Source organism: Streptomyces cynarae (assembly GCF_025642135.1).
Classification (GTDB): domain Bacteria; phylum Actinomycetota; class Actinomycetes; order Streptomycetales; family Streptomycetaceae; genus Streptomyces; species Streptomyces cynarae.
Genome location: NZ_CP106793.1, coordinates 681,386 through 737,338, shown reverse-complemented (window position 1 = coordinate 737,338; position 55,953 = coordinate 681,386). Strand labels below are relative to the sequence as shown.

Here is a 55,953-nt window from a genome sequence, read left to right as displayed (position 1 = left end):
GACCGCCACATCAACCGGCTACGACATCCATCCGGCCGACCCATCCGGCCGACCCCGTCCGACCAGGGGACGTCCATCCACCGGAGCGCACATGACGACCGAGAACATCCGCACCTACGACGTCATCGTGATCGGCGCAGGACCGGTCGGCGAGAACGTCGCGGACCGCACCAGCGCCGCGGGCCTGAGCACCGTCATCGTGGAGAGTGAACTCGTCGGCGGCGAATGCTCGTACTGGGCCTGCGAACCCAGCAAGGCATTGCTGCGCCCGGCCCTGCTCCGCGCCGACGCCGTACACGTGCCCGGGCTCGGCCCCGCCGTCGGGGGCCCGCTGGACACCGAGGCCGTCCTGGCGCACCGCGACCGCATGTCCGCCGACTGGAAGGACGACGGCCAAGTCGAGTGGATCAAGTCGGCAGGCATCGAACTGCTGCGCGGCCACGGACGCCTGGCGGGAGAGCGCGAGGTGTCGGTGCAGACTCCGGCCGGCGACACCGTCCGTCTACGCGCCCGGCACGCCGTCGCCGTGTGCACCGGCAGCCGTGCGGCTCGGCCCCCGCTGCCCGGTATCGAGAATCTGAGGCCCTGGACCAGCCGGGAGGCGACCAGCGCCCGGAAGCCGCCCCGCCGCCTGGCGGTCGTCGGCGCCGGTGTGGTGGGCGTCGAGATGGCCACCGCCTGGCAGGCGCTGGGCAGTCGGGTGACCCTGCTCGCCCGGGAGGCGGGGCTGCTGCCCCGTATGGAACCCTTCGCGGGGGAACTGGTCACAGAGCGGCTGCGAGAGGCCGGCGCGGACGTGCGGTTCAACGTCTCCGTCGTCGCCGCGGAGCGGATGCGCGACGGAGAGGTCCGGATCACCCTGTCGGACGGCGGTGAACTCACCGCCGACGAGATCCTCTTCGCCACCGGCCGCGCCCCGCGCTCGGAGGACATCGGGCTCGACACCGTGGGACTGGCCCCGGGTGACTGGATCGCCACCGACGACAGCCTGGCGGTCACCGCCGTCCCCGGGAACTGGCTGTACGCCGTGGGAGACGTCAATCGCCGGGCGCTCTTCACTCATCAGGGCAAGTACCAGGCCCGCATCGCCGGTGCCGTGATCACTGCCCGGGCCCGCGGCGAGGAACTGGACACCGGCCGCTGGGCGCCGCACAGCAGCACGGCCGACACCGAGGCCGTCCCGGGCGTCGTCTTCACCGACCCCGAGGTCGCCTCCGTGGGCCTGACCGTCCGCGAGGCCGAGCGCACCGGTCGCGCCGTCGAGGTCGTCGACTACGAGATCGGCCACCTCGCGGGTGCCCTCCAGTACCGCCCCGACTACCGGGGCAAGGCCCGCGTCCTCATCGACCGGGACCGTCAGGTCGTCGTCGGCGCCACCTTCGCCGGGCCGGGGGTCGCCGAACTGCTGTACTCGGCCACCGTCGCCATCACCGCGGAGGTGCCGCTCGAGCGCCTCTGGCACGCCGTACCCGCCTTCCCCACGATCAGCGAGGTGTGGCTGCGCCTGCTGGAGACTAGGAGAGACTCATGAACATCGCACGCGACTTGGCGCTCGTCGCCCTGGGACTGCCGCCCGACCGGCCCGTGGAACAGGGCGACCTCTCCCTCGCACTGGCGGGGGCGGAGGCGGTCGATCTGCTGAAGAGCGGGGCGCTCACGCTGGACGGCGACCGCATGGTGCCCGGGCCGCGGGTGGCGACGGGCGACCGTCTGCTGGACCAGGCACTCTCCTCGCTCGTCCGGCGGGAGCCGTACGAGACGGTCGAGGACTGGCTGTGGCGCCGCGGCGGCGAACTCGCCGCGGCCTACGTCGACGACCTCGAACGGGCCGGGCTCGTCGTCCACCCGCGGGGTCACGGGCTCCGGTCGCGGTTCACGCGGACCATGCCGGCCGACTCCCCGGAGCGCCGTCGCGCGGAGGAGCGTCGGGCCTCGGGCGATCCGGTCCTCGCCACTCTGACGGCCGTCCTGGGGATCGGCGACACTCCGTCGGACGCGTGCGAAAGCCCAGACGGGGACGCGGTGGACACGGTGCTGGCCGCCGTCGCGGACGCGGTGACGGAACTGGAGGCCGTACGGTTGCGCCGGGGTGTCGAGGGCGCCGCGTTCGACAACATATGGCGCGGTTAGGAATCTTACGGCGGGCGAACACTCCGACGAGGTCACACCTGTGAGTGCCGGCAGCCGAGTGTGTGTTCCGGGACGGAAGTCCGGTTCCTCCTCGCCCACACCGAACTCGGCGCCGGCCGCCCGCTGTCGGCCGTGGCCTCGGCCTCGGTAGGCTGCTCGGTCCAGCTGGTCGACGGGGTCCCGGGTGGGCGGCTCCGGCGGCACGGCTGCAGGATCCCGTACTCGACGTGGGGGAGCAGCGGTCGGACGCGGCACTGGGCGTCCCGGCCTGGGCCAGGGCGTCGACCAGATGGCATGCCTGGCGGATGAGGTCCTGCGGGAGGACTCCTCGCCCGGTGTGCGTCACCCGTCCGCGCGGCGGACAGCGTCGCACGGCACACACCCGGGTCCGGCCGCGGGAGGCACCGCGCGGGGGACGAGCGGAGGTGTCAGCCGGCCACGCGCGACTTGACGAGGGTGTACATGACGGAACGCTGCTGCTTGTGACGCTGGATGCGTCCCTTGGCAACCAGGGACTCGAGGGTGTTCCGCACCACCTGCGGCGTCGGATTGCGATCCGGGTACTTCTCCAGAAGTTCGTCCCGCAGTTCCTTCGCCAGGCGCGGCCCGTCGTGCTTGCCGAGCAGTTCCAACAGGAGGTCACCGAGCAGAGGCCGACGCGACTTCCCCTTCGCGCCGGCCTTCGCCGCGTCACCCGCCGGAGCGGTCCTGGCCGAGGTCGAGCGTCGCGCAGCGGCTTCGGTAGGGACTCGCTTCACCTTTGCGACGACGGGCTCGTCCTGCAACTGCTCGGGCAGACGTGACGAGTCCGCGAACCCCTTGTATCGCTGGGCGAGGCTCAGGATGTCCGACAGGAGAGCCTCCTCCTGCTTCAGCACGGTGAGCCTCTCCGCCAGCTCCTGCTGTTGACGGCGGTTCTCCTCCAGGTCCGACGCGGCTTGTTCTACCAACCGCGATCGGAGCGTGGCGGTTGATTGGCTGGTCACAACCGTTTCACTCCCTCGATATGGATGATTTTGCGCATGGTACCCACGCCGAGGGTCCCGCGCAGACAAGTGTCAACGCCAGGCGGTACTCCGGGCATGTTCACATTTCACGATAGGCGCCGATGTGCTTGTGCATGTAGCTGGTGTCGACTTTCCAGCGGCCGCTCAAGGCACGCGGTCGCCACCCGCACGAGGCTCCTTGGCGCAGACTGCCCGGCAAGTGTGTCACCGAACCTTCCGTGACGACCCTTCGCGGAGACTTGTGTGTCGGGCCTGAGCACGTGGCTCCGGGTGACCGGACCCACCCCGATATGTGGGTCCGGATCCGTCGCCTTGCGGCGCGCTCAGGGGCCGCAAGGGCGGCATCCTGACGTGACGGCGTGTGCGCGGTCACCAGGGCGTCGCCGATGATCAGGATGCCGCTGTCGGTCAGCGGGGAGGCGCAGTGGCCGCGGGTGTGCCCCGGTGTGTGCACGGGAGTGGTGGAACATGGGCGGTTCCTGGGCCGCGCAGTGCGTGCACGGCCCCGCGGGCGCACACCGGGCCGCCATGCCCGCGCCAGGACCTGCCCGGCGGACACCTGGCCGAGGAAGTCGCGGCGGGCGTGCCGCACCTACTCCTGGTGCATCAGGGGGGTACGCCGTAGCCGGTGCGCAGGTTGAGGGTGCGGCTGCGTCCTCGCCCAGTGCACGGGCGGCCACCCGCCGCCCGTGCACGGCAAGCCGGACGTACTGATGGGCACGGGTTCCTCGAGGCCGTGGCAGCGCTTGCGGGCGCTGGTCCCTGCAAGCGCCGGGACCGCACGAGGCCCCGGCAAAGGGGTCAGCGCGCGGTCACGGCGGACGCCGTCTTCTTGCGCGCGCGGTAGGCGGCGGCCTTGTACTTGTTGCCGCAGGACTCCATGCCGCACCACTGCCGCCGCATGCCGCGAGACCGGTCGATGTAGACGCGCGTGCACTCGGGGTTGCCGCACTCCTTCATCAGGGGGACGTCGGGGCCACTGAGCAGTTCGACGGCCTGCCGGGCGACGGTGGCCAGAGCCTGCTCGGGGGTCGCCTCGGTGTGCCGGCCCGTGAGGGTGAGCTGCGGAGTCGCGGGGGTCTTGCGCGCGGCGCCGTTGACCACGGCGAGTGCCTGGCGGTCGAACTCCTCGCCGAGCCGGCGGTCCGTGACGAGCTGGTAGATCGCTTCGCGCACCGCGATCGCCTCCCGGACGTCGTCCTCCTCGCCAGGGGTGATCGTGTCCACGAGTCCCGACTCCAGGTACCAGGCGTTGAGCCGCTCCGGGGTCACGAACATCTCGAACCGGGTCGAGCGCCGGGCGCGGAGGGTGGCCGCGAAGTCGAGTGCCGGGTGCCCGCATACGAAGACATGGTTGAGATTCACATCACCATCTTGACAGGTGACGCCCGTGGGGCGCAAGCACCGCCACGAGAACCGTCACCCTTCAATGCCGTCACCCGGGTGAGATGGCGAAGTGATCGTACGGCACCGATGCGTTGGGCGCCGGTCAGGCAAGGGGGCCGGCCGCGTCGCCGCGCTCCTCCCGCTGCCCGCCCTCCGCCTGAAGCCGAAGTTCGCGCCCCTGCCACCGCCGACGCAGCCAGCGGTCGTGGCTGGCGAGGACGATCGCGCCGGGACCGGGACCCAGCGCGGCCTCCAGTTCGTCGCACAGGGCCGGGGAGAGGTGGTTGGTCGGCTCGTCGAGCAGCAGCAGCTGGGGCGGGCGTGCCACCAGCAGCGCCAGCGCCAGCCGCCGGCGCTGCCCCACGGACAGCTGCCCGACCGGCTTGCCCAGGTCCGCCTCATGCATCAGACCGAGCGAGGTCAGCGGCACCTTCTCGGCCCGCTCCGAACCCAGAGACTGCTCATAGGTGTCACGTGTCGTGCGCTCGGGCCGGTCGAACACGGTGTCCTGGCTGAGCAAGCCCACCGTCAGCCGACGTCGCCTGCGCACCTCGCCCTCGGCGGTCGGCAGCCGTCCGGCCAGCACGGCGAGCAGCGTCGACTTGCCCGCCCCGTTGCCGCCCGTGACCAGCAGCCGATCGGTCGCCCACACCTCCAGGTCATCCAGTGCGAGACGGCCGGGCACCCGCACGTCGTGCAGGGACACCAGCGGCTGCGGGCCCTCCTCCGCCCGCGCGGCCAGGTCCCCGGCCGCGAACCGCAGCGGGCGCGGCGGCTCGGCGACCCGGGTGCGCTCCAACTCCTCCAGCCGCCGGGTGGCGTTGCGGACCCGGCGGGAGATCTGGTTCTGCACCCGGCCGGCCCGATGGCCGTAGCCCATCTTCTCGTTGTCGCTGCGGCCCCGGTCCGGGGCGACCCGGTGCGCGGTCACGCCCGCCGACCGGCGCAGCTCCTCCAGTTCCTGCTGCTCCTCGGCGTACCGCCGCTCCCAACGCTCCCGCTCGGCACGCTTCTCGCCCAGATAGGCGCTGTAGTTGCCGCCGTGGCGGACCGGGCCGTCCACCGCCGGGTCGAGGTCGATCAGGTCGGTGCAGACGGCGTCGAGGAACGCCCGGTCATGGCCGGCGACCACCACGGTCCCGGGCAGGCCGCGGACCTGTTCCTCCAGGAAGGCGGCGGCGCCGTCGTCGAGGTGGTTGGTCGGCTCGTCAAGGAGCAGCGCCGACGGCCTGCGCACGAGCAGCGCGGCCAGGGCAAGCCGGCCGCGTTGCCCGCCGGACAGCGAGCCGAGCGTGCGGTCGTGCCCGAGCGCGACGAGACCCAGGCCGTCCAGCACCAGCGCGGCGCGGCGGTCGGCGTCCCAGGACTCCCGGTCCTGGGCCTGCTCCAGCCGCCTGCCGTAGGTGTCGAGGAGTTCTCCGTGGCCGGGGTCGTCCTCCGGGACGCGGGCCAGCTGCTCCCCGAGCCTGTCCAGCTCCGCGAGGTCCTCGCGGGCCTCGCGCAGCGCCTCGTCGAGCACCGCGGCGATGGTCGAGTCGGCGTCGAACGGCATCTCCTGGTGGAGGAAGCCGAGGTCGCCGGGGCGGGTGACACTTCCCGCGTCGGGTTGGTCGACGCCGGCGAGCACCCGCAACAGGGTGGACTTTCCGGCGCCGTTCTCCCCGATCAGGCCGATGCGGCGGCCGGGGGAGGCGGTCAGACAGAAGCCGTCGAGGACTCGCCGTCCGCCCAGGGAGCGGACCAGGTCGTGGGCGAGCAGAGCGGGCTGGGGCACAGGAAACCGTCCAACGTGATCGATGGTCGGCCCGCCGGGCGCACGGCCTCGGACGCGGGCCACTGCACGCCCGGCGGCTCACACCGCCGGGGCCACCGTCTCCTTGAGCACGCCGTCGGCCAGCCGCAGCCAGCGGCTGACCCCGATCTCGGCGAGGAACCGCTCGTCGTGGCTGACCACCATGAAGGCGCCCTGGTAGGAGTTGAGCGCGCTCTCCAACTGCCCCGCGCTCACCAGGTCGAGGTTGTTGGTCGGCTCGTCGAGCAGCAGCAGGTGGGGGGCCGGTTCGGCGCACAGTACGCAGGCCAGGGTGGCGCGCAGCCGTTCACCGCCGGAGAGCACCCCGACCGGCAGGTGTGCCCGTGCCCCCCGGAAGAGGAAGCGGGCGAGCAGGTTCATCCGCTCCGCCTCGGGTCGCTCGGGGGCGAACGCGGCGAAGTTCTCCGCCACGGTACGGTCCAGGTTCAGCAGGTCCAGGCGCTGTGACAGGTAGGCGATCCGGCCGTCGTTGCGCTTGATCTCTCCGCTGTCCGGGGCGAGGTCGCCGGTGATCAGACGCATCAGGGTGGTCTTGCCCGCGCCGTTGGGGCCGGTCAGCGCGATGCGCTCCGGGCCCCGCACGGTCAGGTCGACACCGCCCTCGGCGAACACGGCCTCGTGTCCGAGATGCACCTGCATCCGTTCACCGAGGAACAGGTTGCGACCGGCGGGCACCTTGGTGTCGGGCAGTTCCAGGGTGAGACGTTGCTCCTCGCGCAGCGCGCGCCCGGCCTCGTCGAGACGGGCCTTGGCCTCGCCGACCCGGGCCGCGTGCATCTGCCCGGCCCGGCCCGCGGACTCCTGGGCGCCCCGCTTCATGTTGCCGGCGAAGATGCGGGGCAGACCGGCGTTCTTGAGGTTGCGAGCGGCGTTGCTCGCGCGGCGCTCGGCGCGTTCGCGGGCCTGCTGCATCTCCCGCTTCTCCCGCTTCAGTTCCTGCTCGGCGTTGCGGACGTTCTTCTCGGCGACCTCCTGCTCGGCGCGCACGGCCGCCTCGTACTCGGTGAAGTTGCCGCCGTAAAGGCGCAGTTCGTCGCTGCCGAGTTCGGCGATGCGTTCCATGCGGTCGAGCAGCGCGCGGTCGTGGCTGACCAGGAGCAGACAGCCGTTGAAGTCCGACAGCACGTCGTAGAGCTGGTGCCGGGCCTGAAGGTCGAGGTTGTTGGTGGGCTCGTCGAGCAGGAGCACGTCGGGGTGCTTGAGCAGTTGGGCGGCGAGGCCGAGCGAGACGACCTGGCCACCGCTGAGCGTGCTCAGGCTGCGGTCCAGGGTGATGTCGGCCAGGCCGAGACGGTCGAGCTGGGCGCGGGTGCGTTCCTCGATGTCCCAGTCGTCGCCGATGGTGGTGAAGTGCTCCTCGCTGACGTCGCCGGACTCCACGGCGTCCAGGGCACGGATGACCCCGGCGACGCCGAGCACCTCGGCGACCGTGAGGTTCCCGGCCAGGGGCAGGCTCTGCGGGAGGTAGCCGAGCGTGCCGCTGACGGTCACCGAGCCTGTGGCGGGCTCGAGTTCGCCGGCGATCAGCTTCAGCAGGGTGCTCTTGCCGGAGCCGTTGGGGGCGACCAGACCCGTACGGCCGGGGGTCACGGCGAAGGACAGGTCGTCGAAGACCGGGGTGTCGTCGGGCCAGGTGAAGGAGAGGTTCGAGCAGACGATGGCGGCGTCGGACATGAAAGCGACCTCAGAGGGACTGAGGGCAGAGCTTGGAGTTCTGCCCTGGGCAGACGTGGGAAATGGGGTACGACGAAACGGACCACCTCGGCAGCGCTCCCGAGCGCCGGCCGGTGGCCGTCAGATCCGGATCTCACCCGGAGATGTCGTCGTCACCCACCACGTCTGCGACTCCTCGATACAAGGTCTACGGCGCTCAGAGCGTAGCACCTGTCGTGGCCTTGCCCGGTTCCGGCCGTCGGAGCGCATGTGTTGCATGGGCACATGTCGAACGGACACATGCCGCGTTGCCCCGTTCGCCGTGTTGTTGACAGCCCTAGGCGGCCATGCCAGTATCGTCACCAGTTGAATAGGTGACGATGTCACTGTATGGCTCGACGGTGTTCACATGTGTGGATCCACTCGGCCGGCGCCGTCTGCCGTGCGGCCGCGCCTCGCCGGGATCGTCGCCACTCCGAAGGAGCACACTGACCATGGCAGGAAAGCCGAAGCCGAGGGCCGAGGGCGCACCGGTGGGACGGCGGGCGATGCTGGGCATGCTCGGCGCGGGCGCTGCGGGGCTCGCCGCCGCGCCCTACCTCCAGCGCGGCTGGGAGGGATTCCTCGGCGCCGCCTCCCAGGTCGACGCGACCGGGCTGACCGGCCTGCTGCCCAATCCGGGCGGCTTCCGGTACTACAGCGTCGTCGGCTCGGTGCCGCACAAGGACGAGACGAACTACGAACTGACGGTCGGCGGACTGGTGGAGAAGCCGAAGACCTACACGCTCGCCGACCTGCGCGCGATGCCGCAGACCCGCGTCGTCCATGACGTGCTGTGCACCGACGGATGGCGTGTGGACAAGACGCCTTTCGAAGGGGTGAAGCTGGCGGACATCCTGGACGCCGCCGGGGTGCGCTCCCCGGGCGCGGCGGTCCGCTTCACCTGCTTCGACGGCGCCTACACCGAGAGTCTCACCCTGGGGCAGGCCCGCCGCTCGGACGTCCTGGTGGCACTGAACATGCAGGACAAGCCCATCACCCACGACCACGGCGGACCCGTCCGTCTCTACGTGGCCCCCATGTACTTCTACAAGTCGGCCAAGTGGCTGTCCGGCATCTCGGTCACCGACAAGGTCGTTCCCGGCTACTGGGAGGAACGCGGTTATGCGATCGACGGCTGGCTCGACGGCGCCGACCGGCACAGCGACGCGGCCTGATCCCTCCGGCCGGGTCCGCCGCTTCAGCACCGCCGAGCGCATGGTCCACCGGGCCACCGGCTACCTGATGCTGGTGTGCCTGGTCTCCGCGGCCTGCCTGTACCTCGGGCCGCTCGCCCAACTGGTCGGGCGGCGGCACCTGATGGTCACCGTGCACGAGTGGTCGGGCATCTCGCTGCCGCTGCCCTTCCTGCTGGGACTCCTCTCGGCCGACTTCCGCGCGGACCTGCGCAGGCTGAACCGGTTCGCTGTGTACGACCGGCAGTGGCTGCGGGCCGTCCGCAGGCGCAGGACCGCGCCCGAGGCGCGCCCGGCCGGCAAGTTCAACGCGGGGCAGAAGCTCTACGCCGGCTGGATCGCCGGCGCCGTCCTGGTCATGATGTTCACCGGCCTGCTGATGTGGTTCATGGGGCTGCTGCCCTTCATCTCCCGCACCAGCGCGATCTTCGTCCACGACCTGCTGGCCTGGGCGATCACATTCGTCGTCCTCGGGCACATGCGCAAGGCCTTCGAGGATCCGGAGGCGCGTCTCGGCATGCGTACCGGGTACGTCAGCCGGTCCTGGGCGCAGCGGCACCATTCCCGGTGGCTGCGGGAGGAGCGTGATGGCAGCGTGGCCGGGGGAGCGGACGAGGTGTGACGTGACGTGGGCCGGGCGATGCCCTGCCGGTACGGCCGCGGACCCCGCCCAATGACCTAACACGTTCGTCACGGTCATCGGGCCGGGTTCCGTGGACGCGGACCGTCAACTGACTGTTGTCGGGTGCTCGGCGTGCGTCCAGAGTGAGAACCGGCCGCAGCGTCCGGCCCTGGCTCACTCGAAGTTCAAACACACCCTTCAGTCACCGCTTCAACCGGTGATAATGTCCGGATCGGTCTTCGGCGAACCCGAGGCTGCCTCGGGTTGCCCACCCAGGTCAGGGGGGCATACGCGCGGACGTCTTCCGCGGTGAGGCCGCCGCTCCAGCCACTGTCCTGCTCATCCGCCATACACATGTGTCGCCGCGCGACCAGGCGCACACCCACTCCTTGGATGGATACCCATGAGACGACGACTTCTGACTGTCCTCGCGGCCGGTGTGCCGCTGGCTGCGGCGGTGTACCTGCCGACCGCGTCGGCGGAACCCCGCAATTCCGCCTCCATGCCGCTCAACTGCGACACGGTGTCGGTGAAGGCCCCGGCCGGCACCACGGTGGAGTCCGTGACGGCGCTCCGCCAAGAGGGCGGCACCATCCAGGGCACGGGGGTCCTGCAAGGCACGGTCACCGACGTCCCGGCGTTCTGCGAGGTCACGGTCACCCTCACCCACCCGGGCGACAGCGACCATGCCAAGGTGCGGACCTGGTTGCCCGTCAGCGGTTGGAACGGCCGCTTCCAGGGGCTCGGGGGCGCCGCCTACCTCGCCGGGGACAACAATGTCGGTCTGGCCACCGCGGTCAAGGACGGCTACGCGGCGACCACCACGGACGCCGGTGTCGGCGACGCCCTGGACACCAGCTGGGCACTGAACAGCAAGGGGAAGGTCAACACCGCCCTGCTGAAGAACTTCGCCTCCCGCTCCCAGCACGAGGCGGCGGTCGTCGGCAAGGAGGTCGTCGACGGGGTCTACGGCAAACGCGCCTCCTACTCCTACTTCACCGGCTGCTCCACCGGCGGACGCCAGGGCTACATGGAGGCCCAGCGCTACCCGACCGACTACGACGGCATCCTCGCCGACGCGCCCGCGATCAACTGGGACGAGTTCGAAGTCGCCACCCTGTGGCCGCAGGTGGTCATGAACAACGAGAAGACCTACCCGGCCCCCTGTGAGTTCAAGGCCTTCACCGACGCCGCCGTCAAGGCCTGCGACTCGCTCGACGGCGTCAAGGACGGCCTCGTCAACGACGCGTCCCGCTGCGACTTCGACCCGCGCCGGCTGATCGGCACCAAGGTCGTGTGCAACGGCAAGGAGTTGACTGTCACGGCGGCAGACGCGGCCGTGGTGCGCAAGATCTGGGACGGTCCGCGCACGCCGTCGGGCAGGAAGCTGTGGTCCGGCGTCCCGATCGGGGCCAACCTGGCGGCTCTGGCGGGTGTTTCCGACCCCGACGCCAACGGGAACGTCAAGGGAGCGCCGTTCCAGGTGCCCGCCGACTGGGTCAGGCTGTGGGTGGCGAAGGACCCGTCCCTCGACGTCTCGGAGATCACTTACAGCCGGTTCACGCGGCTGTTCGAGCAGTCCGAGGCCGAGTACGACAAGGTCATCGGCACGGACGACCCGGACCTGTCCGCCTTCCTCAAGTCCGGCGGCAAGCTGCTGACCTGGCACGGCCAGGCCGACCAGTACATCCCGACTCAGGGCACCGTGCAGTACCGCGAGCAGGTCGAGCGGGAGATGGGCGGCTCCAAGCGCGTCGACGACTTCTACCGTCTCTTCCTCGCCCCGAACACCGACCACTGCGGCCTCAACGGCCTTGACGGTTCGGCTGACGGCCTCGCCGCGCTGACCGCCTGGGTCGAACACGGCAAGGCGCCCAAGACGCTGCCCGCCACTCTGATCAACGCAGACGGTCAGACGGTCACCCGTGACCTGTGCAGCTACCCGTCGGTGTCCCGCTACAAGGGCCACGGCGACACGACTGCCGCCTCCAGCTTCCGCTGCGTCTCCCCGTCCCGGCACTGACCGGCCGGTCCACGGACGACTCCCCGACCTTAGAAAGGCCGAACCATCATGAGCACGCAGACTGCGACGCCTTCGAGTCCGGCGACGACGGGCGGGCGCTCCTCCCTGCTGAGGCTGTACCTGGGCCGTGGCGTCCTGGCCCTGGCGTGGGCCCTGGCGTTCGCCGGAGCCCACGAGCACGTCGACGCCGTGGCGATCACGCTGCTGGTCGTCTACCCGCTGATCGACGCGGTGTCCTCGCTGATCGACTACCGTGCCACCCCAGACGGTTCCGAGCGCCGTGTCACCGCGTTCAACGGGGTCCTCAGCACACTGGCCGCCATCGCGGTCGGCATCGCCGGCGCGGGCGGCGTGGCCCCGGTGCTCCATGTGTTCGGTGCCTGGGCCGTCGCCTCCGGTGCCGCCCAGGTGATCGTCGGACTGCGGCGGCGCGGCCCCGAGTCGGGCGCCCAGTGGCCGACCCTGATCTCGGGCGGGCTGTCGTTCGTCGTCGGCATCTTCTACAACGTCCAGGCCGCGGGCGACGATCCCTCGCTCGACGTGCTGTCGGTGTACGCCACCGGCGGCGGGGTGTGGTTCATCGTCCAGGCCGTGCTGCTGGGCTGGAAGTCCCGGCAGCTGCGCACCCGGACCGTCTGACCCCGGACCACGCTTCCTGTGCCGTCCCGGCCCGCGCCCCGAGGCGCGGGCCGGGATTTTCGTGTCGTACGGACTGGACCCGGACCGTCAGGCGACGCGGTAGCACACCGGAAGGCACGTCACGCGGCGGGTCGTAACGGAGACGGCCCAGTCCAACGAGTCCACCGGTATGGCGAGTTCCGGTTCGGGGACGCGGGACGGCAGTGGTGCACGCGCCCGTGTGCGAGGGCGAAGGCAGCTGGAGGGCATGGCTCGACCAGCGGCGGAAGTCCGGGTCGTGCTCGTCGGGGATGCCGAGGAGTTCGGCGATCACCGTCGCGGGCAGCGGCGCGTGAAACGCCTCGACGAGGTCGATCTCACCGGCGGGCGGCACGGCGTCGATCAGCTCGTGGGCGATCCGCTCGATGCGCGGGGCCAGTTCGGCGGTGCGGCAGTGCGGCGCGCGGTGAAGGCGGCGGCGTCCAGGCGGCGCAGCCGGCCGTGCTACGGCGGATCGGCACGGCGTCTGCGAGCCCAGTCCCACCGAGGGCCTGTTGAGGACGTGACCGGCGGCGACGAGGGCCGCGTTCACTCTGCCGCGCTGGTACGGGCCGGCCCGGTTCCGTGCGGGGTTCTGGCCCGCCCGGTATGGCGGTCCGGACATGCCAGAGGGGCATGCGCGCGGCGCATGCCCCTCTGGCGTCGGAGAACTCAGTTGTCGTTGTTGAAGATGGAGAGCACGCGCAGCACTTCCAGGTAGATCCAGACCAGCGTCAGGGTGAGGCCGAAGGCGGCCAGCCAGGCCTCCTGGCGCGGGGCGCCGTAGGCGACGGCGTCCTCGACCTGCTTCAGGTCGAGGGCGAGGAAGGCCGCACCGAGCAGGATGCCGATGACGCCGAAGGCGAGGCCGAGGCCGCCGCTGTGGAAGCCGAGGCCGTTTCCGGCGCCGAAGGCGGAGAAGAGGGAGTCGGCGACAAGCAGGAGCAGGAACCCGGTCGCGGCGGCGGCGACGAATCCGGCGAACCGCCGGGTGACCCGGATCCAGCGCATCCGGTACGCGATGAGCACGCCCGCGGACACTGCGAAGGTGCCGAGGACCGCCTGGACGACCACGCCCGGCGCGATGTACGTCGAGACCGTGCTGGAGAACACGCCGAGGAAGACACCTTCGAACGCCGCGTATCCGAGGATCAGCGCCGGAGACGGCGTCCGCCGGAACGACTGGACCATCGACAGCACGAAGGCGACGAGGGCGGCGCCCACGGCCAGGCCGTAGGACCGGCCGATGTTCGCCTCGTCGACGGGCAGCAGGAGCCAGGAGAGCACCGCCGTCAGGGCCACGGTACCGAGGGTCGTCGCGGTGCGGACGATGACGTCGTCCATGGTCACCGCGGTCGAGCCGGCGCGCAGGCCGGTGTCGGCGGGGGAGGCGTACAGGTTGGCGTCGGCGGGGGAGGCGTACGGGTTGGTCCGGTAGTCGCCGGTCGGGCTGGCGCCGACCGTGGCACCCAGCGGCTCGCGCCGGTGCGCGCCCGCCGGGCCTGCGCCACGGGTGGCGCCCCAGCGGGAGAAGATCGGGTTGCTCGTCCTCACGTCATTCCTCCTCGTCCGCCGCACTCGCGGCTTGGCGCAAAGCGTTTGTCGTCGGGCGCCCGTGGCGGCGCACGTGTGCCGGTGGCCATCCACCGGGTCGACGACCGCAACCCTTCACGTCACCACTCTAGCAGGTGACGTGAGAGGGGTGAGTCCCCGTCCGCTCGGGCCGGGCAGACGGTCATTCGGACGGCGCCTGCGGGCCGTCGAGCAGTTCCATGAGGAAGCCGTCCCAGTTCAAGCCGTCCATCTCCGTCTCGGCCGAGACGATGCGGTAGGTGGCGTCGAGCCACTCCGCCAGCGGCGCGGTGGGGATCTCGAACAGCGCCTCCACCTCCTCGGACTCCAGAAGCAGCCACGACGAGGGCCGCTCTCCGGGCAGAGTCGGCCACATCCGCACGTCGCCCGCCCCGCTCATCGACGTCACTCCGCGGTACAGGAGTTCACGGCCGATGTGCCAGATGAGAGTGGGTCCCCGTTCCGCCGCGAACTCGACCGTGATCACCGCGGGCATGTCCACGCCGAAGCGGAACTTGGCCCGCATGGGCTGCCGGGTGAATTCGTCCAGCATCTGGTCGAGGTCCAGCAACAACGACGGCACGAGCTCGGGCGCCGAACGCGCCCGCAGTGGTGACTGATCACGATGCATGACAGGAGTTTCCCTCCGTGGGACGAAGTCTGCGTGTTCCACTCTTCGCCCGGGGCGGACGCCGCACATCGGTCAGTTGACGGTCGGAGGACAGCCCCCGACGGGGCAGTGACGGTCGGAGGCCGGCTCAGGACGGGGCAGTTGTCGGAACACCGGCGCCGGTGCCCGGCGTCCGCGAGGCTCGCGTCGGCGCAAAAGTGGGCGCGGAACGTGCCTGTCCTGTGCACTGCGGGGGGACGTGACGTAAGTCATTGCCTGATGGTGCCGCACGGCGGTGACCAGTGTGGGGGTGCCGCCGTGGCCGGAGGCGCCGAACTCGCCGGTGCGGGCCTGCGGTTCGGGGTGCGACAGTCAGCCGAGTTCGGGGGACCCGTGCACCGGAGTCGCCGCGTCACGCAGACGGCGGTATTTCACGAACAGGGATCCCTCGGCCTGCAGAACCGACTCCAAAGCCATGGGCCGTGCCTGTGCGGGCAACGGGTGTGTGCTGATGCGTCCGTCGCGTCCGCCGACGACGAACGGCGCCACGGTGAGGCAGAGGGCGTCGACCAGGTCCTCGTCGACCAGTCCGCCGAACAATGTCGGCCCGCCTTCGCAGTCGACTCTTCTGAGCCCGCGCTCCGCCAGCGCACTGAGCGCACCCCGCAGATCCACCGCCGCGTCTCCGACCGTCACCAGGTCCACGCCCGCGGCGATCAGGTCCCTCTTTGCTGTATGCGGGGCGGCGCGGCATGTGATCACGACGGGCGGCTCGGGGCAGTCCGCGATCTGCGGTGCGTCGGGTCCGAGAGAGCATCGGTTGGTGACCAGGGCGATGGGCGGATGGGGGCGCAGGCCATGCGCGGTGCGCCGTGCCGGATCGACCCGGATCTTCTGGTAGGCGCCGGCAACGGCGGTCGCTACACCCACCATGATGACGTCCGCGAGATCCCTGGCCAGTCCCAGGACACGGCGATCGGCCGGCCCGGAAAGACACTCGGAGTCCCCGTCGACGGTTGCCGCCCCGTCCGCGCTGGCGACGAAATTCGCCTGCACCCAAGCTCTGTCGAGACCGGCGGGGTAGTCGTACAACGTTTCCAAATCGCTTTCGTCCACGGGCACCACGGGCGCGGGGAACAGGCTCTGCATGCTCGATCGCTCACTTCCATGGAGACAGCCGGTCGAGAAGGACGTGCCTGCCCAGGCCGGCGATGTGAGAGTGCCCCGCCGCGGTCGTCGGTCTCGCGACACGGACCGGAGGGGAAGCCGTTGCCCGGCGCCACATGCCTGCACGCGGGCTCGGACTGCCTGGACAGCATCCGCTGCGCCGCGCGGACCGGAAGCGTCTGGCTGAAATCGCCCGCCGAAGTGGCGCGTTGATCCCCGTGCCACAGGAACGTGACCGACGTGTGATCGGCCCGACGGAGTCGGTGCGCCCAGACGATACGTTTCCGTCTGCACTCGGTATGACAACGGTCGTGAGACGGCCGCAGTCACACCCATGTGGCTGGAACGGCCATGTGGCCGGAGTGGACGCCCATCTGGCACATGTGCTGTACCGCCTTCACGACGGTCTCGTCGGCTGGGTGCCTGTGACTCAAGCCCGCGATGCGGTTCATCTCGCCTGCAGGGGGCCCGCGAAGGACTTGCGCAGGGACGGGGGAGCGGCGAGGGGGAGCAGCGCGGCGAGCATCTTTCCCTTGAGCGTGCTCGGCTGCCGCGTCAACTCGACGTCGATCCGGGTGCCGTCGGCCTCGGGGGTCATCCGGAAGACCCAGCCGCCGCCGGCTCCGAAGAGCTTGGAGTCGAGGGTGGTGATGGTGACCGTGTCACCGCCCGGCTCCCACTCGTAACGCGCGCGCTCCCAGGCGGCGGCGGTGCCCTCGGTGACCTCGGCCCAGGTGTCACCGAGGTCGTGGACCTCGAAGTGTTCGTTGTCGATCGTGGGCCAGGCCTCGGCGCGGGAAGGGCCGAAGTCGGTCAGTACCCCCAGCACGTCCTTCGGGCTGAGCGTGGAGACGAGGTGGAAGCGTACGACTGCCATGGGTTTTCCTCCCCAGAGTAACTGCTCTGACCGGTGACGAAAGGTTCCCATGTGCCTGCGTCACCCGTCAAGGCGGTTACTTTGAGGCGGTGTCGGTCAGTCCGGGTGCTGGCGGTGCTGCGCTACCTCGGGCAGCAGCGGGGCGGCGGGCAGCGGCGCGCACGAGGTCGACCGCGTTGTCGACGGAGACCGTACAGCGCTCTTCGCGATCCCGCCGAGCCGGTCGCTCAGTGGCTCGCCCGGACCTACACGGTGGTCCTGACCCCGGATCAGGGGCCGGTCCCCACGGCAGTGCGACGTGATGGCCCACGTCCGGCCGTCAAGGAACCGAGTGCCGTAGCCAGCCGCTTCGGCGCTCACTGGGCACTGTTCAGTCGAGGACTGCGGTGGCTTCGCTCTCGACCAGATGCTCGGGGACGTCCAGCGCCGCGACGCCGATCAGCGTGGTCGGCGGCACCGGAACGCCCCCAGCTTCGCGGCCGCCCGGGGGATGCCGCTCCAGGAGCGGGGGCATCTTGTCGGCAGGTGCCGCCGTCATGGCGCCTCGGGCGAGGTCCGCTCGGAGGCGGCGGGCAGCTTCGCGGGGGCGGCGCGCCCGGTCACCGCCCTTGCCGGAACGTCAGCGACCGGATCGTTACCAGACGACCGGGCCGTCCTTGTCGAAGAAGCCGCCCGTCGGGCCGCCGGCGTCGATCGAGGCCATGCGGATGATGATCTCCGCGCCCTCCTCGATGGTTTGTGTGCCCGTGTGGCCATTGAGGTCGGTGGCGGTGTAGCCGGGGTCGACGGTGTTGAACCGGATGGCGGGGAAAGCCTTGGCGTACTGCGCGCTGATCATGACCAGCGCGGTCTTGGAGGAGTTGTAGTCCAGTGCCGTCACGTGGAACTCCACCCGGCTGGGGTCGGAGGTTGCCGCCAGCGAGCCCAGACCGCTGCCGACGTTGACGACGACCGGGGCATTGCTCGCTTCCAGCAGCGGCAGGAAGGCGTGCGTGACGCGCACGACGCCGAAGACGTTCGTGTCGTACGTGGTCACCATGTCGGCCGCCGTGGTCTCGCCGACCGACTTACGCGCGCCCACGATCCCGGCGTTGTTGACCAGGACGTCGAGGCCGCCGGCGTCCGCGCGGACGAATTCGGCGGCAGCCTTGACGGAATCCTCGTCGGTGACGTCGAGCTGAACGAAGCGGGCACCGAGCCTCTCGGCCGCCTCCCGGCCGCGGTGCGCATCGCGTGCCCCGACGTAGACGGTGTGCCCGGCCTCGATCAGGCGGCGGGCGGTCTCGAACCCGAGGCCCTTGTTCGCTCCAGTGATCAATGTAGTGGTCATGTGTTACTCCGTGCTCGGTGGGGTGGTGACGTCTCCACCCTCCTCGCATCGCGCGGGCGCAGACAGTGCCCGCCTCAGCCAGTGGACCGGCAGTACCAGGCTGTCCGGGCACGGCAACGCGATACTGGGACGATGAGCGAATCCAGGGAACTGGGCAGAGCCCTGCACGGCTGGCGGGACCGGATCGCCCCCGCAACCGTCGGACTGCCCACGGGCGGAGTGCGTCGGGCCGCCGGGCTGCGCCGCGAGGAACTGGCACAGCTCGCCAACCTGTCGGTGGACTACATCACCCGCCTTGAACAGGGCCGGGCCACTTCCCCGTCGGCGCAGGTCCTGTCCGCGCTGGCCCGCGCCCTGCGGCTGTCGGCAGCCGAGCGCGAATACCTGTATCTCCTCGCAGGCCGGCCGGCGCCAGGCCCCGGGCAGCTGTCCGCACACATCCCACCAGGGGTCCGAAGGCTGCTCGACCAACTGGACGGCTCACCGCTGAGCGTGCATGACGCCGCATGGAACCTGATTCTGTGGAACCCGTTGTGGGCCGCCGTGTTCGGAGACGCGTGCGCGCTGCACGGACGCGAGCGCAACATCGTCTGGCGGCACTTCGCCGGCCTGCCGAGCCGGGTCAGCCACACCCCTGAGCAGGAGGCCCGTTTCGAGGCGGCCGTGGTCGCCGATCTCAGGGGGGCGACCGCCCGCTACCCGGCCGATGCCGACCTGCGCTCCATGATCAAGGACCTACGGGCTGTCAGCACCGACTTCGCACGCCTGTGGGACACGGGCATCGTGGGCGTCCATGAGTCGGACACCAAGACCGTCCATCACCCTGACATCGGCACATTCACCGTCGACTGTGACGTGCTCGTCGCTCCCGGCAGCGATCTGCGGATCGTCGCCTATACCGCCGCTCCCGGCAGCGACGCCGCCGACCGGCTCAGGCTACTCAACGTCACCGGCACCCGGGCCATGACCGAAGGCAACACCCCGTGACCGAAGCCGGGCGTCACGCTCTCGGGGATCCAGGTCCGCTCGAACGGCGCGCCGCTCGCTGAAGTGGGACGCCTGCTCGACGCGGGTACGGTCCACGTCGCGATCGACCGCACGTTTCCGCTTGCGGATGCCCGCGATGCCCGCGAAGACCGCCCACGGCAACCCGGCCAGGCCCGGGTGAGCACCCTCAGCGCCGGTTCCGCCGCGCCGGAGCAGGCGACCGGCACCTCGGGGACGACCGCCGCGAATTCCCGCAGTAGTCATCGGTCGACGTCTGGGTCGGCCTGGGCTGCCGTGCGAGTGGCGGCAACCAGGTGATTGCGTCAGCTCGTAAGCAGCGTTTGAAATAACCAGCGTGTGCAATTAATGTGGCCGCGAGGCCGGCCGGTCCGCACCGCTGCCGAATGCGGCGCGGGCATGGCCGCCCTGTCGCGATCCGTTCGACGCCCCTGTGGGCAGTCGGCAACGTCGAGCAACATCTGGAGACCGTTCCTCATGACCATCCCTGCCACCGCCGTCACTCCGCTCACGGTCGGCGACGCCGAGTTCCTGATCGACACGGTGCGCTCGGCCGCCGAAGCTGCCGGTGTCCCCGTCGCCGTCACCGTCCTCGACGCAGGCGGCCACACGCTCGCCTTCCGACGGGACGACCGGGCCGTTCTCATCGCAGGTGAGACCAGCACGCGGAAGGCGTACACCGCTCTGCAGCTGAACGCCCCCACGGCCGACCTGGTCGAAGCCGTCCAGCCCGGTGGCCTCTTCCACACCCTGCCGACCGCCCTGGACCGCCCGTTGCTGTTCATCGCCGGCGGAGTGCCCGTCCACCGTGACGGCCGGCTGATCGGTGCTCTCGGCGTCGGCGGCGGAGCTCCGGAACAGGACCACTCCTTCGCCGATGCGGCCGTCCAGGCGCTGAAGGCCTGAACATCTCACGTCGAGGTGCCGGTACGGGTACCTGTACGGGACCACATATGAAAGGGCAGGGATGATGCAGATCGATCTGAAAGGCCGCACGGCCCTGGTCACCGGCTCCACGCAGGGCATCGGCGTGGCGATCGCCGCCGGTCTGGCTCGTGCCGGGGCCCGGGTGGGCGTCAACGGCCGTACCCCGCAGCGCGTGGACGACAGCATCGCCCGACTGGCACAGGAGGTGCCCGGCGCGGAGCTGGTCCCGGTCGCGGCGGACGTGACGAGCGAGGAGGGCGCTCGCCAGGCCGCGGAAGTCCTGCCGCAGGTGGACATCCTCGTCAACAACCTGGGCATCTTCGGCGTCGAGGATCCTCTGAAGATCACTGACGAACAGTGGCGGCGCTACTTCGAGGTGAACGTGCTGGCCGCCGTACGCCTGACGCGCGTGTACCTCCCGGGCATGACCGAGCGGGGTTGGGGGCGCATCCAGTACATCGCCAGCGACTCGGCGGTCGTCATCCCCGCGGAGATGATCCATTACGGCATGTCGAAGACCGCGCTGCTCGCGGTGGGCCGGGGCTTCGCCAAACAGGCCGCCGGCACGGGCGTCACGGTGAACTCCGTGATCGCCGGCCCCACCCACACCGGGGGCGTCGAGGACTTCGTCTACGAACTCGTCGACCGTGACCTGCCTTGGGAGGAAGCCCAGCGTGTCTTCATGCGCGAGCACCGGCCCCAGTCGCTGCTGCAGCGCTTGATCGAGCCGGAGGAGATCGCCCACATGGTGGTCTACCTCAGCTCCGACCAGGCCTCGGCCACCACGGGTGGCGCACTCCGGGTGGACGGCGGATACGTCGACTCCATCCTGCCGTGAGCGAACCGGGGTCAATGCGCTTCGACCTGGAACGTGGCAGAGGCGGCGGAGGAGGGGCTGAGCAGTTGCTGTGCGCGCGAGAGCAGTGTGGCGTCCAGCATGACCTGCCCCTTGTGGACGGGGTTGGGCTGGGTGGCTTTGAACCTGACGCGAAAGGTGAACGAGCTGCTTGTCCCCGGGCCGAGAGACAGTGCGGTCAGTTGGGGCCGCGAGATGAAGTCCATGCCGGTTCCCTCTGTCACGTACCGGACGCTGTCCCATGTTCCGGTCGCGGGAGACCATTCCTGCAGAGTGCCCTGCGGCGCCTCGCTTGTCGGGGTGTCGACGCAGGAGCAGTGACCCATCGACACCACCAGCGAGGTATCGGCGTAGGCGGTCGGGCCGGGGTTGGCAATGGTCACGGTGAATGGCAGGGCCTTGCCCCCAGGGGCGAGCACGGGATCCGAGGGGAGGCCGGAGACGGTCACGGTGACGGTTCCACCTGTGCCGGCCGTTCCGGTCGGGTGAGCGGACGGCTCACCCGTGACGGGCGTGGCCGCGACCGTTGAACGTCTCGGCACCGAGGGCGAACTCTGCGTGAGGGTGGAGGGGTGAGTGGGCGAACAGGCTCCGGTGAGCGCCATGAGAGCACTCGATCCCAGCACTCCGATGAGTTTGTGCAGCGATGAACGCGTCAAGATGCCCTCCGCGTCTTCCAGAAACGATGATGTACACATGGACACGTCTGACCTCCCAGGTGGGTTGCGTCGCCTCCGGCCGGGATGCGGCGCGTCCGGTAGCCGGGCCGGAGACGGTATGGCAGCGGCTGTGGGGACCAACGCCTTGGGCGGAGGCAACGCGCAGGGTTCGTCGATCTCAGTCAGGGCCGGGCCAGGCAGTCACCCCAGAGTTCGGCAAGCGGTGCCGGGATCTGCGAAATGGCCCCGCAACCCCGCGGACTGCGCGGGAGCCCGTCGCTGGCGGTATAGGTCCAATCGCCGCCCGGGGCTTTGGTGAAGTACTTCTCGGCGGCCCCGTCATCTTGCAACTGCACCAGCTCGTTCTCCGCGGCACCGGCCGTCGGCGTGAACGACGCTCCCGCGTAGAAGACGTCGCCGCATGCGCCGTAGTAGAACGTGCCCTTGGCGGGGGCGATGTGCACCAGTCCCGGCTGCGACCGTCGATACGCCACCGTCACCGCGTCCTTGACCTGCTCCGGCACCACCAGGGAACGGCACGACGAAGATGGCGGCCGCACGGGCGCGGTCGCCGGGTCCGGTGTCGCGCTGGAGGGATTCGTGGACATGGCGGGCGGGGACGTGAGCCCGTCCGGCGTGGCGGGGCTCACGACCGCCTCGGGCGGGGAGGCCTGGCGGGACGTGCCGGTGACGGCGTAGGCACCGCCCCCGACCGCGGCGACCAGGGCAACGGTCAGTGCGGCGGTGGTGGCCCGGTGGCGCCGCCGCAGATCGTCGCCGCGGGCCCGGACGGCTGCGGCGGGCCGGGGACTGGTCCGCCTGGCGAGCTCCTCGGAGCCGTCCTTGAGGATGGCCTCGAAGTCTTCAGTCATGGTGGTGCACCTCCTGGTCGGTGGAGCCGGGCACGTCGGCCTCGACTGCGGAAGCGATGCCGGGGGCGGCGACTGCCAGCCGGAAGCCCGCCGGGCGCGCGGCTGCGGACGTACGGTCGCCCGCGCCGTCGGACAGATGCGGCGCCATCGCCTGGCGTCCACGCGCGAGCCGGGCCTTGACCGTGCCCGGCGCGGCGCCGGTTTCACGGGCTGTCTCCTCAACGGACAACCCGACCAGGTGATGCAGCACGATCGCCCGCCGCTGCTCATAGGGGATCCGCCGCAACGCCGCGACGATCGCCACATAGTCGGGGCTGACATCGGGCACCTCGACGTGTATCCCGTGGCGGCGGTGGGCCGTGAGCCGATTGACCGTCTTGCGCCAGACGCTCACCCGGATCCGGCACGCCACCGAACGCACCCAGGCCTCAGGGTCCGAGTAGGCGGAGAGCTTCTCCCAGTTCTGCCAGGCCCGGGCGAAGGCCTCCTGCACCAGGTCCTCTGCCTCGGCGAGGCTGCCTGTCATCGCGTACATCTGGCTGGTCAGCCGACGCACGGTACAAGCGTAGAAATCGTCAAAGACGCGTGGGTCGCGCATTGCCCCCTCCACTCACGGGTTCGAGGGGCGATGCCCTCACGTCTTGCCACGCCCGAACAGAGCAGTAGGTTGCACGACAACCGCGGGGGTACGGAGCTGATCACCCAGGCGTCCCAGTGGCCTGAGTCTGAGATGCCTCACGCTACGGCCGACACCAGAGGGGTCAGTGTCAGGGATCGTACGGGCGAGTAACGTGGCCGGTCATTTCCCTGGACCATGCGAGAGCAAAGCCTTTCCCATCCTTTGCGTCGATGAACGACGGCCGGTGGCGCGATGCCCTCGCCGGTACGGCTCTTCGAAGGCGATCGGCGCCTTGCCGGCTCCCCGTGAGACGGAGCGGTCATTCACGCCATGCCACCCAGCGCCTCAGCGGTGGCGAGTTCGGCAAAGATGCCCGTCCCGCCGGGCGTTTCCGTCCCGGGCGGGTGCTGCGTTCGGCCAGGGCGGCGATCGCGGAGCGCATGCCGCGGCCGAAAACCAAGTCGCGCGGCCAGTGCTCGATGCTCTCGCCGCCGTCCCCGCTTAGCCCTCGTTGCACAGGGCAGGCTGCGGGATTGCGCCATAGAATCGCGTCGTACGCTGCCCCGCATGGGTTACATGCGTTCGGGTCGGGCCCGGTCCACGCGGCGGCGGTCATCAGCCACATCGTCGGGAGCCACGGCCATACAGGCGTTGAAGTTTCTCGGCATCAGCGCCCTGTCCGGAATCGTGCTGGCCGGTATCGCACTGCCGGCCACCGGGGCGCTCGGCCTGTCCGCGAAGGGCGCCGCAACCGGCTTCGACGATCTGCCGGGCGACCTCAAGCGTCCGCCCCTGAGCCAGGCTTCACACATCCTGGACGCCAACGGCGACCTCATCGCGACCGTCTACTCCCGAGACCGCACCGTGGTCCCGCTCAGTGAGATCAGCCCGGTCATGCAGAAGGCCGTCGTCGCCATCGAGGACGCCCGCTTCTGGCAGCACGGCCCCATCGATCCCAAAGGCGTGATCCGCGCGGTCGTCAGGGACACGCAGGCGGGCAGCGCTCAGCAGGGTGCCTCCACGCTGACCCAGCAGTACGTCAAGAACGTCTTCGTCGAGGAGGCGGGTGACGACCCGAACGCCGTGGCCCAGGCCACCTCGCCGACCCTCGGCCGCAAGATCCAGGAACTCAAGTACGCGATCCAGGTCGAGAAGCAACTCGGTAAGAAAAAGATCCTGCAGAACTACCTCAACATCGTGCCCTTCGGGGAGCAGTCCTTCGGCATCGAGGCGGCCTCCGAGCGCTACTTCAGCACACACGCCAAGGACCTCACGCTGCCGCAGGCCGCTCTCCTGGCCGGCGTGGTCAACGGCACCACGCTGTACGACCCCATGCAGCACCCCCAGGCCGCTCGCACCCGTCGCGACATAGTTCTGCAGCGCATGGCCGACGTCCACGACATCACCCAGGCGCAGGCCGACGCCGCCGAGCGGCAGCCGCTCGCACTGAAGCCCACCGCACCCAGGAACGGCTGCATCACCGCCGTCCGTGGTGCCGCCTTCTTCTGCGACTACGTCCGCGAGGTCTTCCTCGACAGCCCCGTCTTCGGCAAGACCGCAGAAGACCGAGCCAAGCGCTGGAACACCGGCGGCCTGACCATCAAGACCACCCTGGACCCGAAGGCCCAGGACGCCGTGCAGGCCGCCATCACCCAGCACGTCTACATGACCGACCCCGTCGCCACCGCCGTCACCCTCGTCCAGCCCGGCACCGGCAAGATCCTCGCGATGGGCCAGTCTCGTCCGTACGGCTTCGGCACGGACGAGACACAGATCAACCTCAGCGTCGACCACGACATGGGCGGCGGAACCGGCTTCCAGTCGGGCTCGACGTTCAAACCGATCACCGCTGCCGCGGCGATCGACGGCGGTACCGACCCCAACACCGTGCTGCCGGCTCCGTATTCGATGGACTATCCGAGTCCGGTGAGCACCTGCGGCAATCCATGGGTACGCAATCCCACCGACCCACCGCTGTCGAACGAGGACAAGTCGGAAGTCGGTCCGATGAACATGAACAAGGCGATGGCCCTGTCGGTCAACACCTACTTCGTCCAGCTCATCAGCAACATCGGCATCTGCCCAGTGGTCCAGATGGAGCAGAAGCTCGGCGTGCACCAGGCGAACGGCGCCCCGCTCCAACAGGTCCCCTCCATTACGCTGGGCACACAACAAGTGAGCCCGCTGACGATGGCCTCCGCCTACGCCGCCTTCGCCGACAACGGCGTCTACTGCACGCCGACGGCCATCGAATCGGTCACCGACGCGAGCGGGAAGTCGCTGCCGGTACCGCAGACCTCATGCAGCCAGGCGATGTCCCCGAAGACCGCCGCGACCATCAACACGCTCCTCAAGGGCGTGGTCGAGGACGGCACCGGCCAGCAGGCAGGGCTGAAGGACCGCGACAGCGCGGGCAAGACCGGTACGACCGACAATCGATGGGCGGCGTGGTTCGTCGGCTACACCTCGAACCTGGCCGGCGCGGTCTGGGTCGGCGGCCCGTCCCACAACGTCCCCATGACGAACATCACCATCGGCGGCGTCTTCCACGAGGAGGTCTTCGGCGCCGACACCCCTGGTCCCATCTGGCGCGACGCCATGACCGGCGCCCTCGCCGGCACGGTCTCGCCCCCGCTGCCCACCGTCCAACTCGCCGCCGACAACCCGCAGACCCCCGAGCCGGGCGCCTCCACCACCCCCGACAGCAGTGGCAACACACCCCAGCCCCCTGCGACCCCCCGCCCGCCCCGGCTTCGCGGTCCGAACGGCGGGAAGCACAGGTAGCGGGTGCGCGCGCCTTCCGAGCCGGGCCGACGAGGCGGCCTTCGCCGGTTCGCTCACTGAAACGTCGGGTGACCCGGTGCGACCGGCGTTCTACTGTCCTGCCTCGGTCTCGAAGTGCAGGGAGATCGACTGCAGAACGTCCGCAGCAGAGACGTCGGCGCGCCCGCCGTCGTGGATCTCGGCGAGCTGGACGAAGGCGAGCGCGAACGCTGATGCGATCTGCACGATGGCCGGGCCCAGCTGCTCGCTCACGGCGGTCGCCACCTCGTGGGCGGTCGCATCGGCGCGCAACTCGATGCGCGGCAGCATCTCCTCGAGCAACGCGGAGACCGTTTCGCTCTGTGTGACGTCGCCGTCGCGGTTCTCGCGGGCTTGCCGTCGCATCTCCAGCGCCTCGGTCAGGATGCCGACGACCCGCTGCATGATTTCTCGCTGCTCCATGCGGGCACGGTACGCCGGACAGCCGCCAGAAGCGTGCTTACCCGGGCCGTGGATGTTCTGGTAGCCGCCCTCGTGCGTCTGCCAGGCCGCCATGGATTCGAGGTGGGCCTGGCATCACCCGGTGCCAGAGGTGGTGGGTCTGCTGCGTGTCGCTGAGGGTGGGCCGCTGGGGCGAGAAGGCGAATCCGGACAGTGAGGGGACGATCACGGTGAAGGCGTCCTCAGCTGCTCCTCCGTACCGGGACGGAGTGGCCAGCCGGTCGGCGAGGTGTGAGGGGAGGGCGTTGACGGCGGCCTCATGGGCTCGCCGGTCGTAGCCGCCGGCCCAGTAGGCGGTGAGGCGACGGAGCTCCGTCGTGTCGGTACCGGCCTCCCAGCCGTTGACCGGCCAGGGCTCCGCCCATCGCGTGCTGTTCGCCGCAGAGCCCGGCATGCTGGTTACTGAGGTCGGCAGCGTTGGCCCGTTCGGAAGTTCGCGGTGGCCGGGGCGGTGGCGGTGGCGATGACGGTGTCCAGTCTGTCCCGGGCGCTCACCAGATCGCGCACTGCCACTCCCGTCACTCCACTGGCAACAGAGGCGCCCAGCAATCGACCGATTCGGACCTTCGCTGCCGGGGGAGCGGCGGACCACAGCAGGCGCCGACGGCCGTTCTCGCTGATCAGGCTGTGGCGGTCCGACTCAATGACGTCCAGGGCGGGATGGACGACACACGGCCGTCGGCGGCGCGCCGTGCGAGGACGGAAGCTCCCGTTCCAGGCGTGCGAGCGGGGACAAAGCCATGACCACCGGGGACAGCATCATGCCGGTGGCCGTCACGAGGAGGCTGGTGCGCAGCCCCCACTCCTCCGCGAGAAATCCGCCGACCAGAGAACCGAGCGGGGTCGACCCCATGCCGACGAACGTGATCGTCGCGGCCACCCGGCCCTGCATCCCGTCCGGAGTGACGGCCTGCCGGACGGCCATGACTGTGACATTCACCAACTGGCCGCCGCCCCCGAACACGAAGCCGACCGCAAGGAGCGCGGGAACCGTCACCGCAGAGGAGCCGTGCAGCGCGGGCACACACAGGAACACGCCGTCGCCGAGTGCTGCCGCACACACGAGCACCGGGCCATGGCCGAACCGGCTCGGCAGGCGGGCGGCCAGCAGCGAGCCCAGGAGCGCGCCCGGTCCCACCGCCGTGAGCGCCAGCCCGACGACGGTGCCCGACAGGTGCAGTTCCCGCGGCAGGAAGAGCAGATAGACGGTCATCATGGCCGCGAAGGAGAACTGGAATGCGGCCGAGGCCAGGCACACGGTGCGGAGCACGGTATCTCCGGCGACGAAACGCAGGCCCTCATGAATCCGCTGCCAGACCCGAGGGGGGTGTTCCGGGCGCTCGGGGATCGACTCGGCTCGGCGGATCCGCCGGATCGTCAGGAAGGACAGCGCGAAGAACAGCGCGCTGGAGGCGGCGGCAATCGGCGCCGACAGCAAGGACACCAACGCACCGCCGAGCGCGGGACCGCCGATCTGCGCCGCGGACCGGCTGCCCTCGAGCGCGCTGTTGCCGCGCACCAGTCGGCCGCGTTCCACCAGTCGTACGAGAGACGCCTGGTATGCCACGTCGAAGAACACGGACAGGGCCCCGACGGCGAAGGCGAGCGCAAGCAGGCCGGGCAGGCCGAGCCCCCCGAAGAGGCCGGCCAGGGCGGCAGCGCCCAGGGCCAAGGCCCGACCGACGTCCGCGAGCACCATCGTCGTGCGGGTTCGCCACCTGTCCACCCAGGCGCCGACGAAGAGTGAGAGCAACAGGATCGGCGCTTGCCCGACCGCGCGAAGGACGCCCAGCCGGCTTGCACTGGCGTGGAGCGTCAGGACAGCGAAGAGCGGCAGAACCACCACACTCGCGTGTTCACCGAGTTGGGAGGCTGTCTGACCCACCCAGAGTCCACGGAAGTCGACGTCCCGCCACAGGCTCGACGGAACAGGCCGACCGGAGTCGGATGCAGCGCAGGAAGCGGACGGCACGGGAATCCCTTGTGTTGCCGACAACGAGGCCCGCCACCGAGCACATGAAAGGTGCCTCGACGGTTCGGGCAGGGAAAGGCTCGCTGTGCCGCAACATCAAGGGCAGCACGCGATGACAGGCCGGTCACGGCCTACAACGTCAACGCGCGCTCGGAAAACCGACCATGTTCAGCTCCTCCTGGGTGACTCGCTGCGCGCCCAAACCCTAGCCGCCGGTGACCCGACGCGAAAGGCGGCCTCACTCGCCTCTCGCGCGAACCAAGCAGGCGGTACCCGTCGATCCAGGGGGTGGCAACCCCTGGGTTGAGACGGCCATGGCTGACGGGTGAACACACCCGGGCTCGGCAGGCCGCTCGCACGGTGCGCCCTGGCGGGGCGATCGCCACCTTCTCCACCTCCCAGGTGGGCATGGACTTCCCCCGGTACGGCGCCTACGTCGCGAGCAAGGGCGCGGTCGAGGCGGTCGGCATGGTCCTCGCCCGTCCGCCTCGACACTGCCGGCGGACGTCGGGCAGTGTCAGTGCTGAGGGTGATGGCGCCAGGTGCCGCAGGACTGGATGTTCCCGCAGAATTCCGGTGTCTCCCGGAGGACCGCTGGTCGTTGAAGGGGAGATCGGCGCGACTCGCGATGAGGTTCTCTCGACGCAAAAGCTCAGTACTAGTCTGATCCCCCAGAAAGGCCTTTCGCGGCACGGGCAATGGAAGGGTGACCGGTGATGTCGCTGAACCCCGAGGGGGCGGAGCCCATTGGGTCGATAGGCGGCTACGCGCTGGTCGACCGACTCGGCAGTGGTGGCATGGGCGTTGTCTATCTGGCCCGCTCGGCCTCGGGACGGCAGGTCGCGGTCAAGGTCGTGCACGCGCAGTACGCGCAGGACGAGGAGTTCCGCACGCGCTTCCGGCAGGAGGTCGCGGCGGTCCGCCGGGTGAGCGGGGCGTTCACGGCGCCGGTGGTGGACGCCGATCCGGATGCCGAACAGCCCTGGATGGCGACGCTGTTCGTGCCGGGCCGTACGCTGGCCGAAATGATCGCCAAGGAGGGTCCGTTGGTCGGGCCTGAGTTGCGCACGCTGGCTCTGGGCCTCGTGGAGGCGCTGCGGGACATCCACCGGGCGGGTGTGGTGCACCGGGATCTGAAGCCGAGCAACGTCCTGATGGCCGAGGACGGACCCCGCGTCATCGACTTCGGTATCTCGCACGCCGCGGACAACCAGGCCCTCACGGTGACCGGGAGGCTGATCGGTACCCCGCCCTTCATGTCTCCCGAGCAGTTCAGCGCGCCGCGGGAGGTCACTGCGGCTTCGGACGTGTTCTCGCTGGGGTCGCTGCTGGTGTACGCGGCCACCGGCAACCGTCCCTTCGACGGCGGCAGCCCCTACCTGACGGGCTACCAGGTGATGTACGAGGCCCCGGTCCTGGACGGCGTCGCCGAACCGCTCCGCAGCATCGCCGAACGCTGCCTGGACAAGGACCCGGCAGCCCGGCCCCGACTCGATGAACTGCACCGCATGTTCCGGGCGCTGTCGGATTCCGCCGCACCGGTCGCGCACGCCGCATCGATCGCGCCGGGAGTGGCCGGCTCATCGGAATCCAGCCGTCAGGTTTCCCCTACGCATGCCGTCCCCCGACTCCCGGCCCGTGCGGCGGAAAAGGGAGGAACGGACAGCGCTCGAGCCGGACACGGGCGTCGAAGGCGGCGTTTCCTCATCGGCCTGGCTGCAGCCCTGGTCGTCACCGGGCTGAGCATCACGGCGGTGAAGATCGGCTCGCACCACAACAACACTTCCCAGTCGTCCAACGTGTCCGCGTCCGCGTCCACAAAGGCGTCGGTGACTGCGGGCACGGTGGTGCTACCGCCGAAGCACGTGCCATGGGACTACCAGATCGGCGGCGCGTACGCCCTGCCGACCGGTGTGCAGGTGGTCAGTCGCAGCCACGAGGACACGCCCGCGCCCGGTGCGTACAACATCTGCAACATCAACGCCTTCCAGGCACAGAAGGACGCGGAGCGTGACTGGGGCTCCGACCTGCTGCTGCGCGACGCCAAAGGGTCTGTCGTCTACGACAAGGACTGGGGCGAGGCCGTCCTGGACATCCGCACGGATGCCAAGCGGCAGCGCATCGCTGCCAAGCTGAACACCTGGATCGACGAGTGCGCGGCCAAGGGGTACAAGGCCGTCGAGCCCGACAACTACGACACGTTCACCCGCTTCCCTGACTACCTCACGGCCAGGCAGGCCGAGGCGCTGATGAAGTTGCTGTCGGCGCACGCTCATGAGAAGGGTCTGGCAATCGCCCAGAAGAACACCGTGGAGCTCGTGGCCGACCGTGCGTCCGTGGGCCTGGACTTCGCCGTGGTGGAGGAGTGCGGCCAGTGGAACGAGTGCGGCCAGTTCGCCGATGCATTCCACAACAACGTGCTCGTGGTCGAGTACACGGCGAAGGGCCTGTCGGCAGCGTGCTCCGACTGGAGCAGCACACTGAGCATTGTCCGCCGCGATCGGGATGTCGCACCCAAGGGCGCGAGCGGCTACCTCCGCCAGACCTGCTGACGCCGAATCCCGCCAACGGCGGGACGCGTCATGGGACCGTCCTGCCCCGTGACCCGCCGGGTGCCCGGAGAGGGGACTCCGTTCATCCAGGAAGGTACGCAAGACGGGCATCCGACGAACCGGAGCGACCACCCGGCACGGATCCCTGCCCGCAGGCCAACCCGGTTCGGCCTCCTGAGGCAGGGCCGCACGTCGGACCATCCCGCCGGCGCCGGACGAGATCGCCGCGCTGATGGAGCTGCACCAGCAGGCCGAACGCCCCTGTTTTTCACCGTTGTGCGCGGGCGGGGTTTCTCCGGGTGAGGCTGGTCGGCACAGTCGTCCGGCCAGCCCCGGGTGAACGCGAGGGACATGTGGGTCAGGGGCAGAAGGTCTCACCGTTGGAGTACCTGCGGCCGTCGTGTTCCACCCACCCGGAGATGTAGGCGCAGCGTCCCTCCATGCCGCCGACGTAGATCGCTCCGGCGTACCTGTCGTAGAACCCGTTGTCGTACCAGGAGGTCTGCCAATCTGTGCGCCGGATGCGGACCTCCATGTTGTGCCGCCCGTCTGCCACGTCGTAGGTCATCGCGCACAATTGGCCGCTGCCTGCGGAGGTCCAATAGACGTCGATGTAGGCATGACCGTCTCCTAGATGGACGGCGTCGTATCGGCTGCCCTGGCAGTAGGAGAACGGACCCGCGTAACCGGGGGGCGCGTTGTTGGGGTCGGTCGCCGACGCCAGACCAGCCCCGCCCATTACGATGCCGGCAGCCGCCGCGACAACCGCGACCGTGGACATGATCCGCCTCGCCCCAGTGCGCAATCTGCTCATTGATCCCCCTTGGGTCGACAAATCCCCAGTACGGGTCAGGGTAGCGTCGACCGCATCCCCACGGGCGCGGGCCGGGCAACTGGACCGTAGGAATTCATGGTTGTGGTGCGGAAGCATGAATTCCGTGGGTGGAGTCCGCAGCCGGCTGGGTGGTGGATCGGAAGGCTCTGGCGTCGGAGTGCCACGCCGGTCCACGATGAGGACGCACGAGCAACCGACACCTGGAAGGCGCTATTCGATGACCGAAGCCGACCGCTCGGGCAAGCTGGACGGGCACATTCGTGAGCGACTGCTCGCCCCGAACTTCTGGCACCTGGCGACCGTGGATGCCGACGGCGCGCCCCAGGTGTCGCCGATGTGGGCCGACATCGAAGGGGAGTACGTCATGGTGAACACGTCCGTGGGCCGCGTGAAGGAGGAGAACCTACGGCGGAATCCTCATGTCTCGTTGTCCCACCATGACCCTGAAAACCCGTACGACCGGGCGGAGATACGGGGACGGGTCGTGCGGTTCGTGGAGGGGGAGGCGGCGGAGCGTGCCATGGACCGGCTCGCCAGGAAGTACATCAACGAGGAGCGGTACCCGTGGCTTCTTCCCGGAGAACGGCGCCTGATGATTTTGATCGAACCGACACGGGTGCGCAGGGTGGTGGGGGTGGAGCCGTTCCGGGCGGGGGTGTTGCCGGAGGGGACGCACTGAGCACCCCACGCAGTAGGCTGGGCCGGGTCACTGGCCTGCTGAGAGGCAACAGTCCTGGAAATGGATGAGGGCTGCGGCCATGCCGACGAAGGCGAGGAAGCGCTCGGTCTCATGCTCGCAGCGGCGGTGCGGGCGGCGGCATCCGGCCGGCCGGGACACCGTACGCTCGTGCACCCCGGTGGTGGCCGAGCCGCTGCGAAGACTCGATGCCTTGCGGGGCGACGCGGTGGCGGATCCGGCATCTTTGTCCGGCCGGTCGCCCCCTCTCGCAGCAGCCGTGCCGTCGGCCCAGTGGTCAGTCGATCAGGCCGAGTTGCCGGAGGTGCGCGACGTCGTCGCGGACGCCCCAGTGCTCGATCACCCGGCCATCGGCGTTGAAGCGCATCCAGTGGATCTGCCGAAACCGGAACGAGCGCCCCGACGCCTCGTGGCCCATGAACGGCCCTTGGTGGGTTCCCTGGTACCAGTTGCGCATCACGACGACGTCGCCGACCGCCACCATGTCCTCGATCTCGACGCGGGCGTCGGGAAAGGCGGTGCACAGCATGCGGATCAGCCCGCGCACCGGCTCGACCCCCACGCGATGCTCTTCCGGCGCGGTGTGGTTGACGATGTCCGGGGCGAAGACCTCGTCGAGGACACCGAGTTTGCCCTGTTCGAAGCCTTCTTCGTAGATCCGCCGCATGTTCTTCATGTTCCGCTCGGTTGCCTCGGCGACCTGCGCGGATGAGCTCGCTGTGTTCATGACTCCGAAACTAGTGAGAGGCATGGTTCGCACCTATCCCACAAATGTGGGGGTGCTGAGCCGTGCCGTCGCCTAGTTAGGCTTTGCGGGCGAGCAGTTGAACCTCCTGGAACTGCCGTCGGTCGGTGGGCTGAGGCTCGCGAACCATCCGGGCCACCTCGACCAACCCGGCCTCGCGCAGCAGCGCGGCGAGGTGATCAGGCCACCACCGATAGGCCGGCGCGACTGCGTGATCGAAGACCTGTGTCGGGTGAGACGGATCTTCGCTTGCCGAAAAGCCGACCAGAAGGTGGCCGCCAGGTGCCAGCACACGGTGGAACTCGGCCAGAATGACGGGGAGTTCCTGCGGCGGAGTATGGATGATGGACCACCGTGAGAGTACGCCGCCCAGCACGCCGTCAGCGATGTCCAATGCGGCCATCGAACCCACGTCGAACCGCAGGCCCGGATAGGCCTGTCGAGCCAACTTGATCATCGCGGGAGAGGCGTCGACGCCGAACGCCGCCAGCCCCAGCTCCTCCAGATGCGCAGTGATATCTCCAGGTCCGCACCCCAGGTCCGCGACCTGAGCGTCTCCACCCGCGATGACGACCTCCGCGAAGACACTCAAGATCGCACGGTCCAGGGGCCGGTCACGCAGCGCGCCACGGAACTGCTGCGCATACGTGGAGGCAGCAGCGTCGTAGGCCTCGCGGGTGGCACTGAGGGCATCATGTTCGACCATGCTCGCGACAGTAGTTCCCGGCGCCGCGGCGAGCCGAGAGAATCACGATCTGCCCTCCCGCCTGTTCGCCGGGCGCTGTCGCCAGTGGGCTTGTCATGCGGCCCGAGGCGGCGCCATCCCCAGTTCAAGGGGGTACCTCCGCCCCGGCCGGTAGGGCATGCTCGGCCGCATGGACCTCTCCGCGCGCATCCGGCAGCTCGCCGGCTCGGAACTGGATCTCACACAGGTACGGAACGAGCTCGATCGGCTGCTGCGCAGGACGGTCGGCTACGACCTCGCCGCCATTTCCACCGTCGACCCGTCGACTCTGCTGTGGACGAGCTGCTTCGTAAGCGGCATGGACGCCGAGGGCTCCACCGACAGGGAGAGCGTGATCTTCGAGGGGGAGTTCCGCGGGACCGACGTCAACAGCTACGCGCGGCTGGCCGACGCGCCCGTTCCCGTCGCGGGCCTGCATGCCGCCACCGGCGGCGACATCACCGTGGCCGAACGCTACGAGCCCCTGCTGAGCCGCTTCGGCATCTGCGACGAAGTCCGTGTCATGCTGCGCTCCAAGACAGGCTGTTGGGGCTCGCTCACCCTGTACCGGACCCATCCGTCGCCGCCCTTCTCAGCGGCCGACCTGGACCTTCTCGCCGGCATCGTCACCCCCGTCGCGGACCTCCTCCGCCTCACCTTGCTCCGTGCCGCGCTCGCCGCCCCGGGTGGTCTGTCAGCGCCCCCTGGTCTCCTGCTGGTGCAGCCGAGCGGGGAGACCGTCACCGTGACCGACGACGCCCGTCCATGGCTGAACACCCTGGATGACCGGGATCGGCTGCCCAGCGCGGTCCGAGCGGTGGCCGCCGCCGTCCGCACCGGCGACGGCCTGGCCCGGGCCGCTCTGCCCGGTCGGGACGGCCGGTGGGTGATGCTGCACGGCTCGGCAGCGGGGGAGCAGATCGCCGTCATCGTCGAGGGTGCTCGCCCCGCCGTGATCAGCGAGGTGATCACTCAGGCGTACGGGCTGACGCCCCGCGAGCGTGAGATCACCGAACTCATCGCCCAGGGCCGAAGCACTCGCCAGATGGCCACGCGGTTGTCCATCTCGCCCTTCACCGTCCAGGACCACCTCAAAGCCGTTTACACGAAGACAGGGGTCAACAGCCGGGGCGAGCTCGTTGCGACGCTGTACAACCGGCATTACGCGCCCCGGTCCGCCGTCGGCGCACGCCCGAGTCCCTACGGGTGGTACCTCGATGACACCGCCGACTCCCAGTAGGGCAGAAGCGAACAGGCGGCCCCGGTTCGGGCGGAGCGGGGGGAACTCGTGGGCCGGGACCAAACCGTGAGCGCGACCAGGTCCGTGGAACCGTCAGCGCGCATGCCGACCAGGACCAGGACACAGGCCTTGGCCTCCTACAGCCTTCCTCATCGAGGATGCAGCCGGCCCTTGCGCGAAGCGGGCTGGCGGCCGGAGTTGCGGCCGCCCGCTCCGGCGGCACCGTCCGTGGCCGTACCGGGTTCCGCCCGGCGAGCAGAACCGCGCCCGCCGGTTGCGGGGGTACCGCCGGACGCCCTTCTCTCGGTGGTGGCCCGGCGGTCGGAGTCCCGGCTTCCCGTCCTGGTTGCAGCACCTGTCGTGGCTTGGCCCCCGCCACCGTTCCGGGGCTGGCGGCGGCGTGATGGCCTGGCGGGCCTGGTGCCGGTCTTCCGGTCCGGACGGGACGCCGTCGGTGTCGCTGGCTGAGGCACCTCGATGGTGACGGGCACGCCGGAAGGCTCGCGGGCGCCGGTGATGGTGGCCAGTTCCGCGTCGCTCGACATGATGCGGGCCGTCCGGGGGCGGATGCCCGCATCCGACATGAGCCGGGTGACGTCCCGTTTCTGGGTGGGCAGGACCAGCGTGACCACGCTGCCGGAGCCGCCGGCGCGGGCCGTGCGGCCGCCCCGGTGGAGGTAGTCCTTGTGGTCGGTGGGGGGATCGACGTTCACGACGAGGTCGAGGTCGTCGATGTGTATGCCCCGGGCCGCGACGTTCGTCGCCACCAGCGCGGTGACCTGGCCGCTCTTGAACTGTTCCAAAGTGCGGTTGCGCTGCGGCTGGGAGCGGCCTCCGTGCAGCGCCGCCGCGCGGACACCGACGGCCAGGAGCCGCTTGGCGAGCCGGTCGGCGGACCTCTTGGTGTCGAGGAAGAGGATGACCCGGCCGTCACGGGCCGCGATGCGCGTGGTGACGGCCTTCTTGTCGGTCTCGTCCTGGACGTGGAGAACGTGGTGCTCCATCGTCGTGACCGCTCCCGCGGACGGGTCCACGGAGTGCACCACGGGGTCGGTCAGGAACCGCTGCACCAGGCGGTCGATGTTGCGGTCCAGGGTGGCCGAGAAGAGCATGCGCTGTCCGTCGGGCCGTACTTGCTGGATCAGCTTGGTGATCTGCGGCAGGAAGCCCATGTCGGTCATCTGGTCGGCTTCGTCCAGCACCGTGATGCGCACGTGGTCGAGCACGCAGTCCCCGCGTTCCACGAGGTCGTTGAGCCTGCCGGGGGTCGCCACGAGCACCTCGGCGCCGCGCCGGAGCGCACCGGCCTGCTTGGTGATGGACAGCCCGCCGACCACGGTGGCCAGCCGGAGGTTCACCGCCGTCGCATAGGGGGTCAGCGCGTCCGTCACCTGCTGGGCGAGTTCACGGGTGGGCACCAGGACAAGGGCGAGGGGAGCCTTGGGCTCCGCGCGCAGTCCGGCCGTGCGGGCCAGGAGCGCCAGCCCGAACGCCAGGGTCTTGCCGGATCCGGTGCGCCCCCGTCCCAGCAGGTCACGGCCGGCCAGTGAGTTGGGCAGCGTGGCGGCCTGGATGGGGAAGGGGGTGGTCACCCCTTGTGCGGTGAGGGTCTTCAGCAACCCCGCGGGCATGTCCAGACCGGCGAAGTCCTCGACGGCGGGAAGTGCGGGTGTCGTGCTTTCCGGCAGCCGGAATTCCGTCGGCGACGACGCGGACGGCGGGGGCGACGAGGTACGCCGGTTCGGCTTCTGGGGCCTGCGGGGCATGCAGTTATCTGCCTTCCTGAAAAACAGCACAAACCGGGGTCCGCACCATGACGGTGCGGACCCCGGTGAGCGGATACGCGTCCGGCGATCAGGCGGGGACGATGTTCTCCGCCTGCGGGCCCTTCTGGCCCTGCGTGACGTCGAAGGAGACCCGCTGGCCCTCCTGGAGCTCACGGAAACCCTGGGTCTGGATGTTCGAGTAGTGCGCGAAGACGTCGGGGCCGCCGCCGTCCTGCTGGATGAAGCCGAAACCCTTTTCGGCGTTGAACCACTTGACGGTTCCCTGTGCCATGACTTTCTCCTTCTGTAGGCAGAGGCCCCATCCGGAGATGCCGGAAAACAAATAATGCGCCTGATGGAGAAGCAATCCCGTCAGGCGCACATAGGTTCATGGGTACCACAACTGCAACGCGAAGACTCTATCACGGCTCGTCGGCCCGTGGTGGATCACCGACACCACCGTCACGACTCCACCGAGGCCGTCGCCTGGTCGTCGATGGGAATGCGCAGCCGGCCGGCCACGGTGGTGAGGGCCGTTCCCAGCGGGAGCGCGACCCGGGTCAGGGCGTGCCGGTCGCCCCGGGTCGGATCCCGGTTGACGATGAGCACCGGCTTCCCGGCCTGGGCCGCCTCGCGGACGAACCGGAGCCCGGACATCACCGTGAGTGAGGAGCCCAGGACCAGCAGGGAGGCCGCTTCACGGACCAGCTTGCGGCAGTGCTCGACCCGCTGGGGCGGAACGGCTTCGCCGAAGAACACCACGTCCGGTTTGAGGATGCCGCTGCAGATCGTGCAGGGCAGCACGCGGAAGTCCCCGACCTGTTCGTCGGTGAGGTCGGCGTCACCGTCCGGGTTGATTCCTGCGGCCACCGGCTCGAAGCCCGGATTGGCCTCCTGAAGCCTTTGGGCGAGTTCGCGGCGCGGGCTGAAGGCGCCGCAGGAAAGGCAGACGACCCGGTCCAGGCTCCCGTGGAGTTCCACGACGCCCTTATTGCCGGCGGCCTGGTGCAGGCCGTCGACGTTCTGGGTGATCAAACCCGAGAGCAGGCCGTGCCGCCCGAACGCGGCCACGGCCCGGTGACCGGCGTTGGGGCGGGCGCGGCCGAATGTGCGCCAGCCGAGGTGGCTGCGCGCCCAGTACCTGCGCCGGGCCTGGGCGCTGGCGGTGAAGTCCTGGTAGGTCATCGGGGTGTGCCGGCTCAGGCTCCCGCCCTTGCCCCGGTAGTCCGGAATGCCCGACTCCGTGGAGATGCCCGCCCCGCTGAGCACCAGCACACCGCCGGTGCTCAGTGCGTCGGCGACCGGCTCGAGATTCGTGGTGCCCGGCGGCACATCCTCGGCAGGGGTCCAGCTCAGAGTGGGGCGCATGCGCATGCCACCAGAGTACGGAACAGGCCGCTTTCAGACGTTCGCACTGATTCAGCAGCAGGGGGCACCGTGCAGAGGCGGCTGAGGGCCCACCGGACCCGGGCGTCTCGCAGGGCAAGGAGGCGCCGGCCGTCGGCTTGCTCGCCGACCGCCACGGCACGCGGGCCTACGACGACGTGGAGGCGCTGGTCGCAGCGCAGGCACGCCGTGCGGGCACCCGGGCGGTCGGCGTGCTGTGGTCCCTCAGGTTTGAGCTCGGGCGACGAGCAGGGCGACGTCGTCCTCGCCGCCGGGTGGCCGGCGGATGTCCAGGAGGCGGTCGCAGACTTCTCCCAGATCCGAGCCGCGCACCTCCGTGAGGGCTCCCAGGAGCGTGTCCAGACGGGCGTCGATGGGTTCGCTGCGGGTTTCGACCAGGCCGTCGGTGTAGAGGGTGAGCTGATCGCCGGGGCGGAAGGCGATGGTGGTGGTCTCGAAGGGCACGCCTCCGACGCCCAGCGGGACACCGGTGGGCAGATCGAGGAGCTCCGCCGGCCGGCCGGGACGGAGCAGGGCCGGAGGCAGATGCCCGGCGAGGCTGATGTGGCACTGGCCCTGGGCAGGGTCGTAGACGCAGTAGACGCAGGTGGTGATGGTCTGCTGAACGCTCTCGGTCAGGTGATCGAGGTGGCGGAGGGCCTCGGCGGGGGCGAGGTCGAGTTCGGCGAAGGCGCGGGTGGCGCTGCGGAGCTGGCCCATCGTGGCGGCGGCGTTGATGCCGCTGCCCATGACATCGCCGACGATCAGGGCGGTCTTGCCCGCGTGCAGGGGTATTGCGTCGTACCAGTCGCCGCCGACCTCGCTCGTGGCGCCGGCGGGCTGGTAGCGGCAGGCGATCCGAAGGCCGGGAAGGTGTGACGGGGGCTCGGGGAGCAGGCTGCGCTGAAGGGTGAGGGCCGCGTGACGCTGGGCCTGGTACCCGCGGGCGTTGTCGATGCACACCGCCGCGCGGGAGGCCACCTCGCAGGCGAGGAAGACGTCGTCGTCATCGAAGGGCGCGGGGTTGTGCGTGCGCTTGAGGGCGATGGCGCCGAGGACTTCGCCCCGGGCCACGAGAGGTACGGCGAGGTAGGAGTGCACACCGGCCGCCGCGAGGAGGGAGGCGGCCTCGCTGTCGCGGGCGATGCGCCGCAGATCACCAGGGGTGGTGTGGCGCACCAGGACGGGCTTGCGGCTACGCACGCACTGGGTGATGAGGCGGTCGCTGCCGTACGTGGCGAGTCCCCCGGGCGGGCCGAGCGCGCGGACCGCATCTGTCGGGCGGGCCGCACCGATGGCGAGGACGCGGAAGCGCGTCGGACCCGCGTCCGGCACGGTCCGTCCGTAGAGCAGGCTGTGGAGAACGTCGACGGTGGCCATGTCGGCCAGATCCGGTACGACGGCCTCAGCCAGTTCATGCGCTGTCGTTTCCAGATCGAGGGTGGTGCCCACGGAGGCGGAGACCTTGGCGATCAGGGCGAGGCGCTGGCGTGCCTGTGCCGCATCGATGGCGGCTCGGTGGCGCTCGGTGATGTCGATGACGAAATAGGCCATGCCCAGCACCCGCCCGGCGGCATCCTCCAGCCGGTAGTAGGAGACGGACCAGGCATGCTCATGATCGGGGTCGCCCGGGGGACGACAGACGATGTGCCGGTCCACGACTGGTTCCCCCGTCTCGAGGACACGGCGGAAACGTGCCTCGACATTCCCCCTGTCCAGGAAGGTCAGCACCTCGCCGGCCGGCCGCCCCACCCGCTCGGCGGCAGGCAGGCCGGTGATGCGTTCGAGAGCCGGATTCACGGTCACGTAACGCAGCTCCGTATCCAGGATGGCCAGCCCGATCGGGGACTGGGACACCAGGCGCGCGGTCAGGGCGACGTCCCGTTCGACCCGCCGCACCGTCGCCTGGTCCGCGGCCAGGCCCAGGGCATACGTCTCACCGCGGTCGTCCAGCAGCCGCATGTTGCGGAACTCCACCAGGCGGGTGCTTCCGTCCTTGTGCCGGATCGGGAACGCCCCGGCCCAGTCGGCGCCCGATTCCATGACCTCGGTGAAAAGCTTGATCACCTCGTCCCAGTGTTCTTCGTGGACCATCAGCCGCGCGGCGAACCGGCCCAGCGCCTCCGCCGCGGTGTAGCCGAACAGTTCCTCGGCCTGAGGGCTCCAGAACACCACCTGCCCGTTCGCATCCAGCACCACAGCAGCGACGCTCAGGAAGTCGAGCAGGCCACTCGGTGGGGCGGCAGGACTGGCCGCAGGCTGGTCTCCGCCTGCTCTGGAGGAGTCCGCTGTGCCCATGCGCCGACCTCCTGCCTCACTCGGTACCCAGGATCGCGCCCAAGCGTGGCCGCTGCCTCCCTTCATAGTCGCCCCCGGCCGAGGCGGCACATCCTGGATCGGCCGGCGGGCCGGGATCCGGGGGGATATGGCGATGCGTGACGGCTCGACTCGGGGCGGTGTCGCTTCCCTCCCGGCGACGCAGAGACGGCCGTCCGACCTGCCCGCACCGGTGTCCGAGGGCAGCGGTAGCTTCCATGCACCGACGAGAAGGCAGGAAGGACGGACCACACGGTGGACCAGCTGAACAAGGTGCTTGAGGAGAACCGCTATCCGGGACGCGGAGTCCTGTGGTGCAGAACTGGCGACGGCTCCCGGCTCGGGGCCTACTTCCTGACCGGGCGAAGCGCCGCATCACGTGCGCGATCCCTCCGCCTCGCCGCCGACGGCGACCTGGTCGTCGCACCCATCGACGAACGCGAGCACGACCACCTGCGTCACTACGTCGCAGCTCGGCAGAGCGGAGAATGGCTGATCTTCGGCAACGGAGAACAGGTCGCCACCGTCGCCGACCGGGTTGCCGACGGTCTGCCCATGCCGTTGTCGCTCGGCGGACTGGACTACGAACCGGACCCACCGATCTTCACCCCGCGCCTCACCGTGACAGCAGGCGGGCCTACCGGTGCCGACGCGTGGTTCGGGGCTGCCCGCCGCAGCAGCCTGGATCGGGCCTCCACCAACCGCATGACCTTGCAGGTGTCGAACCTTGAGCCCGGAGAGGGCGTCCTCATGACGACCTACCGGTCCGACGGCCACACCATCGCCACCGGAACCCCGTTCCACGAGGTGCGTACGACAGCCGACAGCCGCAGCGCCTTGTTGGACGAACTCTGGTCGGCGCTCCGATCCGAGGTTCGGATCGCTGCGGCGGTCTTCGAGCCCGGCAGGCTTGACCAAGTCCGCATCCTGCAAGCGTGAACCGAACCCCCCGGCACAGGCACCCGGAGACGTCCGTCGTGACGGTCGCTGCCGCCCGTGACTCTGCTGAGCCATGGTGGAAGCCGAAAGGATCAGCCAGGTAGCTCGGAGATCCCGCCACTGAGCACCGGTCACAGCGGCTGATCATTTGTAGGATCGCTGCATGGCGCTGCGACCTGTTCAGGTGAACATAAAGGCTCTTGATCACTCGGCAGTCGGCCGGTTCTGGGCGGAGGCGCTCGGCTGGAGTGCTTACAGCCCCGGCGTGACGACGTACGTCGGACCCGGTGGCGGCCTCCTCTGGCCGGACCCGGTCGCCGTCTGCGTCGACGTCGTACCCGTCCCGGAACCCAAGACGACGGCAAAGAACCGTGTGCACCTCGATCTCGCCACCAACTCCGCGGCCGATCAGGCGGAGTTGGTCGCGCGCCTGAAGGCTCTCGGCGCGACACCCGCCCACGTGGGCCAGGGCGACGTGCCGTGGACGGTCCTCGCCGACCCCGAGGGCAACGAGTTCTGCGTGCTGGAGCCTCGGGAGATCTACCAGGACACCGGACCGATCGCCGCGGTGGTGGTCGACTGCGCGGATCCGCGGGCCATGGCGCGGTTCTGGGGCGAGGCGATGGACTGGACTTTGCACGAGGTGACCGACGATCATGCGGCGCTGCGCTCCGCCGACGGCGTCGGCCCGTATCTCGAGTTCCTCCGCACGCCCGGCGTGAAGACCGTGCCAGACCGCGTCCACCTTGACCTGCTGCCGTACCCCGGTGACGACAAAGCAGCGGAGGTGGCCCGGCTGCGGGCCCTCGGCGCCACCGACCTCGACCTCGGCCAGGGCGACGTCCCGTGGACGTGCCTGGCGGACCCGGAGGGCCACGAGTTCTGCGTCCTCGCCCTGCCCTGACACGGAGCCTCAACGACGCCCCGACACGGCAGCCTTGTGCGTCGGGGGCGAGATCGGCTCGCTCACCGACCACGACACTCAACTCGCCGATTGAAGCGGTGAGTCACCCCTCGGCCGCCGTCGGGTGAGGCCGGGACCCGGCACGCCATCGATCCCGCGTTCGCTACCGTGTCGGTCCATGACGGTCCTGATCATCGGCGGCAGCGGATTTCTGGGCACCGAACTGATCCGCCAGGCCACCCTGGCGGGGCATGAGACGGCCGCGACGTTCGCTTCCCGACCGGGTCGGGCGCCGGGTGTCGCCTGGCATCCGCTCGACGTCCGCGACCCTGCGCGTGTCGTCAGGGTGCTTGCCGACGTGGCCCCCTCAGTCGTGGTCAACGCGTCGAGCGGCTTGTCCGACTGGTCGGTCACCGCGGACGGCGCGATCCGCGTGGCGCTGGCCGCCGCCGAGCAGGGATGCCGCCTGGTGCATGTCTCCAGCGACGCGGTCTTCTCCGGCGCGCAGGGCTGCTATGACGAGAGCTGTCTGCCCGATCCGGTCACCCCGTACGGCGCTGCGAAGGCGGCCGCCGAGACAGCGGTGCGGCTGCTGGCGCCGGGCGCCGCCGTCGCCCGCACGTCGCTGATCATCGGGCGCGGTCAATCCGTACATGAGCGCATGGTGCACGCCTTGGCGGCCGGTACCCGGGACGGGGCCTTGTTCACCGACGACATCCGCTGCCCGGTGCATGTCGAAGACCTGGCCGCCGCCTTGTGGGAGATCGCGCTGTCCGACGCGGCCGGGGTGTTCCACCTCGCCGGGCCGGACGCCGTGAGCCGTCACGAACTTGGTGTGCTCATCGCCCGGCGCGACGGATTGGACGGCGCGCGGCTGCCCGCCGGGCGACGAGCCGACTCCTCCCTGCCTGGGGCTCTCGACGTACGCCTCGACAGTTGCGCAACGCAGGAGCGGTTGCAGACAAGGCTCCGCGGCGCCCGCGAGTTCCTGGGCGGAGACGGCCGCGTCGAAGTCGAGATCGCGGCGGCCGACCAGGGCGGGCACGGATACGGCGGCAACGGCAGTCGAAGCGCGCGCCCAGGGTGTCCCGGGCGCGCACTTTCCCCTGCTCAGCCCCGGTACCGGTAGATTATCCGGCCGCGGGTCAGGTCATACGGGCTGAGCTCCACGACCACGCGGTCGAACGGGAGGATCTTGATGTAATTCTTCCGGATCTTCCCGCTGATGTGCGCGAGCACGTGGTGCCCGTTCTGCAGCTCCACCTTGAAGGTGGCGTTGCGCAGGCATTCGAGGACGGTGCCCTCGACTTCCAAGCCCTTCGCTGTTCTTGCCAATGTGTCTCGCTTCTCGATTCGGTGAGTCGGGTGTGGTCGGCCGGGTGGATTCGGTGCGTGAGCAGGCGTCAGCGGCGCACCAGTTCCAGGTAGCTGCTCGATCGCCGCGCACCGACCCCCTCGACCAGCGTGATCGCCGCGGCGTTGGATTCGTCCACCTCGGCCCAGGCGGAGTCGATCCCGTTCCGGTGCAGCGCGCCCAACGCGTGGGCCAGCAGTGCCCGCCCGATGCCGCGTCGGCGCTGATCGGCCCGAATCGCGATCAACCCGATCCGCGCCCGGCTGCGTACCGGCGCGACCCGGACGAGACCGACGTACTCACCGTTACGGACCGCCGTCGCGTACTTCGACGGGTCCACCGGCGTGGACCCTGCCGGGCCCGGCAGCACCTCGGCCGGCATGGTGCGCCAGCCGACGGTGGCTTCGACTTCTTCGCGAATCGTGCGGTCCAACGTGCGCAGCAGGCTCTCGTCCGCCTCGCCGGCGGGCAGGATCGTCACACCCGCAGGGAGGTGCAGTTCGCCGAGTCCGGTTTCGCGCGAGCCGGTGGGCAGGACGTACTCCCACTCACGGCGTCCGACGGTGAAGCCGAGCCGTTCCCAGCTCGACTTCAGGTCGTGGTCGGCCTCGCCGACCAAGGTGTAGAGCGGCTCGGGCAAGCCCGTCAGCATCGCGGTGGCGAGCTGGTCGAAGACCGCGTCCTGCCACACGTCGATGCTGATGAAGAGCCGCCCGTCGGGCCGGTGCGAGACATCGCCCTGGCCGACGATCCGGTCGTCGGCCACGGCCTCCCACTGCGCCTCCGCGACCCGTGTGATCCTCACAGTGTTCATAGGTGTTCGCCTTTCAGGAGTGCCTTGGTGGAGAGGCGCTCCCGACGACACCTAGATCAGTCGCACACCGTGACGGAAAGGGGGAGCACCCACCTCGATACAGCGTTCACGGGTCTCACCTCCTCCGGCGGAGTCACGGTCAACTGCAAGCTACCAGTTGGATCATCAGCCCGCCCAACCCTTTTTCCCGGCCATGTGATCAGCCTCCATGTCCGCCGAAGCGGCGTGTTCCTCGAGAGCGGCCGGGTATCACTTTCGGGCGGTGGGGGACCCTCACCGGGGGGCGACACCAAGGGCGATGACGGGGACGGCCTCGGAGGTCTCTAACGGCGGCTCTTCCGGTGTCCCTGCTGCCGTTGGCCGACGCCACGGTGCACGGGAAGGCCACCGCCTCGGTCAGGAGTCGTCCGACTCCCGGGCGGCGACCGGCGGGCGGAAGCAGGCATGGACGATCTTGCCATCGGGGCAGGGTCGTGCCTGCCAGTTGTCGGCGAGGGCGTCCACCAGCAGCATGCCCCGCCCGCCGAGTTGCTCGGTGCTCGGTGGACGAGGGGTGGGCAGGTCAGTGGAGTTGTCGTGCACGGCGACATGGAGACAGCGCGTGTCCCAGGTCAGCATCAGCTGCGCGGAGCTGTGTGCGTGCAGGTGCGCGTTGGTCACCAGTTCCGAGACGGTCAGGAGTACGGCCTCCACCGTCTGCGGCGCGCTGTCCGTCCAGCCCAGCGACTCCAGATGTGCGCGCGCCCAGTCGCGGGCAGTCTTCACCTCGCTGTTCAACGGCAGGGAGCGTGCCCACCCCACTGCCTTCACCGACGAACCGCTCACGGTGTCCCTCCCTGTGGTCAGTGTGCCGGACCCGAGTACCCGTTCGGCGCGCCTTGACGCAGGCCGGCGGTGCCTCGGCGCCACGTCACCCAGGCCCGTTGCAAGATCGTCGGTTGATGATTCCGGCAAGCCTCAGCGAGGTGACTCCAGACGGATCCGCTGCTCCGCGTAGCCATCAAAAAAATTCGGACGGCGATGTCGAGAACCGGTGCCTGGCTCCGTCCCCGCAGTGAACGCGACCACAATGGGTCGCACCAGCACCGAGGAGACACACGATGGCCAAGTACTTGCTGCTCAAGCACTACCGCGGCGCCCCGGCTCCGGTCAACGACGTGCCCATGGACCAGTGGGCCCCGGAGGAGATCTCGGCGCACGTGCAGTACATGCAGGACTTCGCGGCCCGGCTCGAGAAGACCGGCGAGTTCGTCGACGGTCAGGCGCTCGCCCCCGAGGGGACGTGGGTCCGGTACGACGGCGAAGGGCGGCCCCCGGTCACCGACGGCCCGTTCGCCGAGACCAAGGACCTCATCGCCGGCTGGATGGTGATCGACGTCGACAGCTACGAGCGTGCCGTCGAACTGGCCGGGGAACTGTCGGCCGCCCCCGGAGCGGGCGGGAAGCCGATCCACGAGTGGCTCGAACTGCGCCCGTTCCTGGCCGCACCGCCCACCATCACGGAGTGTCCTCATCGATGAACGAGGCCCTGCTCCGGAGCCTCACCCCGAGCGTGCTCGCCATCCTCGTCCGCCGCGGAGCCGACTTCGCGGCGGCCGAGGACGCCGTGCAGGACGCGCTGGTCGAGGCGGTCCGCGTCTGGCCGGCCGACCCACCGCGGGACCCCAAGGGCTGGCTGGTCACCGTGGCCTGGCGCCGGTTCCTCGACGCGACCCGGGCGGACGCCGCCCGCCGCCGGCGTGAGGACCTCGTCGAAGAGGAGCCGGCGCCCGGCCCCGCGCCCGCGGTGGACGACACGCTCCAGCTCTACTTCCTGTGCGCCCATCCGTCGCTGACGCCGTCGTCCGCGGTCGCGCTCACGCTGCGTGCCGTCGGCGGGCTCACCACCCGCCAGATCGCCCAGGCCTACCTGGTGCCCGAGGCGACCATGGCCCAGCGCATCAGCCGTGCCAAACGCACCGTCTCCGGCGTCCGGTTCGACCAGCCCGGCGACGTCGCCACCGTCCTGCGCGTCCTCTACCTGGTCTTCAACGAGGGGTACTCCGGCGACGTCGACCTCGCCGCCGAAGCCATTCGGCTCACCCGGCAGCTCGCGGCCGCCATCGACCACCCCGAGGTGGCGGGGCTGCTCGCCCTCATGTTGCTCCACCACGCCCGGCGCGCCACACGGACCGCGCCCGACGGCAGCCTGGTGCCCCTCGCCGAGCAGGACCGCGGCCGGTGGGACACCGAGTCGATCGCCGAGGGCGTCGGGATCCTGCAAGCCGCCCTCGCCCGCGACCGGCTGGGCGAGTTCCAGGCCCAGGCCGCCATCGCGGCACTCCATGCCGATGCGCCCACCGCAGAGGAGACCGACTGGGTGCAGATCCTCGAGTGGTACGACGAGCTGGTGCGCCTGACCGGCAGCCCGGTCGTCCGGCTCAACCGCGCAGTCGCCGTCGGCGAGGCCGACGGACCGCGCGCCGGGCTGGCGGCGCTCGCCGCGCTGGACGACTCACTGCCCCGCCACACCGCGGTGGCGGCGTACCTCCACGAGCGCGACGGCGACCTGGCGACAGCCGCACGGCTGTACGCCGAGGCGGCCCAAAAGGCACCCAACCTCGCCGAGCGCGACTACCTGACGCGTCAGGCCGCACGGCTCAACGCCCGCCGGTGCCGCTGACGGGTCGCGCTCGGTGTTTCCCACAGTGCGCGGCCCCATGACATGGCGAAGGCACCCCTGTTCACCAAGATCAGGGGCTCTCTCCATGTGTTCCGGCATGGCGGTGGCGCCCTCGGGTCCGCCCCGGTCGCATGCTCGCCGACCGTGCTTACTCCTCCTCGACATCCGCGCGTACCTGCGCGGGCGCCGGATCCCGCACGCCATCCGGAAATGGGTGACCGGGCTGGGCGCCGCCTGCGCCGAGGTGGCAGGATCAGGGGGTGTCCGTCATCAGTAAGCTGCAGATCAAGCCCGGTCAGAGTGTCGTAGTGCTGGGCAAGCCCCACGACGTCCACCTGGAGATCGACGCCACGGGCGACGCGGCTTCGGCCGATGCGGTCCTCGCCTTCGTGACCACCTCCGGCGACCTCCTCGGGGTGAACGCACAGGCGGCGCTGGCCGCGGCGCAGCGCGATGCCGTCGCCTGGGTGGCCTACCCCAAGGGTGGGAAGCTCGGAACGGATCTGAACCGCGACACCCTGGCCGCAGCGCTTTCCGAGCGGGGCGTGCGCCCCGTGCGGCAGATCGCCATCGACGACACCTGGTCGGCGCTCCGGTTCCGACCCGGCGACTGATCTTCGGCAGCACTGCACACTCGGTTGTGCAGTCGAACTCGCGTACGTCAGGCCGTGAAGCCGCCGTCGACATTAATCGAGGCTCCGGTGATGTACCCGCCGTCCGCGCTCGCCAGGTGGGCGACGGTGGCCGCGATCTCGGCCGCTTCCGCATAGCGGCCCACAGCGGTGAAGCCGGCGATCGTCTCGGCGTTCGGCCCGTCGGCGGGGTTGGCGTCCGTATCGGTGGGGCCGGGGTGCACCAGATTGACGGTGACTCCACGTGGGCCGAGTTCCCGGGCCAGGCCCTTGGTCATTCCGACGAGAGCCGTCTTGCTCATCGAGTACAGCGCCAGTCCGGGGAAGACCGCACGTTCGGCGACATTGCTGCCGATACTGATGATGCGGCCGCCCTGGCCCATATGACGCACTGCCGCCTGGGCCGCGGCGAACGGCGCCCGGATGTTGACCGCCAGGGTGCGCTCGACCTCTGCCGGGCCCAAGTCCTCAAGTGGGCCGACGAGGAAGACGCCGGCGTTGTTGACCAGGATGTCGAGTCTGCCGAACATCGCGGCGGCCTCGTCCACCGCGGCGGTGAGTGCCTCAGGTACCGCACAGTCTGCCTGGATGGCCAGTGCCCGGCGTCCGCCGGCCTTGATCTGCTCCACCACCTCGGTGGCGCGTTCCGAGCTCTTCTCATAGGTCAGGACGACATCGGCGCCTTCTTCGGCCAGCCGTAACGCCACAGCGGCACCGATGCCCCGGCTTCCGCCCGTGATCAAGGCAACGTTTCCCTCAAGTCGGTTCATGCCCAAGAGCATTGCGAGCGCCACCGCTGGGCGCTGGCGGAAAATCGACCTGGCGTTCGGCATGCGGAAGAGCAACACCATCCCTCAGCGCGAAACCGCACCGCATCGCCGCTCCGCGGGGACCATGCCGCTCGGTAATGCCGTAACGGTGTGCCGGTGCCCCGCGGAAAGGTTGTCCCCACCGGCACCCGCGTGTTCGACTGCGGGAACCTCGTTCTCGCCTACGCGAAAGCATGCGACCAGAAGGCTTCGCCGATGCTCGTAGACTGACGGCATGGCATTCATGAGCACCCCACACTGCTGCTTCCTGTGATCGGAAGGCGTTGAGGGCGATGCCCGAGGGCGTCGCCCTCCTTGGTGTGCCTGCTGCGTGTACCACGTTCTCGGCGCTGCCCGTTGCTTCGTGAGGCGGTGACTTTCTGAGGCAGCCACTTTCTGAGGCAGCCACTTTCTGAGGGCGCATGCAGGCACGGTCTCCTCCCCTCACGCTTGCAAGGAGTGCCTCGTGTCCGTGTTGCTTCCCCCTGCCCTCGAACTGTCTCTCGACGTGCTGCGCTGCCCAACGTGCCGCACCCGCCGCCTGCACCCCGAACGCGGCGCACTGCGCTGCCCGGCGGGTCACACCTTCGATATCGCCCGCCACGGCTACGCCGGCCTGCTGACGGGCACCCGTGCCACCAGCGGCGACGACGCAGCCATGGCCCAGGCCCGGGACCGGTTCCTGTCCACCGGCACGTACGCTCCCATCCGCGAGGTCGCGGCCCGCCTGGCGTCCGATGCCGTGCCTGAGCAGGCCACGGTTCTGGATGTGGGGTGTGGCACGGGCTACTACCTGGCCGGCGTGCTCGACCAGTTGCCCGACGCCCGTGGTCTGGGTCTGGACACGTCGGTGCGCGCACTGCGCTCGGCCGCTCGTGCCCATGAACGAGCCGCCGCGGCGGCCTGGGACGTCTTCCGTCCCTTCCCGCTTGCCGACGGGGTGGCCGATGTGGTGTTGGACGTGTTCGCCCCGCGCAACCCGGTCGAGTTCCACCGAGTGCTCCGGCCGACTGGCCGGTTGATCGTGGTCCGTCCCACTGGACGGCACCTGGCCGAGCTGCGCCGCCGACTGCCTGCGATGGTCGCGATCGACCCGACCAAGGAACAGCGCCTGCACCGGGCGCTGGATTCCTTCTTCGAGGCCGCCGTTACTGAACAAGTGGAGTACGCCGCGACCCTGACCGGGCTGGATGCCGTGGACTTGGTGGCGATGACGCCGAGCGCACGCCACTTGAGCCGCGCGGACCTGAGCGACGACGGCTTCCGGCCCGAGCGGGTCACGGTCTCCGTACTGGTCACCGCCTACCAGCCTCGGTGACCACGAGCGGGCGCACGCGCCTTCCTCGAAGGGAACGCGCGGTCCGCCTTTCGATCGCCGAACCGGGGACAAGTGGCCGAGGGCGGCGGCTTCCGCAGGCGCCTCGGCCTCGCCGAGGTGGTCGGTGTAGCCGGACGCATGGACATCGTGCCGATCTCGGATTCTGGCACCCACTGGTCGCTCTTCCCTCAGGGGAGGGCGCATTGTTGCCGGTAGGTGTGGCACGCTCGGCCATGACCGGACGCTCCAGGCGCCGGTTGTCACCCTGATCGTCAGAGTGGAGAGGCGACGGCATGCGCATTGGGCTGCTCGGTACCGGCCCCTGGGCTCAGGTTGCCCACGCACCCGCGTTGAGCGGGCATGACGGACTGGACTTCGTGGGCGTGTGGGGGCGTCGGGCGAGCGCGGCCAAGGAGCTGGCCGACCGCCACGGCACGCGGGCCTACGAAGACATGGACGCGCTGCTCGCCGACGTGGACGCCGTCGCCGTGGCCCTGCCTCCTGACGTGCAGGCCGAGGTGGCACTGCGAGCCGCGCGGGCGGGGTGTCACCTGCTGCTCGACAAGCCCCTGGCCGCGACGGTGGCGCAGGGACAGGCAGTGGTCGACGCCGCGCGGGAGGCGGGCGTGGCCTCGGTGGTCTTCTTCACGACGCGTTTCCAGACCGAGACGGAGGCCTGGATCGCAGAACAGACCGGCCTCGGGGGCTGGTTCACCGCGCGGGCGCAGTGGCTGGGCGCGGTGTTCACCGGCGACAGCCTCTTCGCGGCCTCGCCCTGGCGGCGGGAGAAGGGCGCTCTGTGGGACGTCGGGCCGCACGCACTGTCCGTGCTGCTGCCGGTGCTGGGCGACGTGAGGCGGGTGGCAGCCGCTGCGCACGGTCCCGCGGACACCGTTCATGTGGTCCTCGACCATGTCGGCGGCGCGTCCAGCACCATGACGCTGAGCCTCACGGCGCCGCCCGCGGCGGCAGGAGCGGCCGTCGAGCTGCGCGGAGAGGCCGGGGTGGCGTTGTTGCCGGAGAGTTCAGGCGGCGTGGTCCCGGTCCTCGGCCGGGCGGTGGACGCCCTGTGCGCCGCCGCCCGTTCCGGCCGATCACATCCCTGCGATGCCGCGTTCGGTCTGCGGGTGACCGAGATACTTGCGGAAGCCGAGTACCTTCTGCGCCCGTCCGCGGGGGACGCTCCCGGGGACGAGCGGTTCGTGCGCGGTACGCCGCCGACGCAGCGCTGAACTTCGTCATGAGCTTTCCCGCCGGACTTCGAGCGATGGAGCGGAAGGGCTCGAAGTACCTACAGCTCAAAGACGCTCTCTGGCGTAAGTCGGTGTTGTCGCTCAGGCCGGCGTGACGTTCTCGGCCTGCGGCCCCTTCTGCCCCTGAGTGACGTCGAAGCGGACTTTCTGGCCCTCCTGCAGTTCCCGGTAGCCGCCACCCGTGATGGCCGAGTAGTGGACGAACACGTCAGGGCCGCCGCCGTCCTGCTCGATGAAGCCGAAGCCCTTTTCCGCGTTGAACCACTTCACCGTGCCCGTGGCCATGTCGGTCTCCCTCATCAATCGTCGGGCGGCGCAGCACCGTGCCACGCGGCCGTAGGTTGGATCATCGCGGACCACCCGGGCGCAGGAAAGGAGAAACGCCCGGGACGCACCCTGCGTCTCGGGTACCCGGAACCCACACCACGTGCTTGCGGGCACGGGCATCCGCCGACACGCCGACATCACTCAGCCGGTTTGCGCTCTACGGGTTGCCGCAGAATCGTCCTGAGCTTGGCGGGAGCAGTCCTGCGCGGGTCGCAGTGGCCGCAGCAGCAGCGGGACGCCGACACGGCCTTGAAGTTCTTCGCGACCGCTGACTTTCCGGCCCGCTGATTCTCAGGGTCTGGCTGCTGTCGCCATGTCGCCGCCGAGATGGGCATCTCCCGCACCACAGCGCACAAGGTGGTCGGCGAAGCCGCGCAGCCAGTGGTGTCGTCGCCGTCACCGAGGCGCTTAGTACGGCTGCCGTTCAGGGCGACATGACGGCAGTGCGCCGGATCAGCGCCGGGCACGGGCCTGCCGCCTCTCCTCGAGGACGGCGATCGTATGCGTGCACCAGTCACGGTTTTCCTGCTCGAAGGCCAGGCCGCGCAGGCAGGTCAGGTAGGGGCCGATGCGGTCGCCGTGGCGGAGGAACTCCTTCTCCGTACGGTCGCCCCGCAGGCGGCGCAGCAGTTGGCCGAAGAGGTCGATCTTGGCCTGGGCGGCGGTGGCGCGTTCGGCCAGCTCGGCGATCAGGGCGTCGGTGTCGACGCGGTCGGCGGCCTGGACCTTGACGAGCAGGTCGTCGCGAATGAAGGCCGGCTTGGTGGAGGCGGCCGTGAAGTTCTCCAGCTCGGCCAGGCCGGCGTCGGTCACGTGGAACAGTCGCTTGTTCGGCCGGCTCTCCTGCACCACCTCCCGGCCCGCGACCAGCCCTTCCTTCTCGAGCCGGGTCAGCTCGGCGTAGAGCTGCTGAGGCTGGGCGTACCAGAAGTTGGCCACACCGACGTCGAACGCCTTGGCCAGCTGGTAGCCGCTGAGCTCGCCGTCGAGCAGCGCCGCCAGCACGGCGTGCCGTAGTGCCATGGAGTCCACTCCCCACATACCTCTGTCGCTGTACCGGTCGCTCATGATAGTCATAAAAATGACTAATCACGTTCATGACTATGGAGGGGTGGGCCCGTGAACGCCGCAGCCCGTTTCCGCGCAGCCGTCGACAACCAGGACCTCGCGGCCCTGGACGACCTGTTCACCGACGACATCCGCTTCTACAGCCCCGTGAAGTTCACGCCCTTCGAGGGCAAGCCGATGGTGATGGGACTTTTCGGGGTCCTCCTGCGCACCTTCGAGGACTTCCGGTACATCGGCGACCACGTCGGCACTGCGCAGACCAGCACCGACGCCAGTACCGCGCCGTCCACAGTGCTGCTCTTCCGCGCCAAGGCGGGCGGCAAGGAGATCCACGGCATCGACCTGCTGCATTTCGACGACGACGGCCGGATCAAGGAGTTCACCGTCATGGTCCGCCCCCAGTCCGCCGTGCACGCCCTCAGCGAGGCCGTCCTGGCCGGCCTGGTCGCGGACGGCTTGGTCCCCGCCCCTACCCATCCGTAGACGACCACGGGCCGGAGACCGTCTGCCCGGACCCGGCCGCCGGCCCGACGGCGGTGGCGATCGCGCGAGTCGGCAGTCGGCGCTGCGCTCCAACGACATCGGCTCCTGGCACGACTTCACCGCCGACCAGGACCGCAGGGGCGCGCACCTTCGCCTGCCTGCTCTACACGCCCGACCGGCGCGCCCCCCCGTATCGGTGGATCTTCGCCGCCGGCGGGCGCAGACCCGCATGCGAACGAGCTCAGCAGCCGTCCCGCAATGAGTGCAGCGGGGTGTCGGGGACCGGTCGTCATGCCTCCTGGTAGAGGTTGACGATGTTGCCGTCCGGGTCACGCAGCCACACTGAGCGGCGTCCCCACGGCTGGGTTGTCGGCGGCTTGAGGATCTCAACGCCCCCGGCCAATAGTCGTTCGTGGCGTGCGTCCACGTCGGTGACCTGGAACTCCAGGGTGAATCCTCCACTCGCAGCGGCGGCCATCGATCCGGGCACCATCGACTCCATGCCATGTGTGGAGAAGATGGACAGGACGGCACCGGGGACCGTCACCCGGGCGAAGGGGCCGCTCCCTTCGACATCCGCGTCCAGGACCGCGGCGTAGAAGGCGGCGAGGGCTGGTGCATCGTCGGTGATCAGGGCGGTGCCGGTGAAGTGTGGCTGCATCCGGGCATCGTAGGGTCGAGGGCCGGACGCGGGCCCCGGAACGGGGGAAGTCTGCCGGTCACGGCCGGCCCTCTGGTCCCCACCCACGACCGACGATGAGCAGCTGGTGCGCGGCCGGGTGCACGGCACCGACCACGGGCTCGCGCCCGGGCCGGACGTACGTCGAGCTGATCGGCGGCCCGCTGGACGGGCTGTGTGGTTCAGCGCATCCGTGACGAGGCCGCCGCCCGGTTCGTGGACTGCTGTGCCCAGACGGTCTTTCCCCCTTCGTGGTAGCGGGTGCCCCAGTGATCGGCGAGGCTGGCGATGATGAACAGCCCGCGTCCGCGCTCGTCGACAGTGCGGGCGTGCTTGACATGGGGGGCGCTGGGCACTGCGTCCCTGACCTCGCAGGTGAGTACCTGGTCGTGGATGAGGCGCAATTGAAAGGGTGGGGACCCGTAGCGGATGGCGTTGCCGACGAGTTCGCTGGCGATGAGCTCGGTGGTGAAGGCGGTTTCCTCGTCGATGTTCCAGGTCGCTAGCCGGTCACGTACTGCGGCGCGCGCGAGGGGTGCGGCCTCCGGGCCGGCCGGGAGGGGGCAGGTGAGGACGTCGTCCGTCGGGATGGCTCGGACGCGGGCGAGAAGCATGAGGGTCTCGCCTGTCGGCCGGTTGTTCGTCAGCGCGTAGGCGATGTGGTCGCACAGGTCGGACAAGGTCCGGTCTCTGCTCTCATCGAGGAGCGAGCGCAATGGCGCGGACGGCGTGAGCACTTTTTCGGCGAGGGCGGCTGTGCTGACGGCAAGAGTGCTTCCCGCCGGGAGGTCGACGGTGGTGGCGGGGAAGGGGGCGTTGCCGGTGTCGGCGAGCGGCGGGCCCGCAGGGACGGGGAGGGTGGTCGACGTGCCGTCGGGCAAGAGTGCGACGGGCTCCGGAAGTCCGGCGCGGACGATGGTGCAGGTCAGTTCGACCGGATCGTAGACCGCGATCAGGCAGCCGGCGGTGAGCGGCTCTCGGTGCAGGGGGTCGCCGGGGGGCAGCGCGGCGCGCTCGGTCGCCAGGCGGGCGGCGGTGTCGTCCAGCCGGGCCATCATCTCGTCCGGTGCCAGGTCCAGGGCGGCAAGGGAGTGGATGACGGTGCGCAGTTGTCCCATGGTGGTGGCCGCTGCCATGCCCCGCCCGGCGACCTCACCGACGATCAGGGCTGTGCGCCCTCCGGCGAGTGGGATGGCGTCGAACCACGCGCCGCCGCCCTCGGGGCCGGGAAGGTGCAGGTGAGAGATGTCCACCGTGGCCAACGCGTGGGGTCGTTGGGGCAGCAGCCTACGCTGCACGATCGCTGCGATGGTCCGTTCGCGGGCGTAGCGTCGGGCATTGTCGATGCACAGCGCCGCATGTGCGCACACGTCGGCCGCCACCGCGATGTCCTCCTCGCCGAAGGGCTCCTCGTCCTCGTGCCGGTAGAAGCTCACCACGCCGAGGGCTTCGCCGCGCAGGGCCAGCGGAGCCACGATCAGGGAGTGGGCGCCGGAGCGCCTGATGGCATCCCTGCAGGCCGGATCGGCCGCCAGCCACAGGCTGTCCTCGTCGACGGACAGCAGCCTCGGCCGCAGGTCGGTCAGCACACGCGAAAACGGAGTGCCGAAGGGCAGTAGCCGAACGTCACCCGCCGGGTACGCCGACAGACGCCCCCTGAAAGCCGCCCGACGCACCGGAACATCGCGTTCGATGGGGACAAGTGGTGGTGCCTCACCGCGCACGACGTCCTCGATGACTTCCACCGCCGCAATCCCGCAGAACGCCGGCACCACCGTATCCACCAGTTCCTCACAGACGGCGATGACGTCCAAGCGTTCACCCACCCGCTTGCGGACCTCCTCCAGAACCGACAGCCGCCACAGGGCGCGCTCACGATCGGTGACGTCGGCTCCGGAGGCGAGCACCCCGAGTACCTCCCCGCGCGGGCCTTCCAGACGTACATATGACACCGAGTAGACGTTGCGTCTGCGCCTGGTCGGCCCTTGCACCGCGCGGAACAGACGATTCATTTCCGGGCGACCGGTGTCCAGCACCCTGCGCGCCGCCGCCTCTTCCTCTGCCGGATTCTCCAGCGGATACACCTCGGTGAACACCCGGCCCAGCAGCTCGCCGACCGGGGCACGGCTCGCGGTCACTGTTGGGCGTACGACAGGATTGATGTAGATGATGCGTAGTTGGTCGTCCAGGACCA

The 55,953-nt window shown here is 69.8% G+C and carries 54 protein-coding genes (1 of these 54 running past the window's edge); 23 read left to right on the top strand and 31 right to left on the bottom strand.

Annotation, left to right across the window (positions count from 1 at the left end; genetic code table 11):
* The first annotated feature begins 91 nt into the window (after positions 1 to 91).
* The gene (locus N8I84_RS03580; protein WP_263228080.1) at positions 92 to 1,531 is read left to right on the top strand and encodes a dihydrolipoyl dehydrogenase family protein; all 1,440 of its coding nucleotides are present in this window, start codon (positions 92 to 94) and stop codon (positions 1,529 to 1,531) included.
* Positions 1,528 to 2,130 (top strand): GOLPH3/VPS74 family protein, encoded by a 603-nt coding sequence (locus N8I84_RS03575; protein ID WP_263228079.1) that lies wholly within the window; start codon positions 1,528 to 1,530, stop codon positions 2,128 to 2,130. Before N8I84_RS03580 ends, N8I84_RS03575 begins: the two co-directional genes overlap by 4 nt.
* A 428-nt stretch (positions 2,131 to 2,558) precedes the next feature.
* Here N8I84_RS03575 and N8I84_RS03570 read toward each other — a convergent pair whose 3' ends face one another.
* From N8I84_RS03570 to abc-f, 4 genes are all read right to left on the bottom strand, one after another.
* Positions 2,559 to 3,116: a hypothetical protein gene (locus N8I84_RS03570; RefSeq protein WP_263228077.1), complete on the bottom strand. Its 558-nt coding sequence runs from the start codon at positions 3,114 to 3,116 to the stop codon at positions 2,559 to 2,561.
* Between the two features lie 822 nt (positions 3,117 to 3,938).
* A complete protein-coding gene (locus tag N8I84_RS03565; RefSeq protein WP_263228075.1) occupies positions 3,939 to 4,502 on the bottom strand; it encodes a CGNR zinc finger domain-containing protein in 564 nt (187 codons plus the stop codon).
* A gap of 124 nt (positions 4,503 to 4,626) precedes the next feature.
* A complete protein-coding gene (locus N8I84_RS03560) occupies positions 4,627 to 6,297 on the bottom strand; it encodes an ABC-F family ATP-binding cassette domain-containing protein (protein WP_263228072.1) in 1,671 nt (556 codons plus the stop codon).
* 78 nt (positions 6,298 to 6,375) lie between these two features.
* Entirely contained in the window at positions 6,376 to 8,010 is a 1,635-nt protein-coding gene (abc-f, locus tag N8I84_RS03555) for a ribosomal protection-like ABC-F family protein (protein ID WP_263228071.1), read from the bottom strand.
* Positions 8,011 to 8,483: 473 nt separating this feature from the next.
* On the opposite strand from abc-f, the gene N8I84_RS03550 reads away from it, so the two are divergent.
* The 4 genes from N8I84_RS03550 to N8I84_RS03535 all read left to right on the top strand — a co-directional run bounded on the left by N8I84_RS03550 (position 8,484) and on the right by N8I84_RS03535 (position 12,508).
* Positions 8,484 to 9,206: a molybdopterin-dependent oxidoreductase gene (locus tag N8I84_RS03550; RefSeq protein WP_263228069.1), complete on the top strand. Its 723-nt coding sequence runs from the start codon at positions 8,484 to 8,486 to the stop codon at positions 9,204 to 9,206.
* On the top strand, positions 9,154 to 9,846 hold the full coding sequence (locus N8I84_RS03545; protein WP_263228067.1) for a cytochrome b/b6 domain-containing protein: 693 nt from the start codon (positions 9,154 to 9,156) through the stop codon (positions 9,844 to 9,846). Before N8I84_RS03550 ends, N8I84_RS03545 begins: the two co-directional genes overlap by 53 nt.
* Positions 9,847 to 10,249: 403 nt before the next feature.
* The gene (locus tag N8I84_RS03540; protein ID WP_263228065.1) at positions 10,250 to 11,869 is read left to right on the top strand and encodes a tannase/feruloyl esterase family alpha/beta hydrolase; all 1,620 of its coding nucleotides are present in this window, start codon (positions 10,250 to 10,252) and stop codon (positions 11,867 to 11,869) included.
* Between the two features lie 48 nt (positions 11,870 to 11,917).
* On the top strand, positions 11,918 to 12,508 hold the full coding sequence (locus N8I84_RS03535) for a DUF308 domain-containing protein (protein WP_263228039.1): 591 nt from the start codon (positions 11,918 to 11,920) through the stop codon (positions 12,506 to 12,508).
* A gap of 690 nt (positions 12,509 to 13,198) precedes the next feature.
* Here N8I84_RS03535 and N8I84_RS03530 read toward each other — a convergent pair.
* The 6 genes from N8I84_RS03530 to N8I84_RS03505 form a co-directional block, all read right to left on the bottom strand.
* A complete protein-coding gene (locus N8I84_RS03530; protein WP_263228038.1) occupies positions 13,199 to 14,080 on the bottom strand; it encodes a Bax inhibitor-1/YccA family protein in 882 nt (293 codons plus the stop codon).
* A gap of 181 nt (positions 14,081 to 14,261) precedes the next feature.
* A complete protein-coding gene (locus tag N8I84_RS03525; protein ID WP_263228035.1) occupies positions 14,262 to 14,729 on the bottom strand; it encodes an SsgA family sporulation/cell division regulator in 468 nt (155 codons plus the stop codon).
* Positions 14,730 to 15,080: 351 nt separating this feature from the next.
* The gene (locus N8I84_RS03520) at positions 15,081 to 15,833 is read right to left on the bottom strand and encodes a pyrimidine reductase family protein (protein WP_263228033.1); all 753 of its coding nucleotides are present in this window, start codon (positions 15,831 to 15,833) and stop codon (positions 15,081 to 15,083) included.
* A gap of 490 nt (positions 15,834 to 16,323) precedes the next feature.
* Positions 16,324 to 16,752: an SRPBCC family protein gene (locus N8I84_RS03515; RefSeq protein ID WP_263228031.1), complete on the bottom strand. Its 429-nt coding sequence runs from the start codon at positions 16,750 to 16,752 to the stop codon at positions 16,324 to 16,326.
* A gap of 370 nt (positions 16,753 to 17,122) precedes the next feature.
* Complete coding sequence (locus N8I84_RS43050; RefSeq protein ID WP_390898838.1) at positions 17,123 to 17,290, bottom strand: RidA family protein; 168 nt, start codon at positions 17,288 to 17,290, stop codon at positions 17,123 to 17,125.
* 96 nt (positions 17,291 to 17,386) lie between these two features.
* Entirely contained in the window at positions 17,387 to 18,082 is a 696-nt protein-coding gene (locus N8I84_RS03505; RefSeq protein ID WP_263228029.1) for an SDR family oxidoreductase, read from the bottom strand.
* A 132-nt stretch (positions 18,083 to 18,214) separates the two neighbouring features.
* On the opposite strand from N8I84_RS03505, the gene N8I84_RS03500 reads away from it, so the two are divergent.
* The 4 genes from N8I84_RS03500 to N8I84_RS03485 all read left to right on the top strand — a co-directional run bounded on the left by N8I84_RS03500 (position 18,215) and on the right by N8I84_RS03485 (position 20,852).
* Positions 18,215 to 19,069: a helix-turn-helix transcriptional regulator gene (locus N8I84_RS03500; RefSeq protein ID WP_263228028.1), complete on the top strand. Its 855-nt coding sequence runs from the start codon at positions 18,215 to 18,217 to the stop codon at positions 19,067 to 19,069.
* Positions 19,070 to 19,096: 27 nt separating this feature from the next.
* Positions 19,097 to 19,387 (top strand): zinc-binding dehydrogenase, encoded by a 291-nt coding sequence (locus N8I84_RS43045; RefSeq protein WP_390899014.1) that lies wholly within the window; start codon positions 19,097 to 19,099, stop codon positions 19,385 to 19,387.
* A gap of 183 nt (positions 19,388 to 19,570) precedes the next feature.
* On the top strand, positions 19,571 to 19,993 hold the full coding sequence (locus tag N8I84_RS03490) for a GlcG/HbpS family heme-binding protein (protein WP_263234645.1): 423 nt from the start codon (positions 19,571 to 19,573) through the stop codon (positions 19,991 to 19,993).
* Positions 19,994 to 20,057: 64 nt separating this feature from the next.
* Positions 20,058 to 20,852, top strand: coding sequence for an SDR family NAD(P)-dependent oxidoreductase (locus N8I84_RS03485; RefSeq protein WP_263234644.1), 795 nt, complete (start codon positions 20,058 to 20,060; stop codon positions 20,850 to 20,852).
* Positions 20,853 to 20,863: 11 nt separating this feature from the next.
* Here the strand turns inward: N8I84_RS03485 and N8I84_RS03480 are convergent, their stop codons facing one another.
* From N8I84_RS03480 to N8I84_RS03470, 3 genes are all read right to left on the bottom strand, one after another.
* Entirely contained in the window at positions 20,864 to 21,319 is a 456-nt protein-coding gene (locus tag N8I84_RS03480; RefSeq protein WP_263228027.1) for a hypothetical protein, read from the bottom strand.
* Between the two features lie 392 nt (positions 21,320 to 21,711).
* Positions 21,712 to 22,401: a hypothetical protein gene (locus N8I84_RS03475; protein WP_263228025.1), complete on the bottom strand. Its 690-nt coding sequence runs from the start codon at positions 22,399 to 22,401 to the stop codon at positions 21,712 to 21,714.
* Entirely contained in the window at positions 22,394 to 22,999 is a 606-nt protein-coding gene (locus N8I84_RS03470) for a SigE family RNA polymerase sigma factor (protein WP_263228024.1), read from the bottom strand. The genes N8I84_RS03475 and N8I84_RS03470 overlap by 8 nt, the downstream gene beginning before the upstream one ends.
* 597 nt (positions 23,000 to 23,596) lie before the next feature.
* Here N8I84_RS03470 and N8I84_RS03465 point away from each other — a divergent pair.
* On the top strand, positions 23,597 to 25,804 hold the full coding sequence (locus N8I84_RS03465; protein WP_263234643.1) for a transglycosylase domain-containing protein: 2,208 nt from the start codon (positions 23,597 to 23,599) through the stop codon (positions 25,802 to 25,804).
* 90 nt (positions 25,805 to 25,894) lie between these two features.
* Here the strand turns inward: N8I84_RS03465 and N8I84_RS03460 are convergent, their stop codons facing one another.
* From N8I84_RS03460 to N8I84_RS03450, 3 genes are all read right to left on the bottom strand, one after another.
* Positions 25,895 to 26,245: a hypothetical protein gene (locus N8I84_RS03460; protein WP_263228022.1), complete on the bottom strand. Its 351-nt coding sequence runs from the start codon at positions 26,243 to 26,245 to the stop codon at positions 25,895 to 25,897.
* Positions 26,246 to 26,282: 37 nt separating this feature from the next.
* Complete coding sequence (locus N8I84_RS03455; protein ID WP_263228020.1) at positions 26,283 to 26,678, bottom strand: epoxide hydrolase N-terminal domain-containing protein; 396 nt, start codon at positions 26,676 to 26,678, stop codon at positions 26,283 to 26,285.
* A 246-nt stretch (positions 26,679 to 26,924) separates the two neighbouring features.
* Complete coding sequence (locus N8I84_RS03450) at positions 26,925 to 28,256, bottom strand: MFS transporter (RefSeq protein WP_313884229.1); 1,332 nt, start codon at positions 28,254 to 28,256, stop codon at positions 26,925 to 26,927.
* Positions 28,257 to 28,972: 716 nt separating this feature from the next.
* On the opposite strand from N8I84_RS03450, the gene N8I84_RS03440 reads away from it, so the two are divergent.
* On the top strand, positions 28,973 to 30,808 hold the full coding sequence (locus N8I84_RS03440; protein WP_263228019.1) for an endo alpha-1,4 polygalactosaminidase: 1,836 nt from the start codon (positions 28,973 to 28,975) through the stop codon (positions 30,806 to 30,808).
* 358 nt (positions 30,809 to 31,166) lie between these two features.
* Here the strand turns inward: N8I84_RS03440 and N8I84_RS03435 are convergent, their stop codons facing one another.
* Complete coding sequence (locus tag N8I84_RS03435; RefSeq protein ID WP_263228018.1) at positions 31,167 to 31,622, bottom strand: hypothetical protein; 456 nt, start codon at positions 31,620 to 31,622, stop codon at positions 31,167 to 31,169.
* 238 nt (positions 31,623 to 31,860) lie between these two features.
* Between N8I84_RS03435 and N8I84_RS03430 the strand changes: the two genes are divergently transcribed.
* Positions 31,861 to 32,322, top strand: a complete 462-nt coding sequence (locus N8I84_RS03430) for a PPOX class F420-dependent oxidoreductase (protein ID WP_263228016.1) — start codon at positions 31,861 to 31,863, stop codon at positions 32,320 to 32,322.
* 295 nt (positions 32,323 to 32,617) lie between these two features.
* Here the strand turns inward: N8I84_RS03430 and N8I84_RS03425 are convergent, their stop codons facing one another.
* Both N8I84_RS03425 and N8I84_RS03420 read right to left on the bottom strand, forming a co-directional pair.
* The gene (locus N8I84_RS03425) at positions 32,618 to 33,007 is read right to left on the bottom strand and encodes an ester cyclase (RefSeq protein WP_263228015.1); all 390 of its coding nucleotides are present in this window, start codon (positions 33,005 to 33,007) and stop codon (positions 32,618 to 32,620) included.
* A gap of 136 nt (positions 33,008 to 33,143) precedes the next feature.
* Positions 33,144 to 33,791, bottom strand: a complete 648-nt coding sequence (locus N8I84_RS03420; protein ID WP_263228014.1) for a class I SAM-dependent methyltransferase — start codon at positions 33,789 to 33,791, stop codon at positions 33,144 to 33,146.
* Positions 33,792 to 33,960: 169 nt separating this feature from the next.
* Here N8I84_RS03420 and N8I84_RS03415 point away from each other — a divergent pair, with 169 nt between their 5' ends.
* Positions 33,961 to 35,049 carry a helix-turn-helix transcriptional regulator gene (locus N8I84_RS03415; protein WP_263228013.1) on the top strand — a complete coding sequence of 363 codons (1,089 nt, stop codon included), beginning with the start codon at positions 33,961 to 33,963 and terminating at the stop codon, positions 35,047 to 35,049.
* A 149-nt stretch (positions 35,050 to 35,198) separates the two neighbouring features.
* On the opposite strand, the gene N8I84_RS03410 is transcribed toward N8I84_RS03415, so the two are convergent.
* The 4 genes from N8I84_RS03410 to N8I84_RS03395 all read right to left on the bottom strand — a co-directional run bounded on the left by N8I84_RS03410 (position 35,199) and on the right by N8I84_RS03395 (position 40,499).
* Entirely contained in the window at positions 35,199 to 36,815 is a 1,617-nt protein-coding gene (locus N8I84_RS03410) for a DEAD/DEAH box helicase (RefSeq protein ID WP_263228011.1), read from the bottom strand.
* Between the two features lie 88 nt (positions 36,816 to 36,903).
* Positions 36,904 to 37,107 (bottom strand): cold-shock protein, encoded by a 204-nt coding sequence (locus tag N8I84_RS03405; protein WP_028423304.1) that lies wholly within the window; start codon positions 37,105 to 37,107, stop codon positions 36,904 to 36,906.
* Between the two features lie 170 nt (positions 37,108 to 37,277).
* Positions 37,278 to 38,189 (bottom strand): NAD-dependent protein deacetylase, encoded by a 912-nt coding sequence (locus N8I84_RS03400; RefSeq protein WP_263228008.1) that lies wholly within the window; start codon positions 38,187 to 38,189, stop codon positions 37,278 to 37,280.
* Between the two features lie 237 nt (positions 38,190 to 38,426).
* Positions 38,427 to 40,499: a SpoIIE family protein phosphatase gene (locus N8I84_RS03395; protein WP_263228007.1), complete on the bottom strand. Its 2,073-nt coding sequence runs from the start codon at positions 40,497 to 40,499 to the stop codon at positions 38,427 to 38,429.
* A gap of 273 nt (positions 40,500 to 40,772) precedes the next feature.
* On the opposite strand from N8I84_RS03395, the gene N8I84_RS03390 reads away from it, so the two are divergent.
* The 3 genes from N8I84_RS03390 (at position 40,773) to N8I84_RS03380 (ending at position 43,489) form a co-directional block, all read left to right on the top strand.
* Entirely contained in the window at positions 40,773 to 41,456 is a 684-nt protein-coding gene (locus N8I84_RS03390) for an IMP cyclohydrolase (RefSeq protein ID WP_263228005.1), read from the top strand.
* Between the two features lie 163 nt (positions 41,457 to 41,619).
* A complete protein-coding gene (locus tag N8I84_RS03385) occupies positions 41,620 to 42,360 on the top strand; it encodes a VOC family protein (RefSeq protein ID WP_263228004.1) in 741 nt (246 codons plus the stop codon).
* 178 nt (positions 42,361 to 42,538) lie between these two features.
* A complete protein-coding gene (locus N8I84_RS03380) occupies positions 42,539 to 43,489 on the top strand; it encodes an SDR family oxidoreductase (protein ID WP_263228001.1) in 951 nt (316 codons plus the stop codon).
* On the opposite strand, the gene infA is transcribed toward N8I84_RS03380, so the two are convergent.
* The 3 genes from infA to N8I84_RS03365 all read right to left on the bottom strand — a co-directional run bounded on the left by infA (position 43,471) and on the right by N8I84_RS03365 (position 45,353).
* Positions 43,471 to 43,695 carry a translation initiation factor IF-1 gene (gene infA / locus N8I84_RS03375; RefSeq protein ID WP_263227999.1) on the bottom strand — a complete coding sequence of 75 codons (225 nt, stop codon included), beginning with the start codon at positions 43,693 to 43,695 and terminating at the stop codon, positions 43,471 to 43,473. The two genes, N8I84_RS03380 and infA, sit on opposite strands and share 19 nt — an antisense overlap.
* Before the next feature lie 68 nt (positions 43,696 to 43,763).
* Positions 43,764 to 44,528 (bottom strand): GNAT family N-acetyltransferase, encoded by a 765-nt coding sequence (locus N8I84_RS03370; protein ID WP_263227997.1) that lies wholly within the window; start codon positions 44,526 to 44,528, stop codon positions 43,764 to 43,766.
* A 396-nt stretch (positions 44,529 to 44,924) separates the two neighbouring features.
* Complete coding sequence (locus N8I84_RS03365; protein ID WP_263227995.1) at positions 44,925 to 45,353, bottom strand: ATP-binding protein; 429 nt, start codon at positions 45,351 to 45,353, stop codon at positions 44,925 to 44,927.
* A gap of 275 nt (positions 45,354 to 45,628) precedes the next feature.
* Between N8I84_RS03365 and N8I84_RS03360 the strand changes: the two genes are divergently transcribed.
* From N8I84_RS03360 to N8I84_RS03350, 3 genes are all read left to right on the top strand, one after another.
* Positions 45,629 to 46,048, top strand: coding sequence for a YciI family protein (locus tag N8I84_RS03360; RefSeq protein ID WP_263227994.1), 420 nt, complete (start codon positions 45,629 to 45,631; stop codon positions 46,046 to 46,048).
* Complete coding sequence (locus tag N8I84_RS03355) at positions 46,045 to 47,190, top strand: RNA polymerase sigma factor (protein WP_263227992.1); 1,146 nt, start codon at positions 46,045 to 46,047, stop codon at positions 47,188 to 47,190. Before N8I84_RS03360 ends, N8I84_RS03355 begins: the two co-directional genes overlap by 4 nt.
* A gap of 260 nt (positions 47,191 to 47,450) precedes the next feature.
* The gene (locus N8I84_RS03350; RefSeq protein ID WP_263227990.1) at positions 47,451 to 47,804 is read left to right on the top strand and encodes a hypothetical protein; all 354 of its coding nucleotides are present in this window, start codon (positions 47,451 to 47,453) and stop codon (positions 47,802 to 47,804) included.
* A 47-nt stretch (positions 47,805 to 47,851) separates the two neighbouring features.
* On the opposite strand, the gene N8I84_RS03345 is transcribed toward N8I84_RS03350, so the two are convergent.
* On the bottom strand, positions 47,852 to 48,592 hold the full coding sequence (locus N8I84_RS03345; protein WP_263234641.1) for an SDR family NAD(P)-dependent oxidoreductase: 741 nt from the start codon (positions 48,590 to 48,592) through the stop codon (positions 47,852 to 47,854).
* A gap of 505 nt (positions 48,593 to 49,097) precedes the next feature.
* Here N8I84_RS03345 and N8I84_RS03340 point away from each other — a divergent pair.
* Together N8I84_RS03340 and N8I84_RS03335 are read left to right on the top strand one after the other, a co-directional pair.
* Positions 49,098 to 49,949, top strand: coding sequence for a methyltransferase domain-containing protein (locus N8I84_RS03340; RefSeq protein WP_263227989.1), 852 nt, complete (start codon positions 49,098 to 49,100; stop codon positions 49,947 to 49,949).
* 293 nt (positions 49,950 to 50,242) lie between these two features.
* Positions 50,243 to 51,181, top strand: coding sequence for a Gfo/Idh/MocA family protein (locus N8I84_RS03335; protein ID WP_263227987.1), 939 nt, complete (start codon positions 50,243 to 50,245; stop codon positions 51,179 to 51,181).
* 102 nt (positions 51,182 to 51,283) lie between these two features.
* Here N8I84_RS03335 and N8I84_RS03330 read toward each other — a convergent pair whose 3' ends face one another.
* Together N8I84_RS03330 and N8I84_RS03325 are read right to left on the bottom strand one after the other, a co-directional pair.
* Positions 51,284 to 51,487, bottom strand: coding sequence for a cold-shock protein (locus tag N8I84_RS03330; protein ID WP_263227985.1), 204 nt, complete (start codon positions 51,485 to 51,487; stop codon positions 51,284 to 51,286).
* Between the two features lie 495 nt (positions 51,488 to 51,982).
* Positions 51,983 to 52,552 carry a PadR family transcriptional regulator gene (locus tag N8I84_RS03325; protein ID WP_263234640.1) on the bottom strand — a complete coding sequence of 190 codons (570 nt, stop codon included), beginning with the start codon at positions 52,550 to 52,552 and terminating at the stop codon, positions 51,983 to 51,985.
* Between the two features lie 96 nt (positions 52,553 to 52,648).
* Between N8I84_RS03325 and N8I84_RS03320 the strand changes: the two genes are divergently transcribed.
* Entirely contained in the window at positions 52,649 to 53,080 is a 432-nt protein-coding gene (locus N8I84_RS03320; RefSeq protein WP_200423369.1) for a nuclear transport factor 2 family protein, read from the top strand.
* Between the two features lie 289 nt (positions 53,081 to 53,369).
* Here the strand turns inward: N8I84_RS03320 and N8I84_RS03315 are convergent, their stop codons facing one another.
* Both N8I84_RS03315 and N8I84_RS03310 read right to left on the bottom strand, forming a co-directional pair.
* Positions 53,370 to 53,741 (bottom strand): VOC family protein, encoded by a 372-nt coding sequence (locus N8I84_RS03315; RefSeq protein WP_263227984.1) that lies wholly within the window; start codon positions 53,739 to 53,741, stop codon positions 53,370 to 53,372.
* 200 nt (positions 53,742 to 53,941) lie between these two features.
* Positions 53,942 to 55,953 carry the 3' portion of a SpoIIE family protein phosphatase gene (locus N8I84_RS03310; RefSeq protein ID WP_263227982.1) on the bottom strand. It continues 313 nt past the right edge of the window, so 2,012 of the gene's 2,325 nt are visible here — the last part of the coding sequence; the start codon falls outside the window, past its right edge — the gene reads right to left on this strand; the stop codon is at positions 53,942 to 53,944.

Bases quoted from the DNA above. Each gene is read 5' to 3' on its own strand.
- N8I84_RS03535 (WP_263228039.1), top strand. From the start codon at position 11,918: ATGAGCACGCAGACTGCGACGCCTTCGAGTCCGGCGACGACGGGCGGG.
- N8I84_RS03525 (WP_263228035.1), bottom strand. From the start codon at position 14,729: ATGCATCGTGATCAGTCACCACTGCGGGCGCGTTCGGCGCCCGAGCTC.
- N8I84_RS03400 (WP_263228008.1), bottom strand. From the start codon at position 38,189: ATGCGCATGCGCCCCACTCTGAGCTGGACCCCTGCCGAGGATGTGCCG.
- N8I84_RS03395 (WP_263228007.1), bottom strand. From the start codon at position 40,499: ATGGGCACAGCGGACTCCTCCAGAGCAGGCGGAGACCAGCCTGCGGCC.
- N8I84_RS03500 (WP_263228028.1), top strand. From the start codon at position 18,215: ATGAGCGAATCCAGGGAACTGGGCAGAGCCCTGCACGGCTGGCGGGAC.
- N8I84_RS03415 (WP_263228013.1), top strand. From the start codon at position 33,961: ATGGACCTCTCCGCGCGCATCCGGCAGCTCGCCGGCTCGGAACTGGAT.
- N8I84_RS03325 (WP_263234640.1), bottom strand. From the start codon at position 52,552: ATGGCACTACGGCACGCCGTGCTGGCGGCGCTGCTCGACGGCGAGCTC.
- N8I84_RS03420 (WP_263228014.1), bottom strand. From the start codon at position 33,791: ATGGTCGAACATGATGCCCTCAGTGCCACCCGCGAGGCCTACGACGCT.
- N8I84_RS03315 (WP_263227984.1), bottom strand. From the start codon at position 53,741: ATGCAGCCACACTTCACCGGCACCGCCCTGATCACCGACGATGCACCA.
- N8I84_RS03580 (WP_263228080.1), top strand. From the start codon at position 92: ATGACGACCGAGAACATCCGCACCTACGACGTCATCGTGATCGGCGCA.
- N8I84_RS03345 (WP_263234641.1), bottom strand. From the start codon at position 48,592: ATGAACCGACTTGAGGGAAACGTTGCCTTGATCACGGGCGGAAGCCGG.
- N8I84_RS03575 (WP_263228079.1), top strand. From the start codon at position 1,528: ATGAACATCGCACGCGACTTGGCGCTCGTCGCCCTGGGACTGCCGCCC.
- N8I84_RS03460 (WP_263228022.1), bottom strand. From the start codon at position 26,245: ATGGAGCAGCGAGAAATCATGCAGCGGGTCGTCGGCATCCTGACCGAG.
- N8I84_RS03410 (WP_263228011.1), bottom strand. From the start codon at position 36,815: ATGCCCCGCAGGCCCCAGAAGCCGAACCGGCGTACCTCGTCGCCCCCG.
- N8I84_RS03515 (WP_263228031.1), bottom strand. From the start codon at position 16,752: ATGGCAGTCGTACGCTTCCACCTCGTCTCCACGCTCAGCCCGAAGGAC.
- N8I84_RS03335 (WP_263227987.1), top strand. From the start codon at position 50,243: ATGCGCATTGGGCTGCTCGGTACCGGCCCCTGGGCTCAGGTTGCCCAC.
- N8I84_RS03435 (WP_263228018.1), bottom strand. From the start codon at position 31,622: ATGAGCAGATTGCGCACTGGGGCGAGGCGGATCATGTCCACGGTCGCG.
- N8I84_RS03475 (WP_263228025.1), bottom strand. From the start codon at position 22,401: ATGACTGAAGACTTCGAGGCCATCCTCAAGGACGGCTCCGAGGAGCTC.
- N8I84_RS03360 (WP_263227994.1), top strand. From the start codon at position 45,629: ATGGCCAAGTACTTGCTGCTCAAGCACTACCGCGGCGCCCCGGCTCCG.
- abc-f (WP_263228071.1), bottom strand. From the start codon at position 8,010: ATGTCCGACGCCGCCATCGTCTGCTCGAACCTCTCCTTCACCTGGCCC.
- N8I84_RS03385 (WP_263228004.1), top strand. From the start codon at position 41,620: ATGGCGCTGCGACCTGTTCAGGTGAACATAAAGGCTCTTGATCACTCG.
- N8I84_RS03405 (WP_028423304.1), bottom strand. From the start codon at position 37,107: ATGGCACAGGGAACCGTCAAGTGGTTCAACGCCGAAAAGGGTTTCGGC.
- N8I84_RS43050 (WP_390898838.1), bottom strand. From the start codon at position 17,290: ATGACGGCGGCACCTGCCGACAAGATGCCCCCGCTCCTGGAGCGGCAT.
- N8I84_RS03440 (WP_263228019.1), top strand. From the start codon at position 28,973: ATGTCGCTGAACCCCGAGGGGGCGGAGCCCATTGGGTCGATAGGCGGC.
- N8I84_RS03505 (WP_263228029.1), bottom strand. From the start codon at position 18,082: ATGACCACTACATTGATCACTGGAGCGAACAAGGGCCTCGGGTTCGAG.
- N8I84_RS03380 (WP_263228001.1), top strand. From the start codon at position 42,539: ATGACGGTCCTGATCATCGGCGGCAGCGGATTTCTGGGCACCGAACTG.
- N8I84_RS03465 (WP_263234643.1), top strand. From the start codon at position 23,597: ATGCGTTCGGGTCGGGCCCGGTCCACGCGGCGGCGGTCATCAGCCACA.
- N8I84_RS03425 (WP_263228015.1), bottom strand. From the start codon at position 33,007: ATGCGGCGGATCTACGAAGAAGGCTTCGAACAGGGCAAACTCGGTGTC.
- N8I84_RS03550 (WP_263228069.1), top strand. From the start codon at position 8,484: ATGGCAGGAAAGCCGAAGCCGAGGGCCGAGGGCGCACCGGTGGGACGG.
- N8I84_RS03545 (WP_263228067.1), top strand. From the start codon at position 9,154: ATGCGATCGACGGCTGGCTCGACGGCGCCGACCGGCACAGCGACGCGG.
- N8I84_RS03485 (WP_263234644.1), top strand. From the start codon at position 20,058: ATGCAGATCGATCTGAAAGGCCGCACGGCCCTGGTCACCGGCTCCACG.
- N8I84_RS03330 (WP_263227985.1), bottom strand. From the start codon at position 51,487: ATGGCCACGGGCACGGTGAAGTGGTTCAACGCGGAAAAGGGCTTCGGC.
- N8I84_RS03370 (WP_263227997.1), bottom strand. From the start codon at position 44,528: ATGAACACTGTGAGGATCACACGGGTCGCGGAGGCGCAGTGGGAGGCC.
- N8I84_RS03355 (WP_263227992.1), top strand. From the start codon at position 46,045: ATGAACGAGGCCCTGCTCCGGAGCCTCACCCCGAGCGTGCTCGCCATC.
- N8I84_RS03430 (WP_263228016.1), top strand. From the start codon at position 31,861: ATGACCGAAGCCGACCGCTCGGGCAAGCTGGACGGGCACATTCGTGAG.
- N8I84_RS03540 (WP_263228065.1), top strand. From the start codon at position 10,250: ATGAGACGACGACTTCTGACTGTCCTCGCGGCCGGTGTGCCGCTGGCT.
- N8I84_RS03455 (WP_263228020.1), bottom strand. From the start codon at position 26,678: ATGCCGGGCTCTGCGGCGAACAGCACGCGATGGGCGGAGCCCTGGCCG.
- N8I84_RS03470 (WP_263228024.1), bottom strand. From the start codon at position 22,999: ATGCGCGACCCACGCGTCTTTGACGATTTCTACGCTTGTACCGTGCGT.